At 47.5% G+C, this 55,196-nt stretch carries 70 protein-coding genes, 1 rRNA gene and 2 other annotated features (1 of these 73 running past the window's edge); of the genes, 70 read left to right on the top strand and 1 reads right to left on the bottom strand.

Features of this window, described 5'->3' with window-relative positions; genetic code table 11:
• The 66 genes from N179_RS15610 to N179_RS15280 all read left to right on the top strand — a co-directional run.
• Window positions 1–673: the 3' portion of an ATP--guanido phosphotransferase gene (locus N179_RS15610; protein WP_023466586.1), read on the top strand. The gene continues 401 nt to the left of window position 1, outside the view; the window shows 673 of its 1,074 coding nt (coding positions 402–1,074); its start codon lies beyond the left edge, outside the window; the stop codon is at window positions 671–673.
• Window positions 673–3,120, top strand: a complete 2,448-nt coding sequence (gene clpC, locus N179_RS15605; protein WP_023466588.1) for an ATP-dependent protease ATP-binding subunit ClpC — start codon at window positions 673–675, stop codon at window positions 3,118–3,120. Before N179_RS15610 ends, clpC begins: the two co-directional genes overlap by 1 nt.
• A 76-nt stretch (window positions 3,121–3,196) precedes the next feature.
• Window positions 3,197–4,573, top strand: coding sequence for a DNA repair protein RadA (gene radA / locus N179_RS15600; protein WP_029343076.1), 1,377 nt, complete (start codon window positions 3,197–3,199; stop codon window positions 4,571–4,573).
• Between the two features lie 127 nt (window positions 4,574–4,700).
• Complete coding sequence (locus N179_RS15595; RefSeq protein ID WP_023466590.1) at window positions 4,701–5,786, top strand: PIN/TRAM domain-containing protein; 1,086 nt, start codon at window positions 4,701–4,703, stop codon at window positions 5,784–5,786.
• 132 nt (window positions 5,787–5,918) lie between these two features.
• Window positions 5,919–6,602: a 2-C-methyl-D-erythritol 4-phosphate cytidylyltransferase gene (gene ispD / locus N179_RS15590; RefSeq protein ID WP_023466592.1), complete on the top strand. Its 684-nt coding sequence runs from the start codon at window positions 5,919–5,921 to the stop codon at window positions 6,600–6,602.
• Between the two features lie 2 nt (window positions 6,603–6,604).
• Window positions 6,605–7,087, top strand: a complete 483-nt coding sequence (gene ispF, locus N179_RS15585) for a 2-C-methyl-D-erythritol 2,4-cyclodiphosphate synthase (RefSeq protein WP_029343079.1) — start codon at window positions 6,605–6,607, stop codon at window positions 7,085–7,087.
• A gap of 43 nt (window positions 7,088–7,130) precedes the next feature.
• Window positions 7,131–8,579, top strand: coding sequence for a glutamate--tRNA ligase (gltX, locus tag N179_RS15580; RefSeq protein WP_023466595.1), 1,449 nt, complete (start codon window positions 7,131–7,133; stop codon window positions 8,577–8,579).
• Window positions 8,579–8,797 (top strand) — a binding site (T-box leader). (Overlaps the previous gene by 1 nt.)
• A 9-nt stretch (window positions 8,798–8,806) precedes the next feature.
• Window positions 8,807–9,526 carry a serine O-acetyltransferase gene (cysE, locus tag N179_RS15575; RefSeq protein WP_276327341.1) on the top strand — a complete coding sequence of 240 codons (720 nt, stop codon included), beginning with the start codon at window positions 8,807–8,809 and terminating at the stop codon, window positions 9,524–9,526.
• On the top strand, window positions 9,480–10,877 hold the full coding sequence (gene cysS / locus N179_RS15570; protein WP_055966755.1) for a cysteine--tRNA ligase: 1,398 nt from the start codon (window positions 9,480–9,482) through the stop codon (window positions 10,875–10,877). The genes cysE and cysS overlap by 47 nt, the downstream gene beginning before the upstream one ends.
• On the top strand, window positions 10,874–11,278 hold the full coding sequence (locus N179_RS15565) for a Mini-ribonuclease 3 (protein WP_023466600.1): 405 nt from the start codon (window positions 10,874–10,876) through the stop codon (window positions 11,276–11,278). Before cysS ends, N179_RS15565 begins: the two co-directional genes overlap by 4 nt.
• A gap of 85 nt (window positions 11,279–11,363) precedes the next feature.
• Window positions 11,364–12,128, top strand: a complete 765-nt coding sequence (rlmB, locus tag N179_RS15560) for a 23S rRNA (guanosine(2251)-2'-O)-methyltransferase RlmB (protein ID WP_035399377.1) — start codon at window positions 11,364–11,366, stop codon at window positions 12,126–12,128.
• Entirely contained in the window at window positions 12,125–12,655 is a 531-nt protein-coding gene (locus N179_RS15555; protein ID WP_035399363.1) for an NYN domain-containing protein, read from the top strand. The genes rlmB and N179_RS15555 overlap by 4 nt, the downstream gene beginning before the upstream one ends.
• A 187-nt stretch (window positions 12,656–12,842) precedes the next feature.
• Window positions 12,843–13,484 carry an RNA polymerase sporulation sigma factor SigH gene (gene sigH / locus N179_RS15550; protein ID WP_023469884.1) on the top strand — a complete coding sequence of 214 codons (642 nt, stop codon included), beginning with the start codon at window positions 12,843–12,845 and terminating at the stop codon, window positions 13,482–13,484.
• Window positions 13,485–13,640: 156 nt separating this feature from the next.
• Window positions 13,641–13,787 carry a 50S ribosomal protein L33 gene (gene rpmG, locus N179_RS15545; protein ID WP_058713996.1) on the top strand — a complete coding sequence of 49 codons (147 nt, stop codon included), beginning with the start codon at window positions 13,641–13,643 and terminating at the stop codon, window positions 13,785–13,787.
• A 44-nt stretch (window positions 13,788–13,831) separates the two neighbouring features.
• Entirely contained in the window at window positions 13,832–14,002 is a 171-nt protein-coding gene (gene secE, locus N179_RS15540; RefSeq protein WP_023466605.1) for a preprotein translocase subunit SecE, read from the top strand.
• A gap of 19 nt (window positions 14,003–14,021) precedes the next feature.
• Window positions 14,022–14,573: a transcription termination/antitermination protein NusG gene (gene nusG / locus N179_RS15535; protein WP_023466607.1), complete on the top strand. Its 552-nt coding sequence runs from the start codon at window positions 14,022–14,024 to the stop codon at window positions 14,571–14,573.
• A 149-nt stretch (window positions 14,574–14,722) separates the two neighbouring features.
• On the top strand, window positions 14,723–15,148 hold the full coding sequence (gene rplK, locus N179_RS15530; protein WP_023466609.1) for a 50S ribosomal protein L11: 426 nt from the start codon (window positions 14,723–14,725) through the stop codon (window positions 15,146–15,148).
• A 117-nt stretch (window positions 15,149–15,265) separates the two neighbouring features.
• Window positions 15,266–15,952, top strand: coding sequence for a 50S ribosomal protein L1 (rplA, locus tag N179_RS15525; protein WP_023466610.1), 687 nt, complete (start codon window positions 15,266–15,268; stop codon window positions 15,950–15,952).
• A gap of 55 nt (window positions 15,953–16,007) precedes the next feature.
• Window positions 16,008–16,159 (top strand) — a sequence feature (ribosomal protein L10 leader region).
• A 50-nt stretch (window positions 16,160–16,209) separates the two neighbouring features.
• Entirely contained in the window at window positions 16,210–16,716 is a 507-nt protein-coding gene (gene rplJ, locus N179_RS15520; RefSeq protein ID WP_023466611.1) for a 50S ribosomal protein L10, read from the top strand.
• A gap of 76 nt (window positions 16,717–16,792) precedes the next feature.
• Entirely contained in the window at window positions 16,793–17,161 is a 369-nt protein-coding gene (gene rplL / locus N179_RS15515; RefSeq protein ID WP_023466613.1) for a 50S ribosomal protein L7/L12, read from the top strand.
• A gap of 82 nt (window positions 17,162–17,243) precedes the next feature.
• Complete coding sequence (locus tag N179_RS15510) at window positions 17,244–17,840, top strand: class I SAM-dependent methyltransferase (RefSeq protein WP_023466614.1); 597 nt, start codon at window positions 17,244–17,246, stop codon at window positions 17,838–17,840.
• Window positions 17,841–18,071: 231 nt separating this feature from the next.
• Entirely contained in the window at window positions 18,072–21,629 is a 3,558-nt protein-coding gene (gene rpoB, locus N179_RS15505; RefSeq protein WP_035399374.1) for a DNA-directed RNA polymerase subunit beta, read from the top strand.
• Window positions 21,630–21,649: 20 nt separating this feature from the next.
• Window positions 21,650–25,249 (top strand): DNA-directed RNA polymerase subunit beta', encoded by a 3,600-nt coding sequence (gene rpoC / locus N179_RS15500; RefSeq protein WP_023466618.1) that lies wholly within the window; start codon window positions 21,650–21,652, stop codon window positions 25,247–25,249.
• Window positions 25,250–25,329: 80 nt separating this feature from the next.
• On the top strand, window positions 25,330–25,581 hold the full coding sequence (locus N179_RS15495) for a ribosomal L7Ae/L30e/S12e/Gadd45 family protein (RefSeq protein ID WP_023466620.1): 252 nt from the start codon (window positions 25,330–25,332) through the stop codon (window positions 25,579–25,581).
• Between the two features lie 125 nt (window positions 25,582–25,706).
• Entirely contained in the window at window positions 25,707–26,126 is a 420-nt protein-coding gene (gene rpsL, locus N179_RS15490; protein ID WP_023466621.1) for a 30S ribosomal protein S12, read from the top strand.
• A gap of 49 nt (window positions 26,127–26,175) precedes the next feature.
• On the top strand, window positions 26,176–26,646 hold the full coding sequence (gene rpsG, locus N179_RS15485) for a 30S ribosomal protein S7 (RefSeq protein ID WP_023466623.1): 471 nt from the start codon (window positions 26,176–26,178) through the stop codon (window positions 26,644–26,646).
• Between the two features lie 124 nt (window positions 26,647–26,770).
• Entirely contained in the window at window positions 26,771–28,849 is a 2,079-nt protein-coding gene (fusA, locus tag N179_RS15480) for an elongation factor G (RefSeq protein ID WP_023466625.1), read from the top strand.
• A gap of 117 nt (window positions 28,850–28,966) precedes the next feature.
• The gene (gene tuf, locus N179_RS15475) at window positions 28,967–30,154 is read left to right on the top strand and encodes an elongation factor Tu (protein WP_023466627.1); all 1,188 of its coding nucleotides are present in this window, start codon (window positions 28,967–28,969) and stop codon (window positions 30,152–30,154) included.
• Between the two features lie 316 nt (window positions 30,155–30,470).
• Window positions 30,471–30,779, top strand: coding sequence for a 30S ribosomal protein S10 (rpsJ, locus tag N179_RS15465; RefSeq protein ID WP_029343090.1), 309 nt, complete (start codon window positions 30,471–30,473; stop codon window positions 30,777–30,779).
• Between the two features lie 68 nt (window positions 30,780–30,847).
• Window positions 30,848–31,474, top strand: a complete 627-nt coding sequence (gene rplC, locus N179_RS15460; RefSeq protein ID WP_023466629.1) for a 50S ribosomal protein L3 — start codon at window positions 30,848–30,850, stop codon at window positions 31,472–31,474.
• Between the two features lie 29 nt (window positions 31,475–31,503).
• Complete coding sequence (gene rplD / locus N179_RS15455; protein WP_023466630.1) at window positions 31,504–32,127, top strand: 50S ribosomal protein L4; 624 nt, start codon at window positions 31,504–31,506, stop codon at window positions 32,125–32,127.
• Entirely contained in the window at window positions 32,127–32,411 is a 285-nt protein-coding gene (rplW, locus tag N179_RS15450; protein ID WP_023466631.1) for a 50S ribosomal protein L23, read from the top strand. Before rplD ends, rplW begins: the two co-directional genes overlap by 1 nt.
• Before the next feature lie 32 nt (window positions 32,412–32,443).
• Window positions 32,444–33,274: a 50S ribosomal protein L2 gene (gene rplB, locus N179_RS15445; RefSeq protein ID WP_023466632.1), complete on the top strand. Its 831-nt coding sequence runs from the start codon at window positions 32,444–32,446 to the stop codon at window positions 33,272–33,274.
• 63 nt (window positions 33,275–33,337) lie between these two features.
• Complete coding sequence (rpsS, locus tag N179_RS15440; RefSeq protein ID WP_012369013.1) at window positions 33,338–33,616, top strand: 30S ribosomal protein S19; 279 nt, start codon at window positions 33,338–33,340, stop codon at window positions 33,614–33,616.
• 20 nt (window positions 33,617–33,636) lie between these two features.
• Window positions 33,637–33,969, top strand: coding sequence for a 50S ribosomal protein L22 (gene rplV, locus N179_RS15435; protein WP_012369014.1), 333 nt, complete (start codon window positions 33,637–33,639; stop codon window positions 33,967–33,969).
• 12 nt (window positions 33,970–33,981) lie between these two features.
• Complete coding sequence (gene rpsC, locus N179_RS15430) at window positions 33,982–34,638, top strand: 30S ribosomal protein S3 (RefSeq protein WP_023466633.1); 657 nt, start codon at window positions 33,982–33,984, stop codon at window positions 34,636–34,638.
• A gap of 33 nt (window positions 34,639–34,671) precedes the next feature.
• Window positions 34,672–35,109, top strand: coding sequence for a 50S ribosomal protein L16 (rplP, locus tag N179_RS15425; protein ID WP_012369016.1), 438 nt, complete (start codon window positions 34,672–34,674; stop codon window positions 35,107–35,109).
• On the top strand, window positions 35,096–35,299 hold the full coding sequence (gene rpmC, locus N179_RS15420) for a 50S ribosomal protein L29 (protein WP_012369017.1): 204 nt from the start codon (window positions 35,096–35,098) through the stop codon (window positions 35,297–35,299). Before rplP ends, rpmC begins: the two co-directional genes overlap by 14 nt.
• A gap of 31 nt (window positions 35,300–35,330) precedes the next feature.
• On the top strand, window positions 35,331–35,594 hold the full coding sequence (rpsQ, locus tag N179_RS15415; RefSeq protein WP_023466634.1) for a 30S ribosomal protein S17: 264 nt from the start codon (window positions 35,331–35,333) through the stop codon (window positions 35,592–35,594).
• A 48-nt stretch (window positions 35,595–35,642) separates the two neighbouring features.
• The gene (rplN, locus tag N179_RS15410; RefSeq protein ID WP_012369019.1) at window positions 35,643–36,011 is read left to right on the top strand and encodes a 50S ribosomal protein L14; all 369 of its coding nucleotides are present in this window, start codon (window positions 35,643–35,645) and stop codon (window positions 36,009–36,011) included.
• Window positions 36,012–36,045: 34 nt separating this feature from the next.
• Window positions 36,046–36,357: a 50S ribosomal protein L24 gene (gene rplX, locus N179_RS15405; protein ID WP_012369020.1), complete on the top strand. Its 312-nt coding sequence runs from the start codon at window positions 36,046–36,048 to the stop codon at window positions 36,355–36,357.
• Between the two features lie 31 nt (window positions 36,358–36,388).
• The gene (gene rplE, locus N179_RS15400; RefSeq protein WP_023466635.1) at window positions 36,389–36,928 is read left to right on the top strand and encodes a 50S ribosomal protein L5; all 540 of its coding nucleotides are present in this window, start codon (window positions 36,389–36,391) and stop codon (window positions 36,926–36,928) included.
• 14 nt (window positions 36,929–36,942) lie between these two features.
• Window positions 36,943–37,212 carry a 30S ribosomal protein S14 gene (rpsN, locus tag N179_RS15395; RefSeq protein WP_023466636.1) on the top strand — a complete coding sequence of 90 codons (270 nt, stop codon included), beginning with the start codon at window positions 36,943–36,945 and terminating at the stop codon, window positions 37,210–37,212.
• 31 nt (window positions 37,213–37,243) lie between these two features.
• Window positions 37,244–37,642: a 30S ribosomal protein S8 gene (gene rpsH, locus N179_RS15390; protein ID WP_012369023.1), complete on the top strand. Its 399-nt coding sequence runs from the start codon at window positions 37,244–37,246 to the stop codon at window positions 37,640–37,642.
• A 31-nt stretch (window positions 37,643–37,673) separates the two neighbouring features.
• Window positions 37,674–38,210: a 50S ribosomal protein L6 gene (gene rplF / locus N179_RS15385; RefSeq protein ID WP_023466637.1), complete on the top strand. Its 537-nt coding sequence runs from the start codon at window positions 37,674–37,676 to the stop codon at window positions 38,208–38,210.
• 37 nt (window positions 38,211–38,247) lie between these two features.
• A complete protein-coding gene (gene rplR, locus N179_RS15380; RefSeq protein ID WP_023466638.1) occupies window positions 38,248–38,598 on the top strand; it encodes a 50S ribosomal protein L18 in 351 nt (116 codons plus the stop codon).
• Between the two features lie 22 nt (window positions 38,599–38,620).
• Window positions 38,621–39,121: a 30S ribosomal protein S5 gene (rpsE, locus tag N179_RS15375; protein WP_023466639.1), complete on the top strand. Its 501-nt coding sequence runs from the start codon at window positions 38,621–38,623 to the stop codon at window positions 39,119–39,121.
• A gap of 18 nt (window positions 39,122–39,139) precedes the next feature.
• A complete protein-coding gene (gene rpmD / locus N179_RS15370; RefSeq protein WP_023466640.1) occupies window positions 39,140–39,325 on the top strand; it encodes a 50S ribosomal protein L30 in 186 nt (61 codons plus the stop codon).
• A gap of 35 nt (window positions 39,326–39,360) precedes the next feature.
• Entirely contained in the window at window positions 39,361–39,801 is a 441-nt protein-coding gene (gene rplO / locus N179_RS15365) for a 50S ribosomal protein L15 (RefSeq protein ID WP_035399353.1), read from the top strand.
• Complete coding sequence (gene secY, locus N179_RS15360) at window positions 39,801–41,090, top strand: preprotein translocase subunit SecY (protein WP_023466642.1); 1,290 nt, start codon at window positions 39,801–39,803, stop codon at window positions 41,088–41,090. The genes rplO and secY overlap by 1 nt, the downstream gene beginning before the upstream one ends.
• Window positions 41,091–41,161: 71 nt before the next feature.
• The gene (locus N179_RS15355) at window positions 41,162–41,809 is read left to right on the top strand and encodes an adenylate kinase (protein ID WP_023466643.1); all 648 of its coding nucleotides are present in this window, start codon (window positions 41,162–41,164) and stop codon (window positions 41,807–41,809) included.
• Window positions 41,809–42,561 carry a type I methionyl aminopeptidase gene (map, locus tag N179_RS15350; protein WP_023466644.1) on the top strand — a complete coding sequence of 251 codons (753 nt, stop codon included), beginning with the start codon at window positions 41,809–41,811 and terminating at the stop codon, window positions 42,559–42,561. Before N179_RS15355 ends, map begins: the two co-directional genes overlap by 1 nt.
• A 149-nt stretch (window positions 42,562–42,710) precedes the next feature.
• Window positions 42,711–42,929, top strand: a complete 219-nt coding sequence (infA, locus tag N179_RS15345; RefSeq protein ID WP_012369032.1) for a translation initiation factor IF-1 — start codon at window positions 42,711–42,713, stop codon at window positions 42,927–42,929.
• Window positions 42,930–42,962: 33 nt separating this feature from the next.
• Window positions 42,963–43,076 (top strand): 50S ribosomal protein L36, encoded by a 114-nt coding sequence (gene rpmJ / locus N179_RS15340; protein WP_003156543.1) that lies wholly within the window; start codon window positions 42,963–42,965, stop codon window positions 43,074–43,076.
• Window positions 43,077–43,096: 20 nt separating this feature from the next.
• Complete coding sequence (rpsM, locus tag N179_RS15335; protein ID WP_023466646.1) at window positions 43,097–43,462, top strand: 30S ribosomal protein S13; 366 nt, start codon at window positions 43,097–43,099, stop codon at window positions 43,460–43,462.
• A 16-nt stretch (window positions 43,463–43,478) separates the two neighbouring features.
• Window positions 43,479–43,874, top strand: a complete 396-nt coding sequence (gene rpsK / locus N179_RS15330; protein WP_023466647.1) for a 30S ribosomal protein S11 — start codon at window positions 43,479–43,481, stop codon at window positions 43,872–43,874.
• A gap of 137 nt (window positions 43,875–44,011) precedes the next feature.
• On the top strand, window positions 44,012–44,956 hold the full coding sequence (locus N179_RS15325) for a DNA-directed RNA polymerase subunit alpha (protein ID WP_023466648.1): 945 nt from the start codon (window positions 44,012–44,014) through the stop codon (window positions 44,954–44,956).
• Between the two features lie 33 nt (window positions 44,957–44,989).
• Window positions 44,990–45,361 carry a 50S ribosomal protein L17 gene (gene rplQ, locus N179_RS15320; RefSeq protein ID WP_023466649.1) on the top strand — a complete coding sequence of 124 codons (372 nt, stop codon included), beginning with the start codon at window positions 44,990–44,992 and terminating at the stop codon, window positions 45,359–45,361.
• 98 nt (window positions 45,362–45,459) lie between these two features.
• On the top strand, window positions 45,460–46,290 hold the full coding sequence (locus N179_RS15315; RefSeq protein WP_029343095.1) for an energy-coupling factor ABC transporter ATP-binding protein: 831 nt from the start codon (window positions 45,460–45,462) through the stop codon (window positions 46,288–46,290).
• A complete protein-coding gene (locus tag N179_RS15310) occupies window positions 46,278–47,132 on the top strand; it encodes an energy-coupling factor transporter ATPase (protein WP_055966768.1) in 855 nt (284 codons plus the stop codon). Before N179_RS15315 ends, N179_RS15310 begins: the two co-directional genes overlap by 13 nt.
• Window positions 47,129–47,920 carry an energy-coupling factor transporter transmembrane component T family protein gene (locus N179_RS15305; protein WP_023466652.1) on the top strand — a complete coding sequence of 264 codons (792 nt, stop codon included), beginning with the start codon at window positions 47,129–47,131 and terminating at the stop codon, window positions 47,918–47,920. The genes N179_RS15310 and N179_RS15305 overlap by 4 nt, the downstream gene beginning before the upstream one ends.
• Complete coding sequence (gene truA / locus N179_RS15300; RefSeq protein WP_023466653.1) at window positions 47,920–48,654, top strand: tRNA pseudouridine(38-40) synthase TruA; 735 nt, start codon at window positions 47,920–47,922, stop codon at window positions 48,652–48,654. Before N179_RS15305 ends, truA begins: the two co-directional genes overlap by 1 nt.
• A 168-nt stretch (window positions 48,655–48,822) precedes the next feature.
• On the top strand, window positions 48,823–49,260 hold the full coding sequence (gene rplM / locus N179_RS15295) for a 50S ribosomal protein L13 (protein WP_023466654.1): 438 nt from the start codon (window positions 48,823–48,825) through the stop codon (window positions 49,258–49,260).
• 24 nt (window positions 49,261–49,284) lie between these two features.
• The gene (rpsI, locus tag N179_RS15290) at window positions 49,285–49,677 is read left to right on the top strand and encodes a 30S ribosomal protein S9 (RefSeq protein ID WP_023466655.1); all 393 of its coding nucleotides are present in this window, start codon (window positions 49,285–49,287) and stop codon (window positions 49,675–49,677) included.
• 118 nt (window positions 49,678–49,795) lie between these two features.
• Window positions 49,796–50,872 carry a hypothetical protein gene (locus N179_RS15285; protein WP_035413171.1) on the top strand — a complete coding sequence of 359 codons (1,077 nt, stop codon included), beginning with the start codon at window positions 49,796–49,798 and terminating at the stop codon, window positions 50,870–50,872.
• A 33-nt stretch (window positions 50,873–50,905) separates the two neighbouring features.
• Entirely contained in the window at window positions 50,906–51,793 is an 888-nt protein-coding gene (locus N179_RS15280; protein ID WP_035413174.1) for a hypothetical protein, read from the top strand.
• 140 nt (window positions 51,794–51,933) lie between these two features.
• Here N179_RS15280 and N179_RS15275 read toward each other — a convergent pair whose 3' ends face one another.
• The gene (locus N179_RS15275) at window positions 51,934–52,221 is read right to left on the bottom strand and encodes a hypothetical protein (RefSeq protein ID WP_035399342.1); all 288 of its coding nucleotides are present in this window, start codon (window positions 52,219–52,221) and stop codon (window positions 51,934–51,936) included.
• A gap of 96 nt (window positions 52,222–52,317) precedes the next feature.
• Between N179_RS15275 and N179_RS15270 the strand changes: the two genes are divergently transcribed.
• The 4 genes from N179_RS15270 to N179_RS15255 form a co-directional block, all read left to right on the top strand.
• Window positions 52,318–52,968 (top strand): M15 family metallopeptidase, encoded by a 651-nt coding sequence (locus N179_RS15270; protein ID WP_075643134.1) that lies wholly within the window; start codon window positions 52,318–52,320, stop codon window positions 52,966–52,968.
• Between the two features lie 144 nt (window positions 52,969–53,112).
• Window positions 53,113–54,144, top strand: coding sequence for an Mrp/NBP35 family ATP-binding protein (locus tag N179_RS15265; protein WP_035413182.1), 1,032 nt, complete (start codon window positions 53,113–53,115; stop codon window positions 54,142–54,144).
• A 2-nt stretch (window positions 54,145–54,146) separates the two neighbouring features.
• A complete protein-coding gene (locus tag N179_RS15260; protein ID WP_058266102.1) occupies window positions 54,147–54,749 on the top strand; it encodes a KinB-signaling pathway activation protein in 603 nt (200 codons plus the stop codon).
• Between the two features lie 343 nt (window positions 54,750–55,092).
• Window positions 55,093–55,196 (top strand): 16S ribosomal RNA (locus tag N179_RS15255); the annotation flags it as partial.

Below are 55,196 nucleotides of genomic sequence, written 5' to 3'. Positions count from 1 at the left end.
GATCGCAAAACAAGTCGATCGCTTGATCAGTGAACGATTTAAAATTGCTTTTGATGACACGCTCGGTTATTTAACGACGTGTCCGAGTAACGTCGGAACAGGTCTTCGTGCTTCCGTGATGTTGCACTTACCGGGACTGGTCCTGACGAATCAGATTCAAGGCTATATCAAACACTTACGACAGCTCGGATTCGCGATTCGTGGGCGTTACGGCGAGGGAAGCGATGCCTCTGGTCGCATGTTCCAACTTTCGAACCAACGGACGCTTGGGGCAAGTGAGGATATGCTGATCACGGACTATCAATTTGCCGTCGAAGCATTAATTGAAGCAGAACAGGCAGCACGAAAAGGATTATTGGAGATGTATCAAGAAGAACTAGAGGACAGACTATATCGTTCCTACGGTATCCTGACATCAGCTCGACTGATTACAGCGCGGGAAGCAACGGAACGACTATCGGATGTTCGCTTAGCAGACAGTCTGGGACTAGAGGTCAATCTTCCTCCAAATCTTTTTCATCAACTGCTCGTTTCATTACAAACAGGTTTTCTACAAAAGCATTTCGGGAAACAATTAACATCTAGAGAACGGGACATCGAACGGGCGAAACGAATCCGGACGATGTTAACCGAACAGACAAACAGGGATCACACACAAGGAGGTTTTGCATAATGATGTTTGGACGATTCACAGAACGTGCACAACGTGTATTGGCACTTGCTCAAGAAGAGGCAGTACGGTTGGGGCACCACAATATCGGAACAGAACACATTTTACTCGGACTTGTACGTGAAGGAGACGGAATCGCTGCGAAAGCCTTAACAGCACTCGGTCTCAGTTCAGATAAAATTCAGATGGAAGTCGAAGCATTAATCGGTCGCGGACAAGATGGTGCAACGACGATTCACTATACACCACGTGCGAAAAAAGTCATCGAGTTATCAATGGATGAGGCACGTAAACTAGGTCACTCTTACGTTGGAACAGAACACCTCTTGCTCGGATTGATTAGAGAAGGAGAGGGCGTTGCTGCTCGTGTCTTGAATAACTTGGGTATCAGTCTTTCAAAAGCCCGTCAGCAAGTACTCCAGTTGCTCGGGAACAGCGAAACGACAGCAAACGCGTCGCAAGCAGGTTCAGGTGTCGCAACACCAACACTTGATGGTCTTGCTCGTGATTTGACACAACAAGCGCGCGAAACACGTCTTGATCCAGTTATCGGTCGTGCGAAAGAAATTCAACGTGTCATCGAAGTCTTGAGCCGCCGGACGAAAAATAACCCGGTCTTGATCGGGGAACCAGGGGTCGGTAAAACGGCTGTCGTCGAAGGTCTCGCTCAACAAATCATCAACAATGAAGTACCGGAGACGTTACGCAATAAACGTGTTATGGTACTCGACATGGGGACACTTGTCGCTGGTACGAAATACCGTGGTGAATTCGAAGATCGTTTGAAAAAGGTCATGGATGAGATTCGTCAAGCGGGGAACATCATTCTCTTCATTGATGAGTTGCATACATTGATCGGAGCGGGTGGAGCAGAAGGTGCGATCGATGCATCGAACATCCTTAAACCATCGCTCGCACGAGGCGAACTCCAGTGTATCGGAGCAACGACTCTTGATGAGTACCGGAAATACATCGAAAAAGATGCGGCACTCGAACGTCGTTTCCAACCGATCCAAGTCGCAGAGCCAACAACGGATGAAGCAACACAAATCCTATTTGGTCTTCGCGATCGTTATGAAGCACACCACCGTGTGACGATCACAGACGAAGCGATTCAAGAAGCCGTCACCTTGTCGGATCGATACATTTCGGATCGTTTCCTTCCGGATAAAGCGATCGATTTGATTGATGAAGCAGCATCGAAAGTTCGGTTGCGTTCATACACAGCACCACCGAACTTAAAAGAAGTCGAAGCAAAACTCGAAGGCATCCGCAAGGACAAGGACGAAGCGGTCCAAAGCCAAGAGTTCGAAAAAGCAGCAAGCCTCCGCGATACGGAACAAAAATTACGCGATGAGCTTGAGCGTTTGAAAGAGGAATGGCAGAATAAACAAGGCAACGAAAAACTTGAAGTCACAAAAGATGACATCGCACAAGTCGTTGCCAACTGGACAGGTGTACCGGTCACGAAGATCGCGGAAGAAGAGACGGATCGTCTCCTTCGCCTCGAAGAAATCCTTCACGATCGTGTCATCGGACAAAATGAAGCCGTTAAATCAATTTCAAAAGCCATCCGTCGGGCACGTGCTGGACTGAAAGATCCAAAACGTCCGATTGGTTCGTTCATCTTCCTCGGTCCTACTGGGGTTGGTAAAACAGAACTCGCCCGTGCGGTTGCCGAAGCGATGTTCGGAGATGAGGATGCGATCATCCGGATCGACATGTCAGAGTACATGGAGAAACATGCAACGAGCCGTCTCGTCGGTTCACCTCCAGGATATGTCGGTTACGAAGAAGGCGGTCAATTAACGGAAAAAGTTCGCCGGAAACCATACTCAGTCATCTTACTTGATGAAATCGAGAAGGCGCACCCGGAAGTCTTCAACATTCTCTTGCAAGTACTTGATGATGGACGCTTAACAGACTCGAAAGGTCGGACGGTTGATTTCCGTAACACGATCATCGTCATGACATCGAACGTCGGTGCAAGTGCCCTTAAACGTAATAAATATGTCGGATTCGCTGTTTCTGAAGATACGGATCGCGAATACAAAGACATGAAAGATAAAGTCATGGAAGAACTCAAACGGGCGTTCCGTCCAGAGTTCTTGAACCGAATTGATGAAACGATCGTCTTCCACTCACTCGAGAAACAACACATCGAAGAGATTGTGAAGTTGATGGCGAAAACCCTTGAAAAACGTTTGGCTGAACAGGAAATTCATTTCGAATTGACACCAGCTGCCCTCTCGAAGATTGCCGATATCGGATACGATCCAGAGTACGGTGCACGTCCAATCCGTCGTGCCCTTCAACGGGAAGCGGAAGACCGGTTGTCAGAAGCATTGCTCGCAGGCGATATCCAAAAAGGAGAACGTGTTGCGCTTGATGTCGAAGAGAACGAATTCATCGTTCGCCGGAATCACGTGAGTTCTGCCGCAACGGAATAAGCACTGAGCACAGGGCCAGCTTTCGCACTTTCTGAGCGAAGCTGGTTCTTTTTTTGAAACAGAAAGGATGAATCGATTGGCTAAGTTAAAAACAAAATTCGTTTGTCAAAGCTGTGGGACCGAATCACCGAAATGGATGGGACGTTGTTCTGGATGCGGAGAATGGAACACGATGGTCGAAGAAGTCGTCGAAGAGAAAAAAGGGCGGCGCGGTGCCGCTTTCGTTCATACGACAACAAAACAATTGAAGCCAGAGCGCCTCGCGAACATCGTCTCGCAAGAAGAGAGTCGCGTCTTTACCGGAAGTGGTGAATTCGACCGTGTCCTCGGAGGCGGTATCGTTCCAGGTTCGATGGTGCTTGTTGGAGGAGATCCGGGGATCGGGAAGTCGACGATCTTACTGCAGACGAGCGCACGTCTTGCACAACGTGGCGAAAAAGTGCTCTACATCTCAGGAGAAGAATCGCTCAAACAAACGAAATTACGCGCGGAACGGCTTGGCTTACCGACACAGGATTTGTTCGTCCTGAGTGAGACGGATATGAACATGATTGAACGTGTCGTCGATGAAGAACAGCCACGTTTTTTAATCATCGACTCGATTCAAACCGTCTACATCGATGAAATCCAGTCTGCACCCGGGAGCGTGACACAGGTACGTGAATGTACGGCGATGCTGATGAAAATTGCGAAGAGTCGCGGTATTGCGATCTTCATCGTCGGTCACGTCACGAAACAGGGTTCGATTGCTGGACCACGTTTACTGGAGCACATGGTGGATGCTGTCTTGTATTTCGAAGGCGAACGTCACCATACGTTCCGGATTCTGCGTGCCGTCAAAAACCGATTTGGTTCAACGAATGAGATCGGAATTTTTGAGATGCGGGAGTCTGGTCTTGAAGAGGTCTTGAATCCGTCAGAAATTTTCCTCGAGGAGCGGACGTCCGGTGTATCCGGTTCAACGATTGTTGCTTCGATGGAAGGGACACGGACGGTCCTCGTCGAACTGCAAGCACTGATTTCACCGACGTCATTCGGGAATCCTAGACGGATGGCGACCGGAATCGATCAGAACAAGGTTGCCTTATTGATGGCGGTCCTTGAGAAACGATCGGGTCTTCTCCTTCAGACACAAGATGCGTACCTTAAGGCAGCCGGGGGTGTGAAGCTGGATGAACCCGCGATTGACTTGGCGGTTTGTGTTGCGATTGCTTCCAGTTTCCGTGACAAGCCGACGCGTCCGACGGATGTCGTGATTGGTGAAGTCGGATTGACAGGTGAGGTTCGTCGTGTATCGCGGATTGAACAACGTGTAGCAGAAGCAGCCAAACTCGGTTTCACACGGGCAATCATTCCGAAAAACAACTTAGGGGGTTGGACGTATCCGGACGGGATTACGGTCGTCGGTGTCGAGAGTGTGGACGAAGCATTACGTGAAACCATTCCGTTTTAAGCTGGAATGACGCAAAAAATGGGGGAACTGTAATGGATATGTAAACAGTTTCCCCTCCTTCCGGCGTAGGTAGTTCAAATCAGTACATGTTACAATGAACTTAAAATAAGCAAAGGAGGTGAGAAGATTGAAAATCGTCATTCGGGTATTTTTTGCATTACTCGGACTTGCCCTCGGGATCTTGTTGCTTCCTCAGTTCTTCCAATTAATTGAGACGGCAACGAATACGACATTCCCTGCATGGTTGATGAGCGAATACGTAACTGGAACGATTGGTGCACTCATATTCTTATTAATTGGATTATTCATTACGGATTCGGTAATTCGACTTCTCCGATTTTTAGAAGAACGACTCGTCAAAGCCCCAGTAGCAGATCTCTTTTTTGGAACATTTGGTTTGTTGATTGGGTTGGTACTTGCTTTCCTCGTCAGTACATTGATTGATTTGGTAGGTATTCCTGTCCTCAGTAACGTCTTAACGATCTTCGTGACCGCGTTATTCGGATATCTTGGCTTTACGGTCGGGTATCGTAAACGTCATGAATTGACGAAAATCTTCTTACGTAGTAACCAAAGTGAGAAAAAGGCGACGCCAGAAGTCGTCGTCCCAGTTAAATCAAACAGCAAGGTACTCGATACGAGCGTCATCATCGACGGACGAATTACGGATATCACGAAGACCGGTTTCGTCGAAGGAAAACTGATCGTCCCGCAATTCGTCATCGGTGAGTTGCAGTACATCGCCGATTCTTCAGATACGTTGAAACGAAACCGTGGACGTCGTGGACTCGATGTCTTAAAAGAGTTACAAGAGATTCCTGGAGTCGAAGTCGAAATTTATGATGGCGATTTCGAGGATGTACCGGAAGTCGATATTAAGCTGATCAAACTCGCGGAACTCGTCAAAGGGATCGTCGTCACGAACGACTATAACTTGAATAAAGTCTGTGAAGTCCGACATGTTCCTGTTCTTAACATCAATGACCTGGCGAATGCCGTCAAACAAGTCGTCATTCCAGGAGAAGAGATGACCGTTCTTGTCATCAAGGAAGGAAAAGAACAAAAACAGGGCATTGCCTATCTCGAAGATGGGACGATGGTCGTCGTCGAAGGCGGAAAACATCTGATTTCGAAAACGATTGGCGTTGTCGTCACAAGTGTCTTGCAGACATCAGCTGGACGAATGATTTTTGCGAAACCACAAGAAAAATGAGACACTATGCCTAGAGAGACATCGAGAGGCATTCGGATAGACCCCGTAACGGATTCGATTTCATGATCGAGTCCGTTTTCGGTGTGATGGAATGGATCACGATGATCAGTGAGAGAGAAAAGAGGGAATGGGATGTCTACAGCCACATATCGCGTCGTCATCCCCGCTGCCGGTGCCGGTAAGCGGATGGGCGCAGATCGTAATAAATTGATGCTTGAACTAAGAGACCGTCCAATCATCGCTTGGACACTGGATGTCTTCGAGGCAGATCCGGCATGTACGGAAATCGTCCTTGCGATCAATCCACTAGAACAAGAATGGTTTACAAGTATTATCGCGTCTTATAAGACATCGATTAGACTTGTCGCGGGTGGTGCCGAACGTCAGGAAAGTGTTCTCCGTGGTCTTGAGGCGTTAGAAGGCGAAGGGATCGTTCTGATCCATGATGGTGCCCGACCGTTCATTTCACAAGCAGCGATTCATGCGGTCGTCCAAGCGGCAGTCCTAGACAAAGCGGCGATTCTTGCCGTGCCGATTAAAGACACGGTCAAACGGATTGAAGCGAATCACATCAGCGAGACCGTCCCGCGGGAACACCTGATGGCAGCCCAGACACCACAAGCGTTTGATCTTGCGACGATTCGTACGGTTCACGAAAAAGCGGCAACGAAATACCTAGGAACCGATGATGCAAGTTTGATAGAATGGGACGGAGGAAAAGTAACGATCGTCCACGGTCACTACGAAAATATCAAGATGACGACACCGGACGATCTGTGGTTCGGTGAAGCGATTCTAATGAAACGAGGGAAATGACGATGATTCGAATTGGACAAGGTTTTGATGTACATGCCTTTGCAGAGGATCGGAAATTGATTTTAGGCGGCATCGAGATTCCGCACACGAAAGGATTGCTCGGTCACTCGGATGCAGACGTCTTGTTACATACGATTGCCGACGCGGCACTTGGTGCAATCGCAGCAGGAGATATCGGAAAACATTTTCCGGATACGGATCCGGAATTCAAGGATGCCGATTCAGCAAAATTGCTGCAGCATGTCTACGCGCTCGTTAAACAACAAGGGTATGAGCTTGGCAACCTAGATGCGACAGTCATCGCACAGGCACCAAAGCTCCGTCCGTACATCGACACGATGCGTGCGCGGATCGCGGAATTGCTCGAAGCGGACATTGAACAGATCAATGTCAAGGCAACGACGACGGAATGGTTAGGTTTTACGGGACGAGAAGAGGGAATCGCTTGTCAAGCAGTGATTCTACTGAAACGAATCGAAGAATAAGGTATACTAGATAAGCGAATTTTAGTCGAAGGAGTGATTGGCAATGGCAGAAGTACGAGTACGTTATGCCCCAAGTCCAACAGGACACTTGCATATCGGGAATGCCCGGACTGCATTATTTAACTATCTGTTTGCGCGCCACTTAGGCGGTAAGATGGTATTACGAATCGAGGATACGGACCAAAAGCGGAACATCGCAGGCGGTGTCGAGAGTCAAATGAAGAACCTCGAGTGGCTCGGTGTCGATTGGGACGAAGGTCCAGGTCGCGGTGGTGAGTACGGTCCTTATTCACAAATGGAGCGTCTCGATATCTACCAAAAGTACACGGACGAGTTACTTGAAAAAGGACTTGCTTACCGTTGCTACATGACATCGGAAGAGCTCGAAGCAGAACGCGAAGCACAAATCGCACGCGGAGAAGCACCACGTTATTCAGGAGCGCACCGTAACCTGACAGCAGAACAAGAAGAAGCGTTCCGCGCAGAAGGTCGCACGCCGTCGATTCGGATTCGTGTACCGGAAGATGTCACGTATACATGGAATGATATCGTTAAAGACGACGTCTCATTCGAATCAAAAGACTTCGGTGACTGGGTCATCGTCAAAAAAGATGGCATTCCGACGTACAACTTTGCCGTCGTCATCGACGATCATTTAATGGCGATCAGCCATGTTCTTCGTGGGGATGATCATATTTCGAACACACCGAAACAGATGATGATCTATGATGCGTTCGGTTGGGAATACCCGACGTTCGGTCACATGACATTGATCGTCAACGAATCACACAAGAAACTTTCGAAGCGTGATCACTCGATCATTCAGTATATCGAGCAGTATAAAGAGCTCGGTTATCTCCCGGAAGCATTGCTCAACTTCATCACGCTTCTCGGTTGGTCACCAGTCGGTGAACAAGAAATCTTCACGAAAGAAGAGTTCATCGAAATCTTTGACGCGGATCGTCTGTCGAAGAGTCCAGCTGTCTTTGACCAAAACAAATTGGCTTGGATCAACAGCCAGTACATGAAACATCAATCGTTCGAAGAAGTATTCGAAGCCAGTCTTCCGTTCTTACAAGAAGCAGGTCGCGTCGAAGCGTCACCTTCAGAAGAAGAGCTCGCTTGGGCACGTGATCTCGTTGCGTTATACCGCGAACAGATGACGCATGGCGCGGAAATCGTCAAGCTTTCAGAGATGTTCTTTGAGGACGAAGTGGTGTATGATGAAGAGGCAAACACTGTCTTGAGTGGCGAGACGGTTCCGACTGTACTTGCAGAATTCGCGAACCAGTTACGCGCTCTCGAAGAGTGGACACCAGAAGCAATTAAAGCATCGATCAAAGCGACGCAAAAAGCGACTGGTCAAAAAGGAAAGAATTTATTCATGCCAATTCGTGTCGCGACGACAGGACAGACGCATGGTCCAGAACTCCCGAACACGATTCAATTACTAGGAAAAGACCGTGTGCTTGCACGGCTTGAAGCAGAATAACGAAAGCGTAGACGAGGAAAGTAACGATGCGTCTTCTTCTCCAGAGACAAGCTCGAATGGTGCGAGGGCTTGAAGAAGCGAATCATGAAATGCCCCTCTGAGTGCTGCCCGAAATCCGTGAGAGTAGGCGCAGACGTATCTCCGGCGTTAACGGACGTCGAGAGGGACGAGTCAATCGTCCAAACAGAGTGGGACCGCGCTTCGTTAGCGTCTCTGTGCAGCAATGCATAGAGGCGCTTTTTCTTATGGAGAGGAGAACGTATATGACACGGATACGAGAAGATATCCGCAATGTGTTTGAGCAAGATCCAGCTGCCCGCAGCACGTTAGAAGTCATTTTGACATACCCGGGCTTACATGCGATTTGGATGCATCGCCTGGCCCATCGACTCTGGAACGCAAAGTTTCGCTTACTCGGTCGATTAATTTCGCAGTTCAGTCGCTTTTTGACAGGCATCGAGATTCATCCAGGAGCGACGATTGGACGCCGATTCTTTATTGACCACGGGATGGGTGTCGTCATTGGTGAGACGACGATCATTGGGGATGATGTCACGTTGTTTCAAGGCGTGACACTCGGCGGAACGGGGAAAGAAACAGGAAAGCGTCATCCGACGATTGAAGACGGCGTACTTGTCTCTGCCGGTGCCCGTGTCCTTGGTGATATCACGATTGGGGCATACTCAAAAATCGGTGCTAGTTCCGTCGTCTTAAAACACGTTCCTTCCAATGCGACTGTCGTAGGCATTCCGGGACGTGTCGTCATTCAAGACGGCATGAAGGTCGAAGCACCACTTGATCATCGTTTCCCGGATCCGGTCAGCGAATGCCAAGAGCGGATTGAAATGGAACTAGAAGTATTAAAACAAGAAATTGAACGGATTAAAGGAGGGCGACGTCATGATTCAACTGTACAACAGCATGACCGGAAAAAAGGAACCATTTAAACCATTAGAAGAAGGAAAGGTCAAGATGTATGTCTGTGGCCCGACGGTTTACAACTACATTCATATCGGGAACGCGCGTCCAGCCATCGTTTTCGATACGGTCCGTCGCTACTTCACATACCGCGGATACGAAGTTAAATATGTCTCGAACTTCACGGACGTCGATGATAAGATCATCCGGACAGCGAACGAACTCGGAGAAGACTATCATGCGTTGACGAAACGTTTCATCGAGGCGTATCACGCGGATACGGGCGCCTTGAATGTCCAAAAAGCGGATATCCATCCACTCGTCACGGAAACGATGGACGATATCATCGCCTTCATCGAAGTCCTCGTCGAAAAAGGCAATGCCTACGCATCAAGCGGGGATGTCTACTTCCGGACGCGTAGTTTCAAGGATTATGGTCAATTGAGCCAACAGTCGATCGATGAATTGCGCGCAGGCGCACGAATCGAAGTCGGAGAGAAAAAAGAAGATCCGCTTGATTTCGTGCTCTGGAAAGCAGCAAAACCAGGAGAGCCGGCATGGACAAGTCCATGGGGCGAAGGGCGACCAGGCTGGCACATCGAGTGCTCGGCGATGGCGAAGAAATATCTCGGGGAGACGATCGACATTCATGCTGGTGGACAAGACTTGAAATTCCCGCATCATGAGAATGAGATCGCCCAGTCTGAAGCATGCAACTCACAGAAATTCGCGAACTACTGGATGCATAACGGGTTCTTGAACATCGAAAACGAGAAGATGTCGAAGTCGCTCGGTAACTTCTTGACGGTCCATGAAGCGATCCAAGCGGTTGATCCGATGGTGTTACGTTTCTTCATGTTATCGGTTCAGTATCGTCACCCGATCAACTACAGTCGTGAACTGATCGATCAAGCAGCGAATGGTCTCGCACGGATTCGGGAATCGGTCGCAAACATCGAACACCGCCTTGACATGACGGCTGATCTCGGAACAGGTGACGAGAAGTGGTTGAATCGTCTAGCGGCGATCAAGGAACATTTCATCACATCGATGGATGATGATTTTAATACAGCGAACGCTGTGACGGATTTATTCGATCTCTCGAAAGAAGCCAACTTGTACCTTGGAGAAGCACATGTGTCGAAACAGGTGCTCGAACAGTTCCTCGCACTCTTCTCGGAATTATCAGATGTCCTCGGTGTCACGTTGACAGTCGACAAAGGCTTACTCGATGAAGAAGTCGAACAGTTGATCGAAGAGCGGAACACAGCCCGTCAAAATCGTGACTTCGCACGAGCGGACGCAATCCGCGATCAGCTGCGTGATCAAGGCATCTTGCTGGAAGACACAGCGCAAGGGATGCGGTGGAAGCGCGGATGAAGAACTACAAACAACTGAATGCACTCGCGTTAGCGTACATGGGCGATGTCGTCTATGAGATTCGTGTGCGGGAGCGATTGCTCGAACAAGGTTATGTGAAGCCGGGCGAGTTGCATAAAGCAGCTGTCCGGTACGTTCGGGCTCAAGCACAAGCGACGGTCGTGACGCACTGGTTGAACACGGATGCGCTGACGGAAGAAGAAGCAGCGGTCGTTCGGCGCGGAAAGAACGCGAAATCCGGTTCTGTCCCGAAGAGCACGGACGTCCACACGTATCGCTACGCGACAGCATTTGAAGCATTGCTCGGTTATATTTATCTTTCAGAAGGAGGGGATCGCCTTGAAGAACTCATCGGACAAGCGTTCGAACTACTCGAAGCCGAAAAAACAGACGAATCCTAAGGCTACCGGTGCGAAGCCGAAAACGAAGGCACAGCGCCCAGTACAAGAGAAACGAAAAGCCGCTCCAGTCAAGGAACAGCCCGTCGTGATCGAACCACTCGAAGAAGGACAAGATTTCTTGTCAGGTCGTAATCCGGTCCTAGAGGCATTGCGGAGTGGACGAGAGATGAACAAGCTGTTCTTGCAGGAAGGACAACAAAAAGGACCGCTTGCCGTCATCCATGCGATGGCGCAGGAAGCGGGCATTCAAATCCAGCTCGTCCCGCGTTCGCGGTTAACCGGTTTAGCTGGAACGGAAAATCACCAAGGTGTCGTCGCAGCGGTTGCTGCGTATGAGTACGCCGAGATGGAAGACATCTTCGAGCTTGCACGTCAAAAGGATGAAACACCACTCTTGATCATGCTTGATGAGCTCGAAGATCCACATAACCTCGGATCAATCTTGCGGACAGCAGATGCTGTCGGAGCACACGGAATCATCATTCCGAAGCGTCGCTCAGTCGGGTTGACGCAAGTCGTTGCGAAAGCATCAACAGGCGCGATTGAACATATCCCGGTCGTTCGCGTGACGAACCTCGCTCGGACGATGGAGGATCTAAAGAAACAAGGCATCTGGTTCGTGGGAACGGATGCACGTGAAAGTGACGACTACCGGACACTCGATGGGACGATGCCGCTCGGAATCGTCATTGGAAGTGAAGGAAAAGGAATGAGCCGGCTCGTCCGTGAGAAATGTGACTTCCTCGTCCACCTCCCGATGGCAGGACATGTCACGTCGCTCAACGCATCGGTGGCGGCTTCGCTATTATTATATGAAGTCTACCGGACTAGAAAGCCGTATGCGCGATGAAATATGATCGTCTCATCGTAGATGGCTACAATATCATTGGCGCATGGCCAGAATTTAGGACGTTGCGGGAGCAAGACTTTGAATTAGCACGGGAACGGTTGATTCATGCGATGGCGGAGTACCAAGCCGTCACAGGGATCAGCGTTACGATCGTCTTTGATGCCTATCTGCAACCGGGTCGTGAGTCTCGGATGCAAAAAAGTGGAATCGAGATCGTCTATACACGGGAGAACGAAACGGCAGATGAATGGATTGAAAAGACAGCTGCTGATTGGTTACAGGATATTCGGGTCAAGCTAACAGTAGCGACGAATGATTACACGGAGCAGTGGGTCATCTTCACGCTTGGCGCACTCCGTATATCGGCGCAGGAACTCCGGCGTGAATGGAAAGCGGCAGTTGCCGTCATCAAACAACAGACGACGTCCGCGAAGACAGCGGCTCAACCGCGCTCGAAGATTGATTTACCGGAAGACGTCCTCGCACGTCTCGAAGCGATTCGTCGCCGAAAGAATTCAGATACATGATATGAACCATTCGCATGAGCGATCCACCGTTCTCCTTTATTCGGAAGAACGGTGGTTTTTTATAGAAAAGATACATTTTGGATACAACAAAAGAGGTCATGCCAATTTTCATTGTCGTGCGACAGGTAATTATTGTATAATTAAAAACAATTGAACTATTCGTCAATGATGCTTGGAGGGATACAGGATGAGTTTGGTTTCGTTCGACCAGTTTGAGTGCATGACCGATGAAGCGCTTGTAGAACAAGCGAAAGAGTTCGATAACAGCGATGCGCTCGAATTTTTGATCGAGCGGTATCGAAATTTCGTACGCGCCAAAGCCCGTTCTTATTTTTTGATTGGGGCAGACCGAGAAGATATCATTCAAGAAGGAATGATTGGTCTCTATAAAGCGGTACGAGATTACCGAACGGATAAGCTCGCCTCGTTTAAAGGATTTGCCGAATTATGCATCACGCGACAGATGATCACTGCGATTAAGACAGCAACACGTCAGAAACATATCCCATTAAACTCGTACATCTCGCTCGATAAACCGATCTATGACGATGAATCAGAGCGGACGTTACTGGATATCATCACGTCGACAGCACCTTCTGATCCACAAATCTTGATCGTCAACCGGGAAGAATACGCAGACATCGAATCAAAGATGGAGGAGATTCTGAGTGATCTCGAACGAAAAGTCCTCGCGCTCTATCTTGACGGACGGACGTATCAGGAAATCTCCGACGACCTTGATCGTCATGTCAAATCGATCGATAATGCCTTGCAACGCGTCAAGCGGAAGCTTGAACGTTACCTCGAAGCACGAAAGATGACGGTCTAACAGAGAGGTAGATTGACCGTAATCCCTTCCTATGCTACTGTATAACTAGCGCCTTACTAGCGAGACGCCGCTCATAGGCGTTTTTTTTTACGCTCTTTTTTGGGAAGGAAAGTAACACAACAGAAGAGAAGAGTGGCAAAGAAGGAGGGCTTTGAGATGGCGAAGAAAGTAGGCCTTGCTTGTGATAATTGCGGTGCCCGCGACTATACGACGATGAAAAAAGAGGACGTCACTGTCCGCTTGGAATTTAAGAAATTCTGCCGTCGTTGTAACGCGCATACGATTCATAAAGAAGCGAAATAAGGCTTCATCTGTCCCGATTTATTACATCCTGGAGGGAAAGTACGATGAAATTTTTGCGTGACGTATGGAATGAATTGAAAAAGACGAGCTGGCCAAAACGGAAAGAGCTGACGAAATACACATTGACGGTCATCGGTATGGTGATCTTCATGGGTGTCTTCATCTTCGGCGTCGATTCAGGGCTTAGCGCATTGATGAGCTGGTTGATTAAGTAAAAAGAAGAGGTGGCCTACCATGGAGAAACAATGGTTTGTCGTCCAAACGTATTCCGGATTCGAAAACAACGTCAAGGCGAACCTTGAACGTCGGATTGAATCCATGAACATGGACGAAAAAATCTTCCGTGTACTCGTTCCGATTGAAACAGTACAAGAAGAAGTAACGAACAAAAAGGGAGAAACGAAAATCAAGGAACGTGAAGTCAAGATCTTCCCGGGGTATGTCCTCGTCGAGATGGTCATGACGGATGATTCTTGGTATGTCGTCCGGAATACTCCGAACGTCACGGGCTTCCTCGGATCAGTCGGCGGCGGTTCAAAACCGACACCACTCCTTCCGGAAGAAGCGGAAAACATCCTTGGATCAATGGGTCTCGTCGATCTGAAGAGCCGTTACGACTTCTCACTCGGACAAATCGTCCGAATCAAAGAAGGAGCTTTTGAAAATCTCGAAGGTACGATCGAGGAGCTTGATACAGATGCTGAGAAAATGAAAGTCTCTGTTGATATGTTCGGTCGCGAAACGAAGGTCGAGCTTGATTTCGCACAGGTCGATAAAATCGATTAAGTTTCCTATTGCGAATGTTTTGTTTTAATGATACAATTTTTCGTGTTTGATGTTGTGCTTATTTCGATAAATAACTCGTCGAATAGAATGAGTGGGAGGACGCGCAACGTCCAATTAAACCACATTAAAGAATTAAGGAGGTGTGTCTCGTGGCGAAGAAGGTTATGAAACTCGTAAAACTTCAAATTCCTGCGGGCAAAGCAAACCCAGCTCCACCAGTTGGACCGGCACTCGGTCAAGCAGGTGTGAACATCATGGGCTTCTGTAAAGAGTTCAACGCTCGTACACAAGACCAAGCCGGCTTGATTATCCCTGTAGTCATCACGGTTTTTGAAGATCGTTCATTCACATTCATCACTAAAACTCCTCCAGCAGCAGTTCTCTTGAAGAAAGCAGCTGGAATCGAGAGTGGTTCAGGTGAACCGAACCGTAAGAAAGTAGCGACTGTCAAACGTGACAAAGTTCGTGAAATCGCTGAAACAAAAATGCCAGACCTTAACGCATCATCTGTTGAAACAGCAATGTTGATGGTTGAAGGTACTGCACGTTCTATGGGTATCGTAATCGAAGACTAATGTCTTTTTGATTACCATGAACAACGATGAGGGTCGCAGGCGGATAGTTTCTTGAAGCCTGCTACCCTTTCATTATGTGGGAGGATTTTCCGCACAACCACAAAGGAGGAACCTAAAATGGGTAAGAAGTACAAAGAAGCTGCTAAGCTTATCGATCGTACGGTTTCATACGAACTCGCAGAAGCTGTAGATTTGACTAAAAAATCTGCAACTGCGAAATTCGATGAGACTATCGAATTGGCTGTTCGTCTCGGAGTAGACCCGAAGAAAGCAGACCAACAAATCCGTGGAGCAGTCGTATTGCCACACGGTACTGGTAAAACACAAAAAGTTCTCGTCTTCGCGAAAGGTGAGAAATTAAAAGAAGCGGAAGCTGCTGGAGCAGATTACGCTGGTGATGCTGAGTACATCAACAAAATCCAACAAGGATGGTTCGACTTCGACGTTATCGTCGCGACACCAGACATGATGGGTGAAGTTGGTAAACTTGGTCGCGTTCTCGGACCAAAAGGCCTCATGCCAAACCCGAAAACAGGTACAGTTACATTTGACGTCACAAAAGCAATCAACGATATCAAAGCTGGTAAAGTTGAGTACCGTGTCGACAAATCAGGTAACATCCACGTTCCTGTCGGTAAAAAATCATTCGATAACGAGAAACTCGTTGAGAACATCAACACAGTTATCGAAACTCTCGTAAAAGTTAAGCCTGCTACTGCTAAAGGTGTATACCTTAAGAACATCGCGATCGCTTCTACAATGGGTCCTGGTGTAAAAGTATCTTCAGCTGACTTCGCGAAATAATTTCGTCTAAAACGAACTTGACAACGTTCTAAGAACGCTGTTACAGTATAAAACGTTGATATATTTCGACATACCGTAGACAGAAGGTGCTCACATGGGCATAAATCCTTCCGAGGTGTTCTTGCTCAGAGAGCCTGTTTGTTCAGGTATCCTTTTTGACGATTACGCCTCCTCTGCTCTGCAGACGGAGGCTTTTTATTTGAAATCGAGCAGCCCCTCGCACCGGTACATTTCATCTACCAGGAGGTGCAACAGAAATGGCAAACGAAAAAGTTATCGCTGTCAAAGCGGATCTCGTATCTGAGATCGCTGAGAAACTCCAAGCGAGCGCAGGAACAGTTGTCGTCGACTACCGTGGTCTCACAGTAGAAGAAGTCACTGAACTTCGTAAACAACTCCGCGAAGCGGGCGTTGAATTCAAAGTTTACAAAAACGGTCTCCTCCGCCGCGCGGCAGTTCAAAGCAACCTCGAAGGTCTTGATGAAGTCTTCACAGGTCCTAGTGCGATCGCCTTCAGCAATGAAGACGTTATCGCGCCAGCTAAGATCTTGAACGACTTCGCTAAAACGCACAAGGCTCTCGAACTTAAAGGTGGTATCATCGAAGGCAAAGTCACTTCAGTAGAAGATGTCAAAGCCCTTGCGGAACTTCCATCACGCGAAGGTCTCCTTTCGATGCTCCTCAGCGTGCTTCAAGCGCCAATCCGTGGACTCGCGGTGGCAACGAACGCAATCGCAGAGCAAAAAGAAGAACAATCTGCTTAATTTCTGCTTAGCGGGATAGGCAACCAACACAATTTTCACACCCCAACGTGGGCTAAATCAAAGGAGGAAAACCATAATGGCTTTCAACAAAGAGCAATTTATCGAAGACCTCAAGGGCATGACTGTTCTTGAACTTAACGAACTCGTAAAAACAATCGAAGAAGAATTCGGCGTATCAGCAGCAGCTCCAGTAGCAGTTGCAGGTGCTGGCGCAGGCGCAGCAGCTGAAGAGCAAACTGAATTCGACGTTATCCTTACTAACGCTGGATCTGGTAAAATCAACGTCATCAAAGCAGTTCGCGAATTGACTGGTCTCGGTCTTAAAGAAGCGAAAGCTCTCGTAGACGGAACTCCAGCACCAGTTAAAGAAGGCGTTTCGAAAGAAGACGCTGAAGCAATGAAAGCTAAGCTTGAAGAAGCTGGCGCTACTGTAGAAGTTAAGTAATTTTCTTCTTCCGTAGAAACAAAAGAAGCTCGCATTGCGAGCTTCTTTTGTTTTCATCTTTTACATGAGAGGGGAAGGAAACATGGCGGATCATTATTATACGAATGACCCTTCATCGAAACGAGATCCGAAGACGTGGGAATATGTTCTGCGTGGTCAGACGCTCCGCTTTACATCGGACCATGGTGTCTTTTCGAAGAACGGAATCGATTTTGGTTCCCGTCTGTTGATCGAGGCATTCACGGAACCGGCTGTAGCGGGAGACATCTTGGATGTCGGTTGCGGATACGGACCGATGGGCATCGCACTTTCGAAGTCGACGGGTCGTCCGGCACACTTGATCGATGTCAATGAACGGGCGCTCGAACTAGCGGCAGACAATGCGCGCGCGAACGGTGTTTCCGTGACGACCGGTGTGAGTGACGGGTATGATGGGGTAGGCGAATCGACATTCGCAGCGATCGTGACGAATCCACCGATTCGGGCAGGAAAAACGGTCGTTCATCGTATTCTCCGGGAAGCATATGATCACCTTGTCGTCGGCGGCGAGCTTTGGGTCGTCATTCAAAAGAAACAAGGTGGACCATCAGCGAAGAAATTGATGGAAGACGTATTCGGTATGTGTGAGACAGTTACCCGCGATAAAGGGTACTCAATATTTAAATCAATTCGGTCTTGACAAATCGAAGGATTTGTCGTTGACCGCATGTTGTGTCTATGATAGTATTATAAAATGCCATTGGAGTGATTTTTGGATAAGATGTTTGAAAGCAGCTGGCGTTCTCGACTACAGATGATTGAGTAGACAAGACGTCGCTTTTTTGCGCTTATCAATCAAAAAATGGCTTCAATGTTCGATATTACACCCGTCCTTCTCTATAAGAAGAAGTGGGTCTGAGAGGTGAATCAGTTGACTGGTCAACTTGTTCAGTACGGTCGTCACCGTCAGAGAAGAAGCTATGCACGTATCAGCGAAGTATTGGAACTTCCAAACTTAATCGAGATTCAAACGAATTCGTATGAGTGGTTCCTGCGGGAAGGTCTTCGTGAGATGTTTCATGACATTTCGCCGATTTCCGATTTCACAGGGAATCTCGTATTAGAATTCATCGACTACTCGCTCGGAGAGCCGAAGTATTCGATCGATGAATCGAAAGAGCGCGACGTGACCTATTCGGCACCACTACGCGTTAAAGTCCGTCTTCAAAATAAAGAGACGGGTGAATTGAAAGAACAAGAAGTCTTCATGGGTGACTTCCCGCTTATGACGGAGTCGGGAACATTCATCATCAATGGAGCGGAGCGCGTAATCGTTTCGCAGCTTGTTCGTTCGCCAAGTGTTTATTACAACAATAAGTTAGATAAGAACGGTAAGCGTGGATTCTCCGCGACAGTCATCCCAAACCGTGGTGCATGGCTCGAGCTCGAGACAGACGCGAAAGACATCGTTTATGTTCGCATTGATCGCACGCGTAAGATTCCAGTAACGGTTCTTTTACGTGCTCTTGGTTTCGGTACGGATCAGGAAATCATCGATCTTCTCGGTGATGATGAGTACCTCCGGAATTCACTTGAAAAAGATAATACGGAATCAACGGAAAAAGCCCTCATCGAGATTTATGAGCGTCTACGTCCGGGAGAGCCGCCGACAGTCGAAAACGCAAAAGCGTTGCTCGTGTCGCGCTTCTTTGACCCGAAACGTTATGATTTGGCAAACGTTGGTCGTTATAAAATCAATAAAAAGCTTCATCTTAAGAACCGTCTCTTCGGTCAAAAACTTGCGGAAACGCTTGTTGATCCTGAGACAGGTGAAGTCATCGCGGAAGCAGGAACGGTCCTTGATCGTCGTATGCTCGATAAAGTCCTTCCATTCCTTGAAGGATCCGTTGGTTACATCGAAGCGACGCCTACAGGCGGCGTGACGCAGGGTGAGGCTTTCAACTTACAGTCAATCAAGGTGTTCGCACCGGACGATGCTGAAGGTGAACGCATCATCAATATCATCGGTAACGGTAACATCGATCGTGACATCAAGCACATCACGCCTGCTGACATGATTGCTGCCATCAACTACTTCTTCAACTTGTTGCATGAAGTCGGTACGACAGACGATATCGACCACCTTGGTAACCGTCGTCTTCGTTCAGTCGGTGAGCTGCTCCAGAACCAATTCCGGATCGGTCTCTCACGGATGGAACGTGTCGTTAAGGAACGGATGTCGATTCAGGATCAGAATGCGATCACGCCACAGGCATTGATCAACATTCGTCCAGTTATCGCATCGATTAAAGAGTTCTTCGGTAGCTCGCAGTTGTCTCAGTTCATGGATCAAACGAACCCGCTTGCGGAATTGACGCACAAACGTCGTCTTTCAGCACTCGGACCTGGTGGTTTGACACGTGAGCGCGCTGGTTTCGAAGTTCGTGACGTACACTACTCGCACTATTCCCGTATGTGTCCGATCGAAACGCCAGAGGGACCAAACATCGGTTTGATCAACTCGTTGTCTTCATACGCGAAGGTCAATGAGTACGGCTTCATCGAAGCGCCATATCGTCGTGTCGATCCAGAAACGGGCGTCGTCACGGATGAAATCCACTACATGACTGCTGACGAAGAGGATCTCTACGTCGTCGCACAGGCAAACATGTTGTTGACGGAAGAGAAGACGTTCCAAGATTCACACGTCCTTTCACGTTTCCGTGGACAAAACTTGTCTGTCGAACCAGCACGTGTCGATTACATGGACGTTTCGCCGAAGCAGGTTGTATCTGCCGCAACGGCTTGTATCCCGTTCCTTGAGAACGATGACTCGAACCGTGCCCTCATGGGAGCGAACATGCAACGTCAGGCCGTCCCACTTCTGAACCCGGAATCTCCGATTGTCGGTACAGGAATGGAGTACGTGTCTGCGAAAGACTCAGGAGCCGCTGTCGTTGCGAAGCACGCAGGGATCGCTGAGCGTGTCACGGCGCGTGAAATCCTTGTCCGTCGTACGACGGAAGTCGATGGCAACATCGTTGAAGGTGAACTCGACCGTTACAAGATTCAAAAATTCATCCGTTCTAACCAAGGAACGTGTTATAACCAAAAACCAATCATCAAAGCAGGCGACCCAGTCGATAAAGGCGAGATCCTTGCAGATGGTCCATCGATGGACGGTGGGGAACTTGCGCTTGGTCGCAACGTACTCGTCGGTTTCATGACATGGGATGGTTACAACTATGAGGATGCTGTCATCATGAGTGAGCGTCTTGTCAAAGATGACGTCTACACATCGATCCACATCGAAGAATACGAATGTGAGTCGCGTGATACGAAACTCGGACCGGAAGAAATCACACGTGATATTCCGAACGTCGGTGATGATGCCTTGAAAAACCTCGACGATCGCGGAATCATCCGCGTCGGTGCGGAAGTCAAGGACGGCGATATCCTCGTCGGTAAAGTTACGCCGAAGGGTGTAACGGAATTGACAGCGGAAGAACGTCTTCTTCATGCAATCTTCGGTGAAAAAGCACGTGAAGTCCGTGATACATCTCTCCGTGTACCACACGGTGGTGATGGAATCATCCTCGACGTCAAAATCTTCGATCGCGATAATGGGGACGAGCTCTCACCTGGTGTCAACCAGTTGATCCGTGCTTATATCGTTCAGAAGCGTAAGATTCACGAGGGTGACAAAATGGCGGGTCGTCACGGTAACAAAGGTGTTATCTCGCGTATCCTTCCAGAAGAAGACATGCCGTACATGCCAGACGGTACGCCAATTGACATCATGTTGAACCCACTTGGGGTTCCATCACGGATGAACATCGGGCAGTTGCTCGAGCTTCACCTCGGGATGGCAGCACGTCAACTCGGCATCAAAGTCGCATCACCGGTATTCGATGGTGCGCGTGAGGAAGATGTTTGGGCAACGATTGAAGAAGCAGGTATGGATCGCGACGCGAAGACTGTCCTTTATGATGGTCGTTCGGGTGAAGCGTTCGACAACCGCATCTCTGTCGGTGTCATGTATATGATTAAACTTGCTCACATGGTCGATGATAAACTTCACGCACGTTCGACAGGACCATACTCACTCGTCACACAACAACCGCTCGGTGGTAAAGCCCAGTTCGGTGGTCAGCGTTTCGGTGAGATGGAAGTATGGGCACTTGAAGCATACGGCGCAGCCTACACGCTCCAAGAGATCCTTACAATCAAGTCGGATGACACGATCGGTCGTGTTAAAGCGTACGAAGCAATCGTTAAAGGTGAGAATGTACCACAACCGGGCGTACCGGAATCGTTCCGAGTCCTCATTAAAGAGCTTCAATCCCTTGGTATGGACGTCAAGATGATGTCTGCTGATGATGAAGAAATCGAAATGCGCGACGAAGACGAGGACAATATCCCGAACGCGACTCCAGCACTCGAAGAAGTTCAAGCGCCTGTCGCACCAGTTGTTACTGAAGAGGAATAAGCGAAAGGGAGGTCCACCCCTTGGTAGATGTTAATAGATTTGAATATATGCAAATCGGCCTCGCTTCCCCCGAAAAGATCCGTTCATGGTCTTTCGGGGAAGTGAAAAAGCCGGAGACGATCAACTATCGTACACTCAAACCGGAGAAAGACGGTTTGTTCTGTGAACGTATCTTTGGTCCAACAAAAGACTGGGAATGTTACTGTGGTAAATACAAACGGATCCGCTATAAAGGAATCATTTGTGACCGCTGTGGCGTTGAAGTCACGAAGTCGAAAGTCCGTCGTGAGCGCATGGGTCACATCGAGCTCGCAGCACCGGTTTCGCACATCTGGTACTTCAAAGGAATTCCTAGCCGTATGGGACTCGTCCTCGACATGTCACCGCGTGCGTTAGAAGAGATCATCTACTTCGCGTCGTACGTCGTCACAGATCCAGGCGAATCGACACTTGAGAAGAAACAACTCCTTTCAGAGAAAGAATACCGTGCATATCGTGAGAAGTTCGGTCGTTCGTTCACTGCTGAAATGGGTGCGGAAGCAGTTCGTAAATTGCTCCGTGACGTAGAACTCGATAAAGAAGTCGCTGCATTACGTGAAGAGCTTCGTATGATTCAAGGACAACGTCGTACGCGTGCGATCAAACGCCTTGAAGTCCTCGATGCGTTCCGTAACTCAGGCAACAATCCAGAATGGATGGTGCTTGAAGTACTTCCAGTCATCCCACCGGAACTTCGTCCGATGGTTCAACTCGATGGCGGACGTTTCGCAACGTCTGACTTGAACGACTTGTACCGCCGCGTCATCAACCGTAACAACCGTCTCAAGCGTCTTCTTGACCTTGGCGCTCCGAACATCATCGTTCAGAATGAAAAACGGATGCTTCAAGAAGCAGTTGATGCTTTGATCGATAACGGTCGTCGCGGTCGTCCAGTCACTGGACCAGGTAACCGTCCACTTAAATCACTTTCACACATGTTGAAAGGGAAACAAGGACGTTTCCGTCAAAACTTGCTCGGTAAACGTGTCGACTACTCTGGTCGTTCGGTTATCGTCGTTGGTCCAAACCTGAAGATGTATCAATGTGGTCTTCCAAAAGAAATGGCCCTTGAACTCTTCAAACCGTTCGTCATGAAAGAACTCGTCTCTCGTGGCATCGCACCGAACATCAAGAGTGCGAAACGGAAAATCGAGCGCGTTCAACCTGAAATCTGGGATGTCCTCGAAGAAGTCATCCGTGAGCATCCGGTTCTCTTGAACCGTGCACCGACACTTCACCGTCTCGGTATCCAGGCGTTCGAACCAACGCTCGTCGAAGGACGCGCGATTCGCCTTCACCCACTCGTATGTACGGCATACAACGCCGATTTCGATGGTGACCAAATGGCGGTTCACGTACCACTTTCGGCAGAAGCACAAGCAGAAGCACGTCTTCTCATGCTCGCTGCACAAAACATCTTGAACCCGAAAGACGGTAAACCTGTTGTTACACCATCGCAGGATATGGTCCTCGGTAACTACTACCTCACGCTCGAGCGCGAAAACGCGATCGGCGAAGGTAAAATCTTCTCGACAGTGAACGAAGCGCTCATCGCTTACCAAAACGGTTATGCGCACTTCCATACACGTGTTGCGATTCCAGCCGGAGTTCTCAAGAACCCGACATTCACGGAAGAGCAAAACGAGAAATTATTGATTACAACAGTCGGTAAGTTGATCTTCAACGAGATCCTCCCAACGACGTTCCCTTACTTGAACGAACCAACGATGACGAACCTTCAAGAAGCGACGCCAGACAAGTACTTCCTTGAAAAAGGAACAGATGTCGCGGCAGAACTGAAGAACCGTCCGATCATCGACCCGTTCAAAAAAGGATTCCTTGGAAATGTCATCGCGGAAGTCTTCAAACGGTTTGAGACGACAGAAACAAGCCGCATGCTCGACCGCATGAAAAACCTCGGATTCAAACACTCGACTCGTGCCGGTATCACGGTAGGGATCGCGGACATCATCGTTCTTCCGGACAAACAAGAGATTCTTGTTGAAGCGCAGGACAATGTCGACCGCGTCATGAAATCGTACCGTCGTGGTCTCATCACAGAAGACGAGCGCTATGAGCGCGTCGTTAAATCGTGGAATGATGCGAAGGATGAAATTCAGTCTCGTCTGATGAAATCCCTCAACCGTCTCAACCCGATCTTCATGATGAGTGACTCCGGTGCCCGTGGTAACGCGTCGAACTTCACGCAGCTCGCTGGTATGCGTGGACTCATGGCCGCTCCAAGTGGACGGATCATCGAGCTCCCGATCAAATCATCGTTCCGTGAGGGTCTAACGGTACAGGAATACTTCATCTCGACACACGGTGCACGTAAAGGTCTTGCCGATACAGCCTTGAAAACGGCTGACTCAGGTTACCTGACTCGTCGTCTCGTTGACGTTGCTCAAGACGTCATCATCCGTGAAGATGATTGTGGAACGGATCGTGGTATCCGCGTCACAGCACTCCGTGAAGGAACGGAAGAGATTGAAAGCCTCTACGACCGCCTTGTCGGCCGTACTGCATTCGAAAACGTCGTTCACCCTGAAACAGGAGAAGTCCTCGTTTCAACGAACGAACTCATCGATGAAGACCTCGCGCGTGCCATCACGGACGCTGGTGTCGACAACGTTGAGATCCGTACTGCCTTCACATGTAACACAAGCCATGGTGTCTGTAAGAAATGTTACGGACGCAACTTGGCAACAGGCAACGACGTCGAAGTCGGCGAAGCTGTCGGTATCATCGCGGCACAATCAATCGGTGAGCCAGGAACGCAGCTTACGATGCGTACCTTCCACACAGGTGGGGTTGCCGGGGACGATATCACACAAGGTCTTCCGCGTATCCAAGAGTTGTTCGAAGCGCGTAACCCGAAAGGTCAAGCGGTCATCTCGGAAATCGATGGTCAAGTCATCGACTTCACGGAATCGCGTGACAAACGTGAATTGACGGTCCAAGGACTCAGCGAAACACGCACATACACGATCCCATTCGGTTCGCGTCTACGTGTTCAGCTCGGGGACGAGGTCAAAGCCGGTCAAGTCTTCACGGAAGGTTCGATCGATCCGAAAGAACTCTTGAACGTTAAAGGTGTATCCGGCGTTCAGAACTACTTGCTCCAAGAAGTTCAAAAAGTATACCGGATGCAAGGGGTTGAGATCGGTGACAAACACGTCGAGGTCATGGTTCGCCAAATGATCCGTCGCGTACGTGTCATCGAGTCTGGTGAGACTTCACTCTTACCAGGTTCGCTCGTCGATATCAGCACGTTCAAGGAAGCTTGTAAAGAAGCGCTCCGTAACGGGAAAGCTCTCGCTTCGGCGAAACCAGTTCTTCTCGGTATCACGAAAGCGTCACTTGAAACAGATTCATTCCTATCGGCTGCGTCGTTCCAAGAAACGACTCGTGTCCTTACGGATGCAGCGATTAAAGGGAAGAGCGACTACCTTCGCGGCTTGAAAGAGAACGTCATTATTGGTAAGTTGGTTCCAGCTGGTACTGGGATGTCACGTTACCGTCAGATCGATCTCGAAGTAGCTGGCGAAGCACCTGTAGAAGCCGATTCTCCGGTAGAATAAAACGCCTTGACACGCCGGTATGGCGGTGCTACTATGATATAGTGTTGCCAACCGGCTGTGTTATTTTGGAGGATATCTTCATGTCTTACAAAAAAGTAGTCGGCGCAGATTTGAAGTTTGTCGGTCAAAAGCAAACGCTCAAAGCATTGCGATCTGGCAAGGCGTCGGAAGTGATCATTGCGGATGACGCAGATGAACACGTAAAACAAGCATTGCTCGATGCGGCGAAACAAGCTAACGTTCCAGTCGTGAATGTTCCTTCTAAGCAAGAGCTTGGAAAAGCTTGTGGAATCGATGTCGCAGCAACCGCTGTTGCCATTAAGAAAGTTTGATAATGCGTTTTGTGTGGCGATGGAATGCCTGAGCCACGCAAAACGTTTCATTATGACTTTCGATGAACCACCCGGCTCGGTGGTTTTGAAATTTGTCATGAATTCAGGAAGGGAGGATCTCAAAGATGCCTACTATCAACCAATTAGTCCGTAAAGGACGTCAATCAAAAGTTGTGAAATCAGATTCGCCAGCGCTGAACAAAGGGTACAACAGCTTCATTAAAGCTCGTACTGACATCAGCTCACCACAAAAACGTGGTGTTTGTACTCGTGTAGGTACAATGACTCCGAAGAAACCGAACTCGGCTCTTCGTAAATACGCACGTGTACGTTTGACGAACACAATGGAAGTAACAGCTTACATCCCAGGTATCGGCCACAACCTTCAAGAGCACAGTGTTGTTCTTATCCGCGGCGGCCGCGTAAAAGACTTACCAGGGGTACGTTACCACATCGTTCGTGGTGCGCTTGATACAGCTGGTGTTGACGGCCGTATGCAAGGTCGTTCGAAATACGGTACTAAACGTCCTAAAGTTAAAAAATAATCTAGATATCTTAAGATATCACCTCACTATATGAAAGGAGGGACTCGGAATGCCACGTAAAGGTCAAGCAGAACGTCGTGATGTAATGGCTGATCCGATCTACAACTCTAAACTCGTTACCCGCCTTATCAACCGTCTTATGTTAGATGGTAAAAAAGGTACTGCTCAACAAATCTTATACAAAGCTTTCGAAACTATCGCTGAACGTTCAGGTCGCGATGCAATGGAAGTCTTTGAAGAAGCGATGAACAACATCATGCCAGTTCTTGAAGTTAAAGCACGCCGTGTAGGTGGAGCTAACTATCAAGTTCCTGTCGAAGTTCGCCCAGAGCGTCGTACGACACTCGCACTTCGTTACCTCGTGAACTACTCACGTCTCCGTAACGAAAAAACTATGGATGCGCGCCTTGCTAACGAAATCATGGACGCTGCAAACAACACTGGTGCTTCTGTTAAGAAGCGCGAAGATATGCACAAAATGGCGGAAGCGAACAAAGCGTTTGCTCACTACCGCTGGTAATTCCGAAAATCACCACCTCATGCATGCCATTTTTAATGGAATTATGAGGTGGCTTTCGGGTATAGTCATGACGTGTGGCAACACACGACCACTAAACTAAAATGCGAAAGGAGAATGTTTAAAGATGGCAAGAGAATTCTCCCTTAAGAACACTCGTAACATCGGGATCATGGCTCACATCGATGCTGGTAAAACAACAACGACTGAGCGTATCCTGTATTACACGGGTCGTATCCACAAGATTGGTGAAACGCACGAAGGTGCTTCACAAATGGACTGGATGGAGCAAGAGCAAGAGCGTGGGATCACGATTACATCGGCAGCAACAACTGCTCAATGGAAAGGTAACCGCGTAAACATCATCGATACACCTGGACACGTAGACTTCACAGTTGAGGTTGAACGTTCACTTCGCGTACTTGATGGTGCGGTAGCAGTACTTGACGCTCAGTCTGGTGTTGAGCCACAAACTGAGACAGTATGGCGCCAAGCTACAACTTACGGCGTACCACGTATCGTTTTCGTTAACAAAATGGATAAAATCGGTGCAGACTTCTTGTACTCGGTCGGAACGCTTCGCGAACGCCTCCAAGCGAACGCACACGCGATCCAACTTCCAATCGGTGCGGAAGATGAATTCAAAGGAATCATCGACCTCGTCGAACAGAAAACATACATGTACGGCAACGATCTCGGAACTGACATCGAAGTGACTGACGGTTTCCCAGCTGATCTCGCTGATCAAGCTGAAGAACTCCGTGGATCATTGATCGAAGCAGTTGCGGATTACGAAGAAGAATTGATGATGAAATACCTCGAGGGTGAAGAAATCACAATCGACGAGTTGAAAGCGGCTATCCGTAAAGCAACTCTGACAGTTGACTTCTACCCTGTACTCGTAGGTTCGGCATTCAAGAACAAAGGTGTTCAGCTTATGCTTGACGCAGTTCTCGATTACCTCCCATCACCAATCGACGTTAAAGCGATCTCAGGTATCGACATGGATACGGATGAGGAAATCGTGCGTGAGTCTTCGGACGAAGCACCATTCTCTGCACTCGCGTTCAAAGTCATGACTGACCCTTACGTCGGTAAACTTACATTCTTCCGTGTGTACTCTGGTACAGCTTCGGCAGGATCGTACGTTAAAAACTCAACAAAAGGCAAACGTGAGCGTCTTGGACGTATCCTTCAAATGCACGCAAACAGCCGTGAAGAGATCCCGATGGTATACGCGGGTGACATCGCTGCAGCTGTAGGTTTGAAAGATACAACTACTGGAGATACGCTTTGTGCAGAGAAAGACAACGTCGTTCTCGAATCAATGACATTCCCAGAACCAGTTATCTCGGTCGCTATCGAACCAAAAACGAAAGCTGACCAAGATAAAATGGGTCAAGCCCTCGCTAAGCTTGCTGAAGAGGATCCAACGTTCCGCACTGAAACAAACCCAGAGACTGGTCAAACGATCATCTCAGGTATGGGTGAGCTTCACCTCGACATCATCGTTGACCGTATGCGTCGCGAGTTCAAAGTCGAAGCAAACGTTGGTGCTCCACAAGTAGCTTACCGTGAAACGATCCGCCAAGCGGCGAAGATCGATTCGAAGTTCGCTCGTCAATCTGGTGGTCGTGGTCAGTATGGTCACGTCGTCGTAGAATTCGAGCCGAACGAAGAAGGCGCTGGCTTCGAGTTCAACAACAAAATCGTCGGTGGTGTTGTTCCACGTGAATACATCCCAGCGGTTGAGAACGGAATCGAAGAAGCACTTCAAAACGGTATCCTTGCTGGTTACCCGGTCGTTGACGTAAAAGCTTCACTCGTCTTCGGATCGTACCACGATGTCGACTCAAACGAGATGGCATTTAAAGTTGCGGCTTCAATGGCAGTCAAACAACTTAAAGATAAGAGCGGCGCTGTTATCCTTGAGCCAATGATGAAAGTTGAAATCGTCATCCCAGACGAATACATGGGAGACATCATGGGTGATGTTACATCACGCCGTGGTCGCGTAGAAGGTATGGAAGCACGCGGTAACGCTCAAGTTGTCCGTTCAATGATTCCACTTTCTGAAATGTTCGGATACGCTACTGGTCTTCGTTCACGCACACAAGGTCGCGGAACGTACTCGATGCACTTCGATCACTACGAAGAAGTACCGAAATCAGTTGCGGAAGAAATCATCAAAAAAGCAAACGGCTAATCCTTCACAGGTTGTCACGCTTTTATGATTAGTGTAAGCTAAGGAAGGTGTACGTTATCTTACGACTCACCTTCCTAGTTATAAAAAATTATTAGACACATAGAGGAGGAATTCAGAATGGGTAAGGAAAAATTCGACCGTTCTAAACCGCACGTTAACGTTGGTACAATCGGCCACGTCGACCACGGTAAAACAACTTTAACAGCAGCTATCTCAGCTGTACTTGCAAAAGCACAAGGTAAAGCTGCAACTAAGTTTGACCAAATCGATGGTGCTCCAGAAGAGCGCGAGCGCGGTATCACAATCGCAACAGCTCACATTGAGTACGAAACAGAAAAACGCCACTATGCACACGTTGACTGCCCAGGTCACGCTGACTATGTTAAAAACATGATCACTGGTGCTGCACAAATGGACGGCGCGATCCTCGTTGTTTCTGCAACAGATGGTCCAATGCCACAAACACGTGAGCACATCTTGCTTTCACGTCAAGTAGGTGTTCCTTTCATCGTAGTATTCATGAACAAAGTTGACATGGTTGACGACGAAGAGCTTCTTGAGCTCGTCGAAATGGAAATCCGTGAGCTTCTTTCTGAGTACGACTTCCCAGGTGATGACCTCCCAGTTATCCAAGGTTCTGCTCTTGGCGCGCTTAACGGCGAAGCTAAATGGGAAGAAAAAATCATGGAACTCATGGCAGCTGTCGATGAGTACATCCCAGAACCAACTCGTGACACTGAAAAAGACTTCATGATGCCAGTTGAGGATGTCTTCTCAATCACTGGTCGTGGTACAGTTGCTACTGGCCGCGTTGAGCGTGGAGTTCTTAAAGTCAACGACGAGATCGAAATCGTTGGTCTTCACGAAGAAACTAAAAAATCAGTATGTACTGGTGTAGAGATGTTCCGTAAGCTTCTTGACTATGCTGAAGCTGGCGACAACATCGGTGCTCTTCTCCGTGGTGTATCACGTGACGACATCGAGCGTGGACAAGTTCTCGCGAAACCAAACACAATCACACCACACAAAAAGTTCAAAGCGCAAGTTTACGTTCTTTCTAAAGAAGAGGGTGGCCGTCACACGCCATTCTTCGCGAACTACCGCCCGCAGTTCTACTTCCGTACAACTGACGTAACTGGTATGGTTCAACTTCCAGAAGGTACTGAAATGGTTATGCCTGGGGACAACATCGAAATGACTGTTGAACTCATCGCACCAATCGCTCTTGAAAAAGAAACTCGTTTCTCAATCCGTGAAGGTGGCCGTACAGTAGGCGCTGGATCAGTTACAGAAATCGTTGAGTAATTTTTAAGACAAAGGTCTTCCGTCTCCCGTGGCGGAAGACCTTTTTTCATTTCTTTGAAAACAGTCTTGCAACATGGTCTGACATCTTATATACTGAGGAAAGTGTTTGTGCGAGTGGTGAGAGACTTGAATACATATTCTATTTTATTAGTGCTTGCATTCTTGCTGGTGATTCAGTATGATAGAATATGTTGGTCACAAACACAACGCGATGAAGCGGGAGGTTATGACACACCAGGCGGCATTGCCATGGCTAGTGTGGAAATTTCCGCGGAGAATGTCTATTTACAAAATAGGCGAAAAGGAGGGAAATAACATGGCAAATGAAAAAATTCGGATCCGTTTGAAAGCATACGATCACCGCGTGCTTGATCAATCGGCTGAGAAAATTGTCGACACAGCAAAACGTTCAGGTGCTACTGTATCTGGTCCGATCCCACTCCCAACGGAGAAAGCGGTCTACACAGTACTTCGTGCCGTTCACAAGTACAAAGATGCTCGTGAGCAGTTCGAAATGCGTACACACAAACGTTTGATCGACATCGTTAACCCAACACCGAAAACTGTTGATGCGCTTATGCGTCTCGAACTTCCATCGGGCGTTGACATCGAAATCAAACTTTAATTTTTCTTCTATAGATAGTTGATACTAGCCAGAAGATCAAAATCATTCAATATTAGGAGGTGTATCTCATGGCTAAAGGAATCTTAGGAACTAAACTCGGTATGACACAAATCTTCAACGAGTCAGGCGAAGTCGTCCCTGTTACTGTCGTTTCAGTCGAAGGTAACGTTGTTCTTCAATTGAAAACAACGGAAGTTGACGGTTACGAAGCAGTCCAACTCGGCTTTGGTGATATCAAAGAAGGTCGTCAAAACAAACCGCAAAAAGGTCACGCTGCGAAAGCAAACGCGACACCTAAGCGCTTCATTAAAGAAATCCGTACATCAGTAGCAGATTTCGAAATCGGTCAAGAGATTAAAGCAGATACTTTCGCTGCAGGCGAAATGGTTGATGTAACAGGTACGTCGAAAGGTAAAGGTTTCGCTGGTGCAATCAAGCGTCACAACCAATCACGTGGTCCAATGGCTCACGGTTCGCGTTACCACCGTCGCCCAGGTTCAATGGGTCCTGTTGCTCCTAACCGTGTATTCAAAGGGAAATTGCTCCCTGGACGCATGGGTGGAGAGCAAATCACTGTTCAAAACCTTGAAATCGTAAAAGTTGATGCAGAACGCGGCTTACTCCTCGTCAAGGGTGCTATCCCAGGCGCACGTAAGAGCCAAGTTGTCATCAAAACTGCGGTTAAAGGCAACTAATCCGTTTGCAAGGAAAGGAGGAATAACGAATGCCTAAAGTAGCTTTGCTTAACCAAACAGGTACACAAGTTGGAGACATCGAGCTCGCAGATGCCGTTTTCGGAATCGAGCCAAATGAAGCAGTCGTATACGATGCAATCGTCATGCAACAAGCTTCACGTCGCCAAGGTACACATGATACAAAAGGTCGCTCGGAAGTTCGCGGTGGCGGCCGTAAACCATGGAAACAAAAGGGTACTGGTCGTGCACGCCAAGGTTCGATCCGTTCGCCACAATGGGTTGGCGGTGGAACAGTCTTCGGTCCAACACCACGTTCGTACGCTTACAAACTTCCTAAAAAGGTTCGTCGTCTCGCACTTCGTTCAGCACTTTCTTCGAAAGTCGCTAACAACGAGTTCATCGTTCTTGAAGGATTGACAATCGATGCTCCTAAAACTAAGGACATGATCGCAGTATTCGCTGCTCTTTCAATTGAACGTAAAGTTCTCGTCGTTACTGCTGATTACAACGAGTCAGTCGTTCTTTCAACACGCAACATCCCAGGTGTCACAGTCGTTGACGCTGCAGGTGTAAACGTCCTTGATCTTGTCGCTCATGACAAAGTCATCATTACGAAGGACGCTGTTGCGAGAGTAGAGGAGGTGCTTGCATAATGGCACACACACACGACATTATCAAACGTCCTGTCATTACTGAACGTTCAGTAAACCAAATGGCTGAGAAAAAGTACACATTCGAAGTAGACGTGAAGGCATCTAAGACTCAAATCAAAGATGCAGTTGAAGCGATCTTCGGAGTGAAAGTTGACAAAGTCAACACATTGATCTCAAAACCAAAAGCAAAACGCGTAGGTCGTCACGCTGGTTACACAGCACGCCGCAAAAAAGCGGTCGTCACGCTTACTGCAGATAGCAAAGAACTCGATTACCTCGGTTAATCGGAACTCTGTAGAAAAGGAGGGAACTCTCGATGGGAATTAAAAAGTTTAAACCGACCACTAACGGTCGTCGTAATATGACTGCACTTGACTTTGCTGAGATTACGGCTTCACGTCCTGAAAAATCGTTAACTGAAAAGCTTTCGAAAAAGGGCGGACGTAATAACCAAGGTCGCTTGACAGTACGTCACCAAGGTGGCGGACACAAACGTAAATATCGTATCATCGACTTCAAACGGAACAAGGATGGCATCGCTGGTCGTGTCGCTACAATTGAGTACGATCCAAACCGCTCTGCTAACATCGCATTGATCCACTACATCGATGGTGAAAAACGCTACATCCTCGCACCGAAAGGCTTGAAAGTAGACATGCAAGTCATGGCTGGACCAGAAGCTGACATTAAAGTCGGTAATGCTCTTCCACTTTCAAACATCCCAGTCGGTACGTTGATCCACAACATCGAACTTAAGCCAGGTAAAGGTGGTCAGCTCGTTCGCGCAGCTGGTACTTCTGCTCAGCTTCTCGGTAAAGATGGTAAATACGCGATCGTTCGTCTTCAATCAGGCGAAACTCGTATGATCCTTGCTACTTGCCGTGCAACAGTCGGCGCTGTCGGTAATGAAGAGCACGAGCTCGTCAATATCGGTAAAGCTGGTCGTTCACGCTGGCTCGGAAAACGTCCTACAGTTCGTGGTTCTGTCATGAACCCAGTCGATCACCCACACGGTGGTGGTGAAGGACGTGCTCCAATCGGTCGTTCGGGCCCACTTACTCCTTGGGGTAAACCGGCACTCGGATACAAAACTCGTAAGAAAAACAAAGCGAGCGATAAATATATCGTCCGTCGTTCTAAAAAATAATTACATGATTTCTGGACGGTTCGTAGGAACCGTTCCTGAATCATGCCAAAGGGAGGTACAACTATGGGTCGCAGCTTGAAAAAAGGTCCATTCGCAGATCACCATCTGCTCGCTAAGGTTGATAAAGCCAACGAAGCTGGTGACAAACATGTCATCAAAACTTGGTCACGCCGCTCGACAATCTTCCCAGAGTTCATCGGTCACACGATCGCTGTCTACGATGGTCGTAAACACGTACCGGTTTACGTGACAGAAGATATGGTCGGTCACAAACTTGGTGAATTCGCTCCAACACGTTCTTACAAAGGACATGCTGGAAACGATAAGAAAACGAAACGTTAATCTGAGGGGAGGTACTCATTATGCAATCAAAAGCATCGGCTAATATGGTTCGCATTGCTCCTCGTAAGGCACGTCTCGTAGTAGACTTAATCCGCGGGAAGCAAATCGGCGAAGCACTTTCGATTCTTGCTTACACGAACAAGGCAGCAACGCCAATCGTTGAGAAAGTATTGAAATCGGCAATCGCGAACGCTGAGCACAACTTCGACATGAACATCGAAAACCTCGTAGTCACTGAGGCTTACGTAAACGAAGGTCCAACGCTCAAACGTTTCCGCCCACGTGCAATGGGTCGCGCAAGCCGCATCAACAAACGTACGAGCCACGTTCACATCGTGGTATCTGAAAAATAAGGAGGGATTACCGTGGGTCAGAAGATTAACCCAACTGGTCTTCGCGTAGGTATCATCAAAGACTGGGAATCACGTTGGTTCGCAGATAAAGACTATGCTGATCTCCTTCATGAAGACTACGTAGTTCGTGAATATATCGAAAAACGTCTTAAAGACGCTAGTGTCTCTAAAGTAGAAATCGAGCGCGCAGCTAACCGCTTGAACATCTCACTTCACACTGCTAAGCCTGGTATGGTTATCGGTAAAGGCGGTTCTGAAATCGAAACACTTCGTAAAGACATCACTAACCTTGCAAAAGGCAAACGCGTTCACGTTAACGTCGTTGAAGTGAAAAACCCGGATGCAGTTGCTAAGCTCGTCGCTGAGAACATCGCTCGCCAACTTGAAGGTCGCGTATCGTTCCGTCGTGCTATGAAGCAATCAATCCAACGCTCAATGCGTTCTGGTATCAAAGGAATCAAGACTGAAGTTTCTGGTCGTCTTGGTGGCGCTGATATCGCTCGTTCTGAGAAGTATTCGGAAGGAACAGTTCCACTTCATACACTCCGTGCAGACATCGATTACGGTACTGCAGAAGCTGATACAACTTACGGCAAAATTGGCGTAAAAGTATGGCTCCACCACGGTGAAGTGCTTCCTACGAAAAAAGCAGCAGCAAACGAAGAATAATCCACATCCGTCTAGGGAAGGAGGCAACACAACATGTTGTTACCAAAACGTGTAAAATATCGTCGTGTTCACCGCGGCAACATGCGTGGTAAAGCGAAACGTGGTACTACAGTACACTTCGGCGAGTTCGGTATCCAAGCTCAAGAAGCTAGCTGGATCACTAGCCGTCAAATCGAATCAGCGCGTATCGCGATGACTCGTTATATGAAACGTGGTGGTAAAGTGTGGATCAAGATCTTCCCACACAAGCCATACACTAAAAAACCTCTTGAAGTCCGAATGGGTTCAGGTAAAGGTGCTCCGGAGGGCTGGGTAGCAGTCGTCAAACCGGGTAAAGTAATGTTCGAAATCGCAGGAGTATCGGAAGAGATCGCACGCGAAGCTCTCCGTCTTGCATCACACAAACTTCCAGTAAAATGTAAGTTCGTAAAACGTGAAGAAAATGGTGGTGATACGAATGAAAGCAACTGATCTCCGTCAGCAAACAACTGAAGAGCTTAACGGTAAAGTCGGTTCGTGGAAAGAAGAGTTGTTCAACCTTCGTTTCCAACTCGCGACTGGTCAGCTTGAGAACCCTGCTCGTATCCGTGAAGTGCGCAAGTCGATTGCACGCGCGAAAACCGTTCTTCGTGAACGCGAACTCGGCATCAACAACGCATAATTCACTCGGATTCTGAGAGGAGGAACACTCAATGGAACGCACTAACAACCGCAAAGTGTTAACTGGACGCGTCGTTTCTGACAAAATGGACAAAACGATCGTAGTTACAGTTGAAACAAAAGTAAAGCACAAGCTTTACGGCAAACGCGTAAACTACTCTAAAAAGTACAAAGCGCATGATGAAAACAACACAGCTAAAATCGGTGATGTTGTACGCATTCAAGAAACACGTCCATTATCTAAGGACAAACGTTTCCGTCTCGTAGAAGTCATTGAAGAAGCAGTAATCATCTAAACTCTAATTAGTTCGGGTGAATAAACATCCGGAGGGAGGTACAATCGTATGATTCAACAAGAATCTCGCTTAAAAGTAGCAGACAACTCAGGAGCTCGTGAAGTCTTGACGATCAAAGTCCTCGGTGGTTCTGGTCGTAAAACTGCTAACATCGGTGACGTTATTGTTTGTACAGTAAAACAAGCAACACCAGGTGGCGTTGTCAAAAAAGGTGAAGTTGTACGCGCAGTAGTCGTTCGTACTAAACGTGGCGTTCGTCGTAAAGACGGTTCGTACATCCGTTTTGACGAAAACGCAGCAGTCATCATCAAAGATGACAAAAGCCCACGTGGCACACGTATCTTCGGACCAGTCGCACGCGAACTTCGTGAAAAAGACTTCATGAAGATCGTCTCGTTGGCACCGGAAGTACTTTAATTCCAAAGAATTCCTACAAGGAGGTGCTCTAACGATGCATGTCAAAAAAGGTGATAAAGTTCAGGTTATGACTGGTAAAGACAAAGGCAAACAAGGCGTTGTCCTTACAGCTATGCCTAAAAAAGATCGCGTAATCGTCGAAGGCGTTAACATGATCAAAAAACACTCAAAACCTTCTCAACTCAACCCGCAAGGCGGAATTGTCGAGAAAGAAGCACCGATTCACGTATCGAACGTTATGCTCATCGACCCTAAGACAGGTAACCCAACACGCGTTGGTTTCACTGTGGTTGACGGCAAGAAAGTACGTATCGCTAAAAAATCGGGCGAAGCTTTAGATAAATAAGAAGATTTAAAGAAAGGAGGTCCACTTTCTGATGAACCGTTTAAAAGCTAAATACCAAGACGAAATCGTCAAAGTAATGATGGAGAAATTCAATTACAGTTCTGTAATGCAAGCGCCGAAAGTCGATAAAATCGTAATCAACATGGGTGTTGGTGACGCTGTTACGAACTCTAAGGCACTTGACATGGCAGTTGAAGAGCTTCAGCTCCTCACTGGTCAGAAACCACTCATCACGAAAGCTAAGAAATCAATCGCTGGTTTCAAACTTCGTGAAGGTATGCCAATCGGTGCGAAGGTTACACTTCGTGGCGAGCGCATGTACGAATTCCTCGACAAGTTGATCAACGTGTCACTTCCACGTGTACGTGACTTCCGTGGCGTATCGAAAAAATCTTTCGATGGCCGTGGTAACTACACGCTAGGCGTGAAGGAACAATTGATCTTCCCAGAGATCGACTACGATCGCGTATCGAAAGTCCGTGGTATGGACATCGTTATCGTAACTACTGCTAACACGGATGAAGAGTCACGTGAGCTTCTCACTGCACTCGGCATGCCATTCCAAAAATAAGGGAGGTCGACAACATGGCTAAGAAATCAATGATCGCACGTGAAGTAAAACGCCAAGCACTCGTTGAGCGCTACGCTGAAAAACGCGCAGAATTGAAAGCACAAGGCGACTACATCGGCTTGAGCAAACTCCCACGTAACTCTTCAGCGGTTCGTTTACACAACCGTTGTAGTATCACTGGCCGTCCACACGGTTACATTGGTAAATTCGGTATCAGCCGTATTAAGTTCCGTGATCTTGCTCATAAAGGTCAAATCCCTGGTGTTAAAAAAGCAAGCTGGTAATTCATTAAAGTTGTGAAAGGAGGTACATCGCATGGTTATGACAGATCCGATTGCAGATATGCTTACACGCATTCGTAATGCAAACATGGTTCGCCATGAGAAGTTGGAAATGCCAGCTTCTACAATCAAACGTGAAGTCGCTGAAATCCTCAAACGTGAAGGTTTCATCCGCGATGTTGAATATCTCGAGGACAGCAAACAAGGTACGCTCCGCGTATTCCTTAAATACGGCGCAAGCAACGAGCGCGTTATCACTGGACTCAAACGTATCTCGAAACCAGGTCTTCGCGTTTACGCGAAAGCTGATGAAATCCCGAAAGTACTCGGTGGTCTCGGAATCGCTATCGTTTCAACATCTAAAGGTGTAATGACTGATAAAGAAGCTCGCCAACAAAAAGTCGGCGGCGAAGTGATCGCATACATCTGGTAATACACGCATAAAAAGAACGGAGGTGTCTTAAATGTCACGTATTGGTAAAAAGCCAGTCGTCATCCCAGCAGGCGTTACAGTAACAGTTGAAAACAACACGGTTACGGTAAAAGGTCCTAAAGGGGAACTCTCACGCGAGTTCAGCCCAGCTATGGCGATCAACGTAGAAGGTAATGAATTGACTGTCACTCGTCCGAACGACGAGAAAGCAAGCCGTACGATCCACGGAACGACTCGTGCGCTTATCGCGAACATGGTCGAAGGTGTAAGCAACGGTTTCGCTAAGACACTCGATATCCAAGGTGTTGGTTACCGTGCACAAAAGCAAGGTAACAAAATCGTACTCAACCTCGGTTACTCACACCCAATCGAGTACACTCCGGAACAAGGCATCGAAGTCGAAGTTCCTACGAATACGCAACTCATCGTTCGCGGAATCAGCAAAGAACGTGTTGGTCACGTCGCTGCATTGATCCGTTCGTACCGTCAACCTGAGCCGTACAAAGGTAAAGGTATTCGCTACAGTGATGAAGTCGTTCGTCGTAAAGAAGGTAAAACAGGTAAGTAATTCGCGAATGCGAATTGACCGGAAAGGAGTGGCATAAATGATCTCAAAGGCAGATAAAAACGCTACGCGTAAAAAACGTCATGGTCGTGTCCGTCGTACAATCATCGGGACTGCAACACGTCCACGTATGAACGTATTCCGTTCGAACAAGAACATTTACGTACAAGTCATTGACGATGCAACACATGCAACACTCGCATCTGCATCATCACTCGACCTTGAAAAAGGCAACACGACTGACGCTGCGGCAGCAGTTGGTAAGCTCGCAGCTGAGCGCGCTCTTGAAAAAGGTATCGAAACAGTCGTTTTCGACCGTGGAGGATATCTCTATCATGGACGTATCAAAGCTGTAGCTGAAGCAGCTCGTGAAGCTGGTCTCAAATTCTAATAGAAAAGGAGGGAACCTCTACATGCGCCAGTTAGAAATTAACATGGATCAACTCGAAGAACGCGTTGTTACCGTAAACCGCGTCGCGAAAGTAGTAAAAGGTGGCCGTCGCTTCCGTTTTGCTGCCCTCGTCGTCGTTGGTGACAAGAATGGTCACGTAGGTTTCGGTACGGGTAAAGCTCAGGAAGTGCCTGAAGCGATCCGTAAAGCAATCGAAGATGCTAAGAAAAACATGGTTAACGTTCCAATCGTTAACACAACAATTCCACACGAAGTCAACGGTGTATTCGGTGCAGGTCACGTCTTCTTGAAGCCTGCTTCTGAAGGTACTGGAGTCATCGCTGGTGGTCCAGTTCGTGCGGTTCTCGAATTAGCGGGAATCAACGACATTCTTTCAAAATCACTTGGATCAAGCACTCCAATCAACATGGTTCGTGCGACTGTCGAAGGTCTCACATCACTCAAACGTGCTGAAGAAGTTGCGAAACTCCGCGGTAAAACCGTCGAAGAACTTCGCGGTTAAGAAAGGGAGGGAAAACAGATGGCGAAACTCGCAGTTACCCTCACACGCAGCATGATCGGTCGTCCGGAGAACCAACGCGTTACTACTCGTACGCTTGGTCTCCGTAAGATGCACCAGACTGTTGTCGTACCTGACAACGCTGCTATGCGTGGGATGATTAACCACGTGTCACACTTAGTGACAGTAAAAGAAATTCAAGAGTAATAGTTCGATATAATTTTATGAGGAGGTGCCCCACTATGAAACTCCATGAATTGAAACCAGCTGCTGGTTCACGTTCAGAACGCAACCGTGTAGGTCGCGGTATGTCTTCTGGTAACGGTAAGACTTCTGGCCGTGGTCACAAAGGTCAAAAAGCTCGTTCAGGCGGTGGTGTTCGTCCAGGTTTCGAAGGTGGACAAAACCCACTTTACCGTCGTTTACCAAAACGCGGCTTCAACAACCCAACTCGTAAAGAGTTCGCGGTCATTAACCTTGACACACTCAACCGTTTTGAAGAAGGAACTGAAGTCACTCCAGAACTTCTTGTCGAGACTCGTGCAGTCAAAGGCATGAAAGACGGCGTGAAAATTCTTTCTAACGGTAAGATCGAAAAGAAACTAACAGTCAAAGCTCATAAGTTCTCCGACGCTGCGAAGCAAGCAATCGAAGCTGCCGGCGGTACGGTTGAGGTGATCTAATGTTTCAAGCGATCTCCAATATGTGGCGCGTAGCTGACATTCGTCGGCGCATTCTCTTTACCTTGGCATTGGTTATCGTGTTCCGGATCGGAGCACATATCCCGGTGCCGATGGTAAACACGGAAGTGTTCAAGATTGACCAGAATGGTATTCTTGGTTTCTTGAACTCGTTCGGCGGGAATGCTTTGCAGAATTTCTCACTCTTTGCGATGGGAATCATGCCGTATATCACGGCCTCGATCGTTGTCCAACTCTTACAGATGGACGTTGTTCCAAAGTTTGCCGAATGGGCAAAACAAGGAGAGGCGGGCCGTAAGAAGTTAGCAACGGTAACGCGCTATGGAACGATCGTACTCGGCTTAGTCCAAGCGTTTGGAATCGCGCTTGGATTTAACCGTATCTACCCAGGTCTTGTCGACGAACAGTTCGGCACCTGGACATACGTTATGATTGCACTCGTATTGACAGCGGGAACAGCATTCTTGATGTTCATCGGTGAACTCATCACGGAGAAGGGCATTGGTAACGGGATATCAATGATCATCTTCGCTGGGATCGTCGCGGGCTTCCCGAATGCATTCCGCCAGATTTACGAAACGAAGCTCCAAAATGCAGGGGATGCTTTGTTTGTAAACGTGCTTTATATCGTACTCTTGCTTTTAATCATCATCGCGGTCATCGTCGGAGTCATCTATGTTCAGCAAGCTGCACGTAAGATTCCGATTCAGTACGCTAAGCGTACGGTGAACCGGACACCAGTTGGCGGTCAATCGGCACACTTGCCGATCAAATTGAACGCTGCCGGTGTTATTCCAGTCATCTTCGCGGTGTCGTTCATGGTGACGCCACCAACGATTGCGAGTTTCTTTGCAAGTCCGGAGACGGCAACGAAGATCCGTGACATTTTCGACTATACGAGTCCAATCGGTATGTCGATCTATGTGGCACTGATCATCGCGTTCTCGTACTTCTATACATTCGTTCAGGTTAACCCGGAACAAATGGCAGAGAACCTTCAAAAACAAGGCGGATACATTCCTGGTATTCGTCCTGGTAAGCAAACGGAGCAGTACATCACGAAGATTCTATACCGTCTGACATTCTTCGGTTCACTCTTCCTCGCTGTCATCGCGGTGACGCCGACATTCTTTATTAAGTTTGCTGGCTTACCGAACTCGGTGCAGATTGGTGGAACAAGCTTGTTGATCGTCATCGGTGTAGGACTAGAGACGATGAAACAGATTGAAAGTCAATTGGTTAAACGACACTACAAAGGCTTTATCCGATAAGGCGGGAGGAAGGGGACCATCCCTTTCCTTTCTGTTGTGTCTATAGAGCTATAGAAGTGGAGGCTACCGACATGAATCTAGTATTGATGGGTTTGCCGGGTGCTGGTAAAGGAACGCAGGCTGCGAAAATCATCGAAGACTATGCGATTCCCCACATCTCGACAGGCGACATGTTCCGCGCGGCGATCAAAGATTCAACGCCACTCGGACAAGAAGCGAAATCATACATGGATAAAGGGGAACTCGTTCCGGACGAAGTCACAATCGGCATCGTACGTGAGCGTCTCGCCAAAGAAGACTGTGCAAATGGTTTTCTCCTTGACGGTTTCCCACGCACAGTGAAACAAGCAGATGCTCTTGAAGCATTACTTGAAGATCTGGGCAAACAAATTGATCACGTCATCCACATCGGTGTAGACCCGGAGAAACTTGTCCCTCGTTTGACAGGTCGCCGGATTTGCCCAACTTGCGGAGCAACGTATCATGTTCTCTACAACCCACCAAAAGTGGAGGGGATCTGTGATATCGACGGATCAGCACTTGTACAACGTGAAGATGACCAAGAGGAGACAGTACGTCGTCGCTTGGAAGTCAACGTCGCTCAAGCGCAACCTTTGATTGACTTTTACGCAGAAAAAGGGTATCTTCGTAATTTGGACGGTGATCGTCCAATCAACGATGTATATTCCGATGTTCAGGCACTCCTTGGTGATCAGTAATGATCATCACGAAAGCGCCGCGTGAAATCGACATCATGCGTAAAGCAGGACAAATCGTCGCCCGGACGCATAAGGAGCTTCAAGCTCACATTCGCCCAGGTATCACGACGGGGCAACTCGACGCGATCGCTGAACGCTATATTCGAAGTCAAGGGGCAACACCATCGTTTAAAGGGTATAATGGTTTCACGGGTAGCATCTGTGCTTCCGTGAACGAAGAGCTTGTCCATGGTATTCCGGGAGATCGTGTACTTCAGGACGGTGACATCATCTCGATTGACATCGGAGCAGAGTACAATGGGTATCACGGAGATTCAGCCTGGACATATCCGGTAGGTACAATCTCTGAAGAGACGAAGCGGTTACTTGACGTAACTGAAGAATCTCTGTATAAAGGATTGGAGCGCGCCAAAGCTGGCGTGCACCTGACAGATATTTCGCATGCGATTCAGTCACATGTTGAAGCTGCGAATTTTTCTGTAGTCCGCGAATATGTGGGCCACGGCGTGGGACAAAATTTGCATGAAGATCCGCAAATTCCACATTATGGACCACCGGGGAAAGGGCCGCGCCTGAAAACCGGCATGACACTGGCAATTGAGCCAATGGTCAACGTCGGGAAACGCTATGTTCGCACACTATCCGACAATTGGACGGTAGTGACGGTGGACGGTAGCATGTGCGCCCACTTTGAGCACACCATCGCCATCACAGACGACGGCTACGAGATCTTAACGGTCGATGCAGAGTGAGCTGTGCGCGTTATTGGTGTCACCTTTCTATAAGCCAGTATCCACTCGTGTTTGTGACCGATGATCTCTCAATGGCTCTTGTAGAAAGCCCCTAGCGCTACAAATCGTCTGGGCTCCCAATCAACTTTATAGAGAAAGGGGTATAATTGATGGCGAAACAAGATGTAATCGAAGTGGAAGGTACGGTTATCGAGCCGCTTCCAAACGCGATGTTTAAGGTGGAGTTAGAAAACGGCCACACGGTCCTCGCGCACGTCTCAGGAAAAATTCGGATGCACTTCATTCGGATCTTGCCAGGAGATAAAGTAACGGTTGAGTTGTCACCATACGACTTGACTCGCGGACGGATCACATACCGTTTCAAATAAAAACTCCGATTTTTTCAGGAGGAGGTATTCACAATGAAAGTAAGACCTTCGGTTAAACCGATCTGTGAAAAATGTAAAGTTATCCGCCGTAAAGGCAAAGTAATGGTTATTTGCGAAAACCCTAAGCATAAACAAAAACAAGGGTAATTAAACAAGGAGGTGCACACATGGCACGTATTGCTGGTGTAGATATTCCACGTGAGAAACGCATCGTCATCTCACTCACTTACATCTATGGTGTTGGTAAAACGACTGCTCAAAAAGTCTTGAAAGAAACTGGTATCTCTGAAGATACTCGTACTCGCGACTTGACTGAGGAACAATTGAACCAACTTCGTGATGGTTTAGACAAAATCAAAGTTGAGGGTGACCTTCGTCGTGAAATCTCACTCAACATCAAACGTTTGATCGAAATCGGTTGCTACCGTGGTGTTCGTCACCGTCGTGGTCTTCCAGTTCGTGGTCAAAACACTAAAAACAACTCGCGTACTCGTAAAGGCCCACGCCGTACAGTAGCGAACAAGAAGAAGTAAGGGAGGGTAAACTAAGATGGCAAAACGCAAACAGAACGTTCGTAGTAAACGTAAAGTCAAAAAGAATATTGAATCTGGTATCGTGCATATCCGTTCAACATTCAACAACACGATCGTTACGATCACTGATATGCAAGGGAATGCAATCTCTTGGGCAACTGCAGGTAACATGGGCTTCAAAGGCTCACGTAAATCGACTCCTTTCGCTGCACAAATGGCATCTGAAACAGCTGCTAAAACAGCAATGGATAACGGTATGCGTACTGTAGAAGTTAACGTTAAAGGTCCTGGTGCAGGTCGTGAAGCAGCTATCCGTGCTCTTCAAGCGATCGGTCTCGAAGTTACTGCAATCCGTGACGTTACTCCAGTACCACACAACGGTTGCCGCCCTCCAAAACGTCGTCGCGTGTAACCCGTCTTGTACTGCAGAGCGGGGATTCGAGTAGACTTTTGTTGATCGTTTGACCAAGCAAGGCAGTAGAAACGTGCACAAGGCGGTTGGCGATTGAACGCGATGGCCAACATGACGATATTCAAGGAGGGGTTCAGATGATCGAAATCGAAAAACCGAAGATTGAAACGATCGAGTTAAGCGAGAATGCTACGTTTGGTAAATTCGTAGTTGAGCCGCTTGAGCGTGGATTCGGTACAACGCTTGGTAACTCATTGCGTCGTATCCTATTGTCTTCACTTCCGGGTGCTGCAGTCACTGCAGTCCAAATCGATGGCGTTCTTCATGAGTTCTCGACGATTGATGGCGTTGTAGAAGACGTTACCCAAATCATCTTGAACCTTAAGAAACTCGCCCTCAAAGTGTACTCGGAAGAAGAGAAAACGCTTGAGATCGATATTCAAGGCGCTGGTGTTGTCACTGCTGCGAACATTACGCATGACAGCGACGTCGAAATCCTCAACCCAGAACTTCACATCGCAACGCTTGCAGAAGGTGCATCACTTCATATGCGTCTGACAGCACGCCGTGGTCGTGGGTATGTTCAGGCTGAAGATAACAAACGGGACGATATGCCAATCGGTGTCATCCCAATCGACTCGATTTACACGCCAATTCAACGTGTAAATTATCAAGTTGAAAAAACACGTGTCGGTCAAGATGCGAGCTTCGATAAGTTGACGCTAGATGTTTGGACGGACGGTTCAATCCGCCCTGAAGAAGCAGTGTCACTCGGTGCGAAAATCATGACAGAACACTTAAACATCTTTGTTGGTCTTACGGACGAAGCGCTCCATGCTGAAATCATGGTCGAAAAGGAAGAAGATCAAAAAGAAAAAGTACTCGAAATGACGATCGAAGAACTCGATCTCTCAGTTCGTTCGTACAACTGTTTGAAACGCGCTGGTATCAACACGGTTCAAGAACTCGCGAACAAGAGCGAAGACGAGATGATGAAAGTCCGTAACCTCGGACGTAAATCACTCGAGGAAGTTCAAGCGAAACTCGACGAACTCGGACTAGGCTTGCGCAAAGAAGACTAATACTATTAATTGCACGAAGGAGGGAATCCATCCATGGCATACTCGAAATTAGGCCGTACAAGCTCACAACGTAAGGCACTTTTGCGTGACCTTGCGACTGATCTCATCATCAATGAGCGTATCCAAACTACAGAACAAAAAGCGAAGGAACTTCGTCCAGTCGTAGAGAAACTCATCACTTTAGGTAAACGCGGTGATCTCCACGCTCGTCGTCAAGTTGCATCGTTCGTTCGCCGTGAAGCTGCTGGTCAAAACGCAGAGGGCAAAGCACAAGACGCGATCCAAAAGTTATTCGCTGATGTGGCTCCACGTTTTGCTGAGCGTCAAGGTGGTTACACACGCATCATGAAAATGGGACCACGTCGTGGTGACGGCGCAGAAATGGTCATCATCGAACTCGTTTAATCCTCATTAAATGATTCGCCATAAAAGGGCAGTGCGTATCCCGCTTCTGCCCTTTTGCTACAAAATGAAAGTATTGATTTGATGAAGGAGGAGAGATCATGGACAAGCTGATTGAACTGGAACAGGTCACCTATCGGTATCCGGAACAGGAGCAAGCAGCCCTACACGAGGTCTCTCTGACGATTCGTTCAGGTGAATGGGTCGCCATCGTTGGTCACAATGGCTCTGGAAAATCAACGCTGACGAAATTGTTTAATGGATTGTTGTTACCGGAGACAGGGACCGTTACGGTTGCTGAGCGCTTTTCAAGTGCGAATCCGGAACAACTGTGGGAGATGCGTCGAGCGATCGGCATCGTCTTCCAAAATCCAGATAATCAATTCGTTGGCACGACCGTGCGCGACGACGTGGCATTTGCTCTAGAAAACTGGGGTGTGCCACGCGAGGAAATGGTTCGTCGTATCGACGACAGTCTAGCGCGCGTTGGCCTTACGGATTTTGTTGATCGGGAACCCCATCAACTATCCGGCGGACAGAAGCAGCGTGTCGCAATCGCTTCGGCGCTTGCGATGCGCCCTGATGTTCTCGTGCTTGATGAAGCCACATCGATGCTTGATCCATTAGCACGACAAGAGGTCATGTCGACCGTTCAGGAACTCCATGCGACTCACCCAATGGCGGTCATCGCGATTACACACGAATTAGACGAAGTATTACGGGCTAGTCGTGTCATCGTCATGGATGCCGGGAAAATCGTATTAGAAGGATCCCCTCAGGAAGTCTTTCGTCATGCATCGTTCTTAGAAGACATCGGACTCGATGTTCCATTCGTTGTTCGGGTACAAGAACGTTTACGGGCGCAAGGTCTCTCACTCGAGGAGACGATACTAGATGAAAGAGAATTGGTGAACCGTTTATGCCAATCTTAATCCAGGAATTAAATTATACGTATCAACTCAATAGTCCGTTCGAACGAGTCGCGCTGCGTGATGTGAATCTTGAGATTCCGTCAGGGGCGCTTGTTGCGTTTGTAGGGCACACCGGATCCGGGAAATCGACGCTCGTGCAACACATCAATGGGTTGCTCAAGCCGACAGCGGGGAAGGTACAAGTCGATGACATCATCGTCGAACCGAAGAAAAAACAAGATCTCAAGCCATTAAGACGTCGCGTCGGGCTTGTTTTTCAATATCCGGAATATCAATTGTTCGAAGAGACGGTCTTAAAAGATGTCATGTTCGGTCCGATGAACTTCGGTCATGACGCCGCGACCGCTGAGCAATTAGCGAAAGAGGCATTACGGACTGTCGGACTCGATGAAGTCTTTTGGAGTCGTTCGCCGTTTGACCTGTCTGGTGGGCAAATGAGGCGTGTTGCAATTGCCGGCGTACTCGCTAGTCAACCAGACGTGTTGATCGTCGATGAGCCGACGGCAGGACTCGATCCGCAAGGACGCAAGCATATGCTGAGTCTATTTGCCCGGCTCCATGCAGAGACCGGTATGACGTTGCTCCTGATCACGCACGACATGGATCAGGTGCTTGAGTATGCCGAGCGCGTCATCGTCATGGAAAACGCTCAGGTGGCGTTTGACGGGCTACCGCTTGACCTGTTTAAAGAAGAGACATTGCTCGAGCAATTCCACCTCGATCTTCCGCACGTCTTATCGCTTGCTTGGCAAGTTGCTGATCGGCGTGGATTGCAACGACCGGACATCCGGACGGAGACCGAGTTGATCGAGTGGTTGATGACGAAAGGGGTGAGCGAATGATCGTCGGACAACATATTCCCGGTCAGTCGTACTTGCACCGGTCGTCGGCACTCGCGAAGATCATCTTTGCTTTCTGCTTCATTCCGCTCGTCTTTCTCGCGAACAACGCAGCAACAAATATTTTTTTACTTGTCTTTACGTTCTTAGCACTCATGAGTAGTCGCTTACCGCTTCGTTATGTTCTAAAAGGACTGCGACCGATTTTATTCCTGATCGTCTTTACGTTCGTCATCCAGCTATTCTTCACGCGCGAAGGGGCTGTACTCTTTGAGTTCGGCTGGCTTCGGATCTACGAAGAAGGACTGCGACTCGCGATCATCGTCTCATTACGTTTCTTCTATCTCGTCTCGATCACGACACTCGTCACGCTGACGACTTCACCGATCGAATTGACAGATGCGATTGAATTATTGTTGAAGCCGTTTAAGGTCGTTCGTGTTCCGACGCATGAGATTGCTTTAATGTTATCGATCTCGCTTCGCTTCTTACCAACCTTAGCGGAAGAGACAGAGAAAATCATGAAGGCACAGCAAGCACGTGGGGTTGATTTATCGGCAGGACCGATCAAGGAGCGCTTACGGGCAATCATTCCGTTATTGATTCCCTTGTTCATCTCCGCCTTTAAGCGGGCAGAGGATCTTGCGATAGCGATGGAAGCGCGGGGATACCGTGGAGGAGAGGGACGGACACGTCTACGGGAGTCCAAGTGGACGATGCGGGATACGGGTCTAATGATCCTACTCGTCCTCCTGACGATCAGTTTAGTAGGATTGCGAGGGATCGGGTAATGCGTCGTTTAAAATGTACGATTCAATATGACGGGACCGGCTACGCCGGGTATCAGGTACAACCAAACGGATTGACGATTCAAGAAGTGATTGAAACGACGCTTGCGCGGATGCACAAACATCCCGTCAAGATCATTGGCTCGGGACGGACGGATGCGAGAGTGCATGCCTACGGGCAAGTCATTCATTTTGATACGGAACTAGCAATTCCCCCGGAAAACGTCGTTAAGGCACTGAATACGCTCTTACCAGCGGATATTCGTGTCCGGAGCTGCGAAGAGGTCGAACCGACCTTTGAAGCGCGTTACGACGTCGTAGGGAAGGAATACCGTTATTTCGTCCGCCGCGAAGAAAATGCGTTTCGTCGGAATCTATCGGTTCATATCCCGTATCCGCTCGATCTCGAGCGCATCCGTCAAGGGATGGCCCATCTCGTCGGGACGCACGACTTCAGTTCGTTCTGTGTTGCGAAGACGGAAACGGATAACCGGGTCCGGACGATTTACGAGGCAGAGTTGATGACGATCGGTGACGAACTCGTCTTTCGGTTCCAGGGCAGTGGGTTTCTCTATAATCAAATCCGGATCATGGTCGGGACATTACTTGACGTCGGACGCGGTCGTTTTGCACCAGAGGACATTAAAAAAATGTTGCTGGCAAAGGACCGGAACGTCGCAGGCGTGACGGCGCCTCCTCATGGACTCTATCTATGGGAAGTTTTCTATCCGGAGTGAAAAAAGGCAATTGACATTGGCTATTAAAAAACATACAATGTTTATTGGCATTTCATTTATTATGAAACCACAATCTTAGCCCCGTACACCTAAGATTATGATAGATTCACCTAGTGAATAAATGAAAAATCAAAAACAGAACTTTTAATTCCTTAGGAGGTATTTTACATGCGCACAACTTTCATGGCGAAAGCTACTGATGTAGAACGCAAATGGCTCCTTATCGACGCTGAAGGTAAAACACTCGGTCGCCTTGCGAGCGAAGTTTCATCACTTCTCCGTGGTAAGCACAAGCCTACGTTCACACCACACGTTGACTGTGGGGATAACGTTATCCTCATCAACGTTGAGAAAATCGTTTTAACTGGTAACAAACTCGACAAAAAAGTCTACTACCGTCACTCTGGTCATCCAGGCGGCTTAAAGCAGACTGTTGCACGCGATATGCTTGCTAACAAACCTGAGCGCATGCTTGAACTCGCGATCAAAGGGATGCTTCCAAAAGGTAGCCTCGGTCGTCAAATGTTCAACAAACTCCACGTCTACGCTGGAGCTGCACACAAGCACGAAGCACAACAACCAGAAGTTTACGAACTTCGCGGTTAATACGAATTTAGGAGGAACTACACGATGGCAGATGTACGTTACTACGGCACTGGTCGCCGGAAACACGCGGCAGCGCGCGTTTTCCTCGTTGCTGGAGACGGTAAAGTCACAGTTAACGGTCGCGATATCAGCGAATACTTCGGTTATGAGACATTGATCATGACTGCAAAAGAACCACTCGTAATCACAGAAACAGAAGGCAAGTACGATGTAATCGTAACGGTCAAAGGCGGCGGCTTCACTGGTCAAGCAGGCGCTATCCGTCACGGTATCTCACGTGCTCTTCTTCAAGCGGATCCAGAATTCCGCGGCGCACTCAAAGCGAAAGGCTTCTTGACTCGTGATGCTCGTATGAAAGAGCGTAAAAAATACGGTCTTAAAGCAGCTCGTCGTGCACCACAATTCTCGAAACGTTAATTCTTTTCGAATCCCTCTCACCCTTGTGGTGGGAGGTTTTTTTTGTCATTTATGCTTTCAATTCAGTGTATTATAAGATAAACTTTATATATGGAAAATAATTACACGGGGGATAGGTATGCATACAATTAAAGACATTATGTTGATTCAAGATCTATTCAAGATGAATATATCTACTTTAAAAGACATTGCTACAGATCTTGATATCGATGATACTACCTTAAATAAACATGAACTTGTAATGAGAATTTATCTTGAAAAAAATCGTTTTAATTTAGAAACCATTTCTAAAATTGAAAATAGAATTTTGTCTACTAAAGCAACTGCTGTTTCTTGGTATAAATTAGATTCTGGACTTACTACTGATGAGTTTCGTCAACTAATTCGACAATCTAGTTCGTTTGATCCTTTTACAGAAACGAATCCTATTCAAGAAAATGATGTCACGACCATACCAGAACTGCTTTTCGGATCGACCGGTCTCTCAGCTAATGGAACGTTTCTAAGGTATATTTATAAAAGTGGAGTTAGATATGAACCCACTACGACCACTATAAAAACTGCTACTAAAACCGCTATCGCTACTGTTTATTTTGATTCAGATAAGGGGATTCTAGAAATACGTGGTGATACAAGAAAAGCACCTGAAGTGGTAAGGAAGGTAGCTCATTCGTTAAGATTACAAATTACGATGGAACCAATAAAGACTCCTTTTGAACAAGAGATGGGAACTATAGCTGATCAGTTAAATGGTCAATTAACTGAAGCTACTTCCAAACCGGAACTTTACTTTAAGGACTTTAGTGAAGATGAAATGGTGTCAGTTGTAAATGTATTAAAAGCTTTAGATGAATATATGCAAACTAAAGATACTACAATTTTAGAAACCCATTTACAAAACGCAAGTGATTCCTTTATGCAAGGAGAGGCTATAGTGCCTTTTGCTAATTTAGTGCTGTCTGGAATGGAAACAGTAGGTATGGCTGGAAGTAGTGAAATAAGATCACTTCCTCTATTCAGCTATCTAAATCCGTATTTGCAACATCAAGGTGGATTCATTAAGTTTCCCTACGTAATCGAAAATGTGGAAGACACTTTTACTATACGAATAGGCATAAATTCTAAAAGTGTAGTATTTGTTTCGCAAGTAACGGAGGACGTTATTGACTTTGTAAGGTCGCGTGTTATTATTTAATTGAATTTATTTAAATATAGGGGAGGTGCTCAAATGGCAAAAGCTTATGAAATTAGGGATACTATCAATCTATATATTGAAACTCTAGCTATTAACAGGGTAGATAGATTTTATCCTTCTGCATTAGCTAAGCATTTGAGTATCTCATCTGCTGAGGCGTTTAATCATTTATCAGAGAGATCTGGTCCAGAAGATGAACTTCATCTAATTTGGGAATTAAGATGTCCAAATTGTTCTAGAACTCTTGATTTAACTAAAGATAAACAATCGCTAAAAGAATACGATTGTAACTGTGGAGAAGAATTTGAATTGAATGCTTCCGATTTTTTCCCGGTTTTTAAAATCGATTCAGAGTATAAAGAATATGTATTAGCTCATGTAAAAAAAAAGTTGTGTGAGAAAGAGTCTAGTGTGACTAAATTAGATAACCAATCTAGTTTAGAGATTAATAGTGGATCTCCTGAGTCTTTAGTAGATATTTTTCCGATAGAAGTAAGTATATCTGAGAATGCGGCAGCAAAAATTAAAGCTCAATCAGCTCCTTGTATTATTCAACAATTCTTTCAAATCACTCAAAATAATATGGGGGATGGAACTATGGATCAAAGAATTATTAAAGGAAGTTTTAATGACTCAAACTTTAGTGGGAACAGTGCCATTCAGGCTGATAATGTGGTTCAATCACAGAATGTTATTCAAAATGAAACTGAAGAGGCCTTTAAAGAGCTATTTAACGAAATAAATAAAATTCAAGATCAAGCAAAAAAAGAACAAGCAGAATATAATGCTGAAGAACTTAGAGAAGCTATTGAGAAAGAAGATACTTCAAAGGCTAAAAGGCTTCTTGGGTTCTTAAAAAGCTCTCTTGGAACTGTAGCCTCTTTAGCGACTATAGCTAAATTTTTAAATATTAGCTTATAAAGTGTAATAAATTACATCGTCGTGCACCACAATTCTCGAAACGTTAATTCTTTTCGAATCCCTCTCACCCTTGTGGTGGGAGGTTTTTTTGTGCATTGAAAAACCGCTCTCCTGACGAAGTGTCAGAACAGCGATTCAAGTCAAGACGACGGAGTGGAGCGTAATCGGTGCAATATCGTCAGAAGAAGATAGAGGATGACGATCGTCAGCGGGATGCTCCAAACAAAGAGAGATTGTATGAATTGGGTAGGTGTATGTGTCGTCGCTTGACCGACATGTCCCGTAAAAGAGGTTTCTTCACTCAAGACGGTTGCATTGTCCGGTAACTCCGTCTCGGTAGCGACAGTCGGTTGCAGCGTCAGATACAGGACGAAGCTAAGATGTAAGAGACAGGTGACGCCAAGTGTCCAAATGATGCGTTTTTTCATAGGATGCTCCTTTTGATATGAGTTAAAATCATTCTGCATTCCATAAGTATAGCGGATTTTGTTTTCGGGAACAGGAGACAAAGGGAGTGAGCATAGATGGCATTATCGATCAACTGGTTACTCGAGCGAGCGAATCGGAAGTTGAATGCTTCGGGACTGTCGCGAGAAGTCGCCAAACGGACGCAAGAGGTCATCCGGGAGATGCATGCGCAAGGGATTTATGTAGGCGTCGCACAAGGGTACCGATCCATCGCAGAACAGAATCGGTTGTACGCACAGGGACGGACACTACCGGGACCAATCGTAACGAATGCACGTGGGGGACAATCGAATCATAACCGTGGCATTGCCGTCGACCTCTTTCAATATTCCAAAGACGGTACACAAGCGCTGTTTCGAAACGACCAAAGCTTTCAAAAGATTGTTGCTGCGATGAAACGACGTGGATTTTCTTGGGGTGGGGACTGGACGAGCTTTAAGGATTATCCACACTTTGAATTACTAGGAGTGTCTGAAGAAACGACGAATCGCTCTCGTGCGATCGTTCCGTATCCAGGTCGTCCGTTGTATCAAAGGGCAGCCAATATGAATCCGCGGGATATCGAACGGATCCAACGTGCAGTCAAAGCAACCGTGACTCGGCGCTTTGATGCAGAGACGGCTCAGAAGGTGCGTGCCTATCAAACACGTCAAGGACTTGCCGTTGATGGTGTCGTGGGTCCTCGTACATGGAACCGAATGTTCTAAAACGAGCGAATGATCGAGTAAAATGATGAAAACCGACACTGGACATGGAAAAGTCATCCTTTCCGGTGTCGAAATGTGCAAGCGCTCTCTTATTTTTGTTATACTAATAAGGATTAAATCGAACGTTTTCAGGGGGAAGGCACTATGTTGAATGAACAAGAAATTCGCGAGGTAGTCGGAACGCTCGTCGATCCGACGATTGACCGCCCGCTTGCAGATACGAACGGCATTCGTGACGTCCGGATTAAAGGTGATTATGTCAGTCTGAAAATCGCTTTAGCTCAATCTGGTTCTGGGGAGCAACTCGTGCTCCAACAGCAAATCGTCAAGGAACTGAAAGAAAAAGGATTCAAGACAGTGGGACTCCGTTTTGAGGCACTCGGTGATCACGGAATTCAAGCAGCTACGACACCATCAATTCTCAAACCAGAATCTGGTACGACGTTCATCGCGATCGCTTCTGGTAAAGGGGGCGTCGGGAAATCAACGGTTTCCGTTAACTTAGCAGTCGCCCTCGCACGAGCAGGGAAGAAAGTCGGGTTGATTGATGCCGATATCTACGGCTTTAGTGTTCCAGACATGATGGGAATCGAAACACGTCCGACTGTCGTGAACGACCGAATCGTTCCACCAGAACGCTTTGGCGTTAAAGTCATCTCAATGGGCTTCTTCGTCGAAGATAATGCACCAGTCATCTGGCGGGGACCAATGCTCGGGAAGATGCTCAACAACTTCTTCGCAGACGTCGAATGGGGCGATCTCGATTACTTGTTGCTTGATCTTCCACCGGGGACAGGAGATGTCGCACTCGACATTCATTCGATGCTCCCGAGCTGTCAGGAAGTCATCGTCACGACACCTCACGCGACAGCCGCTTTCGTTGCAGCACGAGCAGGAGCAATGGCAATCAAAACGAACCATCGTCTCCTCGGAATCGTCGAGAACATGGCGTACTTTGAAAGCAAAGTGACAGGCGAAAAAGAATATGTCTTCGGTAGTGGGGGCGGAGAGAGGTTGTCAGAAGCGTTAAAAACCGATATTCTAGCTAAGATTCCACTTGGACAACCATATGCGAACGATGCGGACTTCGCCCCATCGATCTATCGCGATGATCATCCATTTGAGACGTACTATAATGAACTCGCCACGCGTGTCATCGAAAAAGTAGAGGGATAAGAATGAAGATTAAAGGATTTTTGAAGCTGTTTTGGATGACGCTCCTAATCGGAACGCTCGCCGGCTTCGTGTTTAACTTGGTAGCAGAACCTGGATATATCCGAAATCAATCGATTAGCGGATATGTGACGGCTCTCTCCTACAGTAGTACGTGGACAGCCATCAGTTTGATGGGATTCTTCTCGTACTTGATCTTACACCGCGTCGGACTCGATTTATTCCGCGGCGCAAAGCTTTGGAACCGTGTCCAGGTCGTCTTGATCGCATTTGCACTATTTGATGGTGTCTATCTACGCGGATTAGCATACGGCTTTGATAAGACGAGCCTTTATATTGGTGAGATGGTCGTCTTGCTTTTAATTGCATTCTTAGTCGCGCGGACGAAAGCACGGGAAACGAACTTTACAGCGTTCATTCCAACATTGTTCCTCATGACAGTCATCACGTTGATCGAATGGGTACCTGCTTTGCAGGCAACACAAGATAAGCGGATGTTATGGGCGGCGCTTGCGACACTTTTAATCTGTAATGCGTATCAGATTCTAATGCTGCATCGCTTGCAAGAAAAGCCGGCTTCTCAAGGACAATCGCAAAAACAGGCGTAACGAAAAAGACCCGCGAACGGGTAGTGTTTTACCGGTTCAAGCGGGTCTATCTTTTTTCTAAAGTTTTTTTAGAAAAACAGTTGACGAAAAAAACAAGAGTTGATATATTAATACATGTCGCTGAGGCACACGCCAAACGCGAGCGTCACAGACGAAAAAAACTTCAAAAAAGTAATTGACATCACATATTACTTTACTGTAAGATTTAAAAGTCGTCAAATGACATATTGGACTTTGAAAACTGAACGATGAGGCAAAAAACGTATTCTACGGAATACAAAAACGAATGAAGCGCAAGCTTCGTCAATCGTGACTTCGGTCACACAACGAGCAAGTCAAACACTTCATGGAGAGTTTGATCCTGGCTCAGGACGAACGCTGGCGGCGTGCCTAATACATGCAAGTCGAGCGCAGGAAACTGACGGAACTCTTCGGAGGGAAGGCAGT

The organism is Exiguobacterium indicum HHS 31 (genome assembly GCF_001939065.1).
Classification (GTDB): Bacteria; Bacillota; Bacilli; order Exiguobacteriales; family Exiguobacteriaceae; genus Exiguobacterium_A; species Exiguobacterium_A indicum.
The sequence above is the reverse complement of the archived record's forward strand: the minus strand, read 5'-3'. Positions and strand labels throughout refer to the sequence as shown.

What these genes read in the sequence shown, in the direction of transcription:
- N179_RS15315 (WP_029343095.1), top strand. Translation starts at nt 45,460, where the DNA reads ATGGACAAGCTGATTGAACTGGAACAGGTCACCTATCGGTATCCGGAA.
- rplA (WP_023466610.1), top strand. Translation starts at nt 15,266, where the DNA reads ATGGGTAAGAAGTACAAAGAAGCTGCTAAGCTTATCGATCGTACGGTT.
- rpsH (WP_012369023.1), top strand. Translation starts at nt 37,244, where the DNA reads ATGGTTATGACAGATCCGATTGCAGATATGCTTACACGCATTCGTAAT.
- rplQ (WP_023466649.1), top strand. Translation starts at nt 44,990, where the DNA reads ATGGCATACTCGAAATTAGGCCGTACAAGCTCACAACGTAAGGCACTT.
- rplF (WP_023466637.1), top strand. Translation starts at nt 37,674, where the DNA reads ATGTCACGTATTGGTAAAAAGCCAGTCGTCATCCCAGCAGGCGTTACA.
- rplL (WP_023466613.1), top strand. Translation starts at nt 16,793, where the DNA reads ATGGCTTTCAACAAAGAGCAATTTATCGAAGACCTCAAGGGCATGACT.
- truA (WP_023466653.1), top strand. Translation starts at nt 47,920, where the DNA reads ATGCGTCGTTTAAAATGTACGATTCAATATGACGGGACCGGCTACGCC.
- ispF (WP_029343079.1), top strand. Translation starts at nt 6,605, where the DNA reads ATGATTCGAATTGGACAAGGTTTTGATGTACATGCCTTTGCAGAGGAT.
- rpsJ (WP_029343090.1), top strand. Translation starts at nt 30,471, where the DNA reads ATGGCAAATGAAAAAATTCGGATCCGTTTGAAAGCATACGATCACCGC.
- rplX (WP_012369020.1), top strand. Translation starts at nt 36,046, where the DNA reads ATGCATGTCAAAAAAGGTGATAAAGTTCAGGTTATGACTGGTAAAGAC.
- infA (WP_012369032.1), top strand. Translation starts at nt 42,711, where the DNA reads ATGGCGAAACAAGATGTAATCGAAGTGGAAGGTACGGTTATCGAGCCG.
- sigH (WP_023469884.1), top strand. Translation starts at nt 12,843, where the DNA reads ATGAGTTTGGTTTCGTTCGACCAGTTTGAGTGCATGACCGATGAAGCG.
- rpmJ (WP_003156543.1), top strand. Translation starts at nt 42,963, where the DNA reads ATGAAAGTAAGACCTTCGGTTAAACCGATCTGTGAAAAATGTAAAGTT.
- N179_RS15265 (WP_035413182.1), top strand. Translation starts at nt 53,113, where the DNA reads ATGTTGAATGAACAAGAAATTCGCGAGGTAGTCGGAACGCTCGTCGAT.
- rpmD (WP_023466640.1), top strand. Translation starts at nt 39,140, where the DNA reads ATGGCGAAACTCGCAGTTACCCTCACACGCAGCATGATCGGTCGTCCG.
- secY (WP_023466642.1), top strand. Translation starts at nt 39,801, where the DNA reads ATGTTTCAAGCGATCTCCAATATGTGGCGCGTAGCTGACATTCGTCGG.
- N179_RS15305 (WP_023466652.1), top strand. Translation starts at nt 47,129, where the DNA reads ATGATCGTCGGACAACATATTCCCGGTCAGTCGTACTTGCACCGGTCG.
- N179_RS15355 (WP_023466643.1), top strand. Translation starts at nt 41,162, where the DNA reads ATGAATCTAGTATTGATGGGTTTGCCGGGTGCTGGTAAAGGAACGCAG.
- rpsE (WP_023466639.1), top strand. Translation starts at nt 38,621, where the DNA reads ATGCGCCAGTTAGAAATTAACATGGATCAACTCGAAGAACGCGTTGTT.
- rplW (WP_023466631.1), top strand. Translation starts at nt 32,127, where the DNA reads ATGGCACACACACACGACATTATCAAACGTCCTGTCATTACTGAACGT.
- N179_RS15260 (WP_058266102.1), top strand. Translation starts at nt 54,147, where the DNA reads ATGAAGATTAAAGGATTTTTGAAGCTGTTTTGGATGACGCTCCTAATC.
- clpC (WP_023466588.1), top strand. Translation starts at nt 673, where the DNA reads ATGATGTTTGGACGATTCACAGAACGTGCACAACGTGTATTGGCACTT.
- secE (WP_023466605.1), top strand. Translation starts at nt 13,832, where the DNA reads ATGAAATTTTTGCGTGACGTATGGAATGAATTGAAAAAGACGAGCTGG.
- rplV (WP_012369014.1), top strand. Translation starts at nt 33,637, where the DNA reads ATGCAATCAAAAGCATCGGCTAATATGGTTCGCATTGCTCCTCGTAAG.
- N179_RS15280 (WP_035413174.1), top strand. Translation starts at nt 50,906, where the DNA reads ATGGCAAAAGCTTATGAAATTAGGGATACTATCAATCTATATATTGAA.
- rplP (WP_012369016.1), top strand. Translation starts at nt 34,672, where the DNA reads ATGTTGTTACCAAAACGTGTAAAATATCGTCGTGTTCACCGCGGCAAC.
- rplC (WP_023466629.1), top strand. Translation starts at nt 30,848, where the DNA reads ATGGCTAAAGGAATCTTAGGAACTAAACTCGGTATGACACAAATCTTC.
- rplE (WP_023466635.1), top strand. Translation starts at nt 36,389, where the DNA reads ATGAACCGTTTAAAAGCTAAATACCAAGACGAAATCGTCAAAGTAATG.
- map (WP_023466644.1), top strand. Translation starts at nt 41,809, where the DNA reads ATGATCATCACGAAAGCGCCGCGTGAAATCGACATCATGCGTAAAGCA.
- rpsG (WP_023466623.1), top strand. Translation starts at nt 26,176, where the DNA reads ATGCCACGTAAAGGTCAAGCAGAACGTCGTGATGTAATGGCTGATCCG.
- N179_RS15275 (WP_035399342.1), bottom strand. Translation starts at nt 52,221, where the DNA reads ATGAAAAAACGCATCATTTGGACACTTGGCGTCACCTGTCTCTTACAT.
- rplR (WP_023466638.1), top strand. Translation starts at nt 38,248, where the DNA reads ATGATCTCAAAGGCAGATAAAAACGCTACGCGTAAAAAACGTCATGGT.
- N179_RS15270 (WP_075643134.1), top strand. Translation starts at nt 52,318, where the DNA reads ATGGCATTATCGATCAACTGGTTACTCGAGCGAGCGAATCGGAAGTTG.
- rplJ (WP_023466611.1), top strand. Translation starts at nt 16,210, where the DNA reads ATGGCAAACGAAAAAGTTATCGCTGTCAAAGCGGATCTCGTATCTGAG.
- fusA (WP_023466625.1), top strand. Translation starts at nt 26,771, where the DNA reads ATGGCAAGAGAATTCTCCCTTAAGAACACTCGTAACATCGGGATCATG.
- rplB (WP_023466632.1), top strand. Translation starts at nt 32,444, where the DNA reads ATGGGAATTAAAAAGTTTAAACCGACCACTAACGGTCGTCGTAATATG.
- ispD (WP_023466592.1), top strand. Translation starts at nt 5,919, where the DNA reads ATGTCTACAGCCACATATCGCGTCGTCATCCCCGCTGCCGGTGCCGGT.
- N179_RS15285 (WP_035413171.1), top strand. Translation starts at nt 49,796, where the DNA reads ATGCATACAATTAAAGACATTATGTTGATTCAAGATCTATTCAAGATG.
- N179_RS15495 (WP_023466620.1), top strand. Translation starts at nt 25,330, where the DNA reads ATGTCTTACAAAAAAGTAGTCGGCGCAGATTTGAAGTTTGTCGGTCAA.
- rpsK (WP_023466647.1), top strand. Translation starts at nt 43,479, where the DNA reads ATGGCAAAACGCAAACAGAACGTTCGTAGTAAACGTAAAGTCAAAAAG.
- rpsI (WP_023466655.1), top strand. Translation starts at nt 49,285, where the DNA reads ATGGCAGATGTACGTTACTACGGCACTGGTCGCCGGAAACACGCGGCA.
- rplO (WP_035399353.1), top strand. Translation starts at nt 39,361, where the DNA reads ATGAAACTCCATGAATTGAAACCAGCTGCTGGTTCACGTTCAGAACGC.
- rpsN (WP_023466636.1), top strand. Translation starts at nt 36,943, where the DNA reads ATGGCTAAGAAATCAATGATCGCACGTGAAGTAAAACGCCAAGCACTC.
- N179_RS15325 (WP_023466648.1), top strand. Translation starts at nt 44,012, where the DNA reads ATGATCGAAATCGAAAAACCGAAGATTGAAACGATCGAGTTAAGCGAG.
- N179_RS15510 (WP_023466614.1), top strand. Translation starts at nt 17,244, where the DNA reads ATGGCGGATCATTATTATACGAATGACCCTTCATCGAAACGAGATCCG.
- gltX (WP_023466595.1), top strand. Translation starts at nt 7,131, where the DNA reads ATGGCAGAAGTACGAGTACGTTATGCCCCAAGTCCAACAGGACACTTG.
- rpsS (WP_012369013.1), top strand. Translation starts at nt 33,338, where the DNA reads ATGGGTCGCAGCTTGAAAAAAGGTCCATTCGCAGATCACCATCTGCTC.
- N179_RS15555 (WP_035399363.1), top strand. Translation starts at nt 12,125, where the DNA reads ATGAAATATGATCGTCTCATCGTAGATGGCTACAATATCATTGGCGCA.
- N179_RS15565 (WP_023466600.1), top strand. Translation starts at nt 10,874, where the DNA reads ATGAAGAACTACAAACAACTGAATGCACTCGCGTTAGCGTACATGGGC.
- rpmG (WP_058713996.1), top strand. Translation starts at nt 13,641, where the DNA reads ATGGCGAAGAAAGTAGGCCTTGCTTGTGATAATTGCGGTGCCCGCGAC.
- rplN (WP_012369019.1), top strand. Translation starts at nt 35,643, where the DNA reads ATGATTCAACAAGAATCTCGCTTAAAAGTAGCAGACAACTCAGGAGCT.
- rplD (WP_023466630.1), top strand. Translation starts at nt 31,504, where the DNA reads ATGCCTAAAGTAGCTTTGCTTAACCAAACAGGTACACAAGTTGGAGAC.
- cysS (WP_055966755.1), top strand. Translation starts at nt 9,480, where the DNA reads ATGATTCAACTGTACAACAGCATGACCGGAAAAAAGGAACCATTTAAA.
- N179_RS15310 (WP_055966768.1), top strand. Translation starts at nt 46,278, where the DNA reads ATGCCAATCTTAATCCAGGAATTAAATTATACGTATCAACTCAATAGT.
- nusG (WP_023466607.1), top strand. Translation starts at nt 14,022, where the DNA reads ATGGAGAAACAATGGTTTGTCGTCCAAACGTATTCCGGATTCGAAAAC.
- rpsQ (WP_023466634.1), top strand. Translation starts at nt 35,331, where the DNA reads ATGGAACGCACTAACAACCGCAAAGTGTTAACTGGACGCGTCGTTTCT.
- rpsL (WP_023466621.1), top strand. Translation starts at nt 25,707, where the DNA reads ATGCCTACTATCAACCAATTAGTCCGTAAAGGACGTCAATCAAAAGTT.
- rpmC (WP_012369017.1), top strand. Translation starts at nt 35,096, where the DNA reads ATGAAAGCAACTGATCTCCGTCAGCAAACAACTGAAGAGCTTAACGGT.
- rplM (WP_023466654.1), top strand. Translation starts at nt 48,823, where the DNA reads ATGCGCACAACTTTCATGGCGAAAGCTACTGATGTAGAACGCAAATGG.
- rpsM (WP_023466646.1), top strand. Translation starts at nt 43,097, where the DNA reads ATGGCACGTATTGCTGGTGTAGATATTCCACGTGAGAAACGCATCGTC.
- tuf (WP_023466627.1), top strand. Translation starts at nt 28,967, where the DNA reads ATGGGTAAGGAAAAATTCGACCGTTCTAAACCGCACGTTAACGTTGGT.